At 68.6% G+C, this 54204-nt stretch carries 58 protein-coding genes and 3 pseudogenes (2 of these 61 cut by a window edge); 39 read left to right on the top strand and 22 right to left on the bottom strand.

Annotated elements, in window-relative coordinates; translation table 11 throughout:
* The 3 genes from Q8X39_RS12720 to Q8X39_RS12730 form a co-directional block, all read left to right on the top strand.
* Positions 1-546 carry the 3' portion of a MotA/TolQ/ExbB proton channel family protein gene (locus tag Q8X39_RS12720; protein ID WP_305750056.1) on the top strand. The gene continues 330 nt to the left of window position 1, outside the view, so the window shows 546 of its 876 coding nt (coding positions 331-876); its start codon lies off the left edge, out of view; the stop codon is at positions 544-546.
* A 13-nt stretch (positions 547-559) separates the two neighbouring features.
* Positions 560-985 (top strand): ExbD/TolR family protein, encoded by a 426-nt coding sequence (locus Q8X39_RS12725; RefSeq protein ID WP_305750057.1) that lies wholly within the window; start codon positions 560-562, stop codon positions 983-985.
* 165 nt (positions 986-1150) lie between these two features.
* Complete coding sequence (locus tag Q8X39_RS12730; protein WP_305750058.1) at positions 1151-1810, top strand: response regulator; 660 nt, start codon at positions 1151-1153, stop codon at positions 1808-1810.
* On the opposite strand, the gene Q8X39_RS12735 is transcribed toward Q8X39_RS12730, so the two are convergent.
* The 3 genes from Q8X39_RS12735 to queA all read right to left on the bottom strand — a co-directional run bounded on the left by Q8X39_RS12735 (position 1794) and on the right by queA (position 5974).
* On the bottom strand, positions 1794-4199 hold the full coding sequence (locus Q8X39_RS12735; protein WP_305750059.1) for a hybrid sensor histidine kinase/response regulator: 2406 nt from the start codon (positions 4197-4199) through the stop codon (positions 1794-1796). The two genes, Q8X39_RS12730 and Q8X39_RS12735, sit on opposite strands and share 17 nt — an antisense overlap.
* Positions 4200-4276: 77 nt before the next feature.
* On the bottom strand, positions 4277-4690 hold the full coding sequence (locus Q8X39_RS12740) for a c-type cytochrome (protein WP_305750060.1): 414 nt from the start codon (positions 4688-4690) through the stop codon (positions 4277-4279).
* Positions 4691-4894: 204 nt separating this feature from the next.
* A complete protein-coding gene (gene queA, locus Q8X39_RS12745) occupies positions 4895-5974 on the bottom strand; it encodes a tRNA preQ1(34) S-adenosylmethionine ribosyltransferase-isomerase QueA (protein WP_305750189.1) in 1080 nt (359 codons plus the stop codon).
* Between the two features lie 118 nt (positions 5975-6092).
* Between queA and Q8X39_RS12750 the strand changes: the two genes are divergently transcribed.
* From Q8X39_RS12750 to recG, 3 genes are read left to right on the top strand one after another with little or no spacing between them, the layout of a single operon-like run.
* Positions 6093-6317 carry an AbrB/MazE/SpoVT family DNA-binding domain-containing protein gene (locus Q8X39_RS12750; protein WP_305750061.1) on the top strand — a complete coding sequence of 75 codons (225 nt, stop codon included), beginning with the start codon at positions 6093-6095 and terminating at the stop codon, positions 6315-6317.
* Positions 6318-6324: 7 nt separating this feature from the next.
* The gene (locus Q8X39_RS12755) at positions 6325-6741 is read left to right on the top strand and encodes a type II toxin-antitoxin system death-on-curing family toxin (protein ID WP_305750062.1); all 417 of its coding nucleotides are present in this window, start codon (positions 6325-6327) and stop codon (positions 6739-6741) included.
* Positions 6731-8827 (top strand): ATP-dependent DNA helicase RecG, encoded by a 2097-nt coding sequence (gene recG / locus Q8X39_RS12760; protein ID WP_305750063.1) that lies wholly within the window; start codon positions 6731-6733, stop codon positions 8825-8827. Before Q8X39_RS12755 ends, recG begins: the two co-directional genes overlap by 11 nt.
* Before the next feature lie 46 nt (positions 8828-8873).
* Here the strand turns inward: recG and Q8X39_RS12765 are convergent, their stop codons facing one another.
* Positions 8874-9185, bottom strand: coding sequence for a site-specific integrase (locus tag Q8X39_RS12765; RefSeq protein ID WP_305750064.1), 312 nt, complete (start codon positions 9183-9185; stop codon positions 8874-8876).
* 220 nt (positions 9186-9405) lie between these two features.
* Between Q8X39_RS12765 and Q8X39_RS12770 the strand changes: the two genes are divergently transcribed.
* The 3 genes from Q8X39_RS12770 (at position 9406) to Q8X39_RS12780 (ending at position 12047) form a co-directional block, all read left to right on the top strand.
* Complete coding sequence (locus Q8X39_RS12770; protein ID WP_305750065.1) at positions 9406-9735, top strand: DHCW motif cupin fold protein; 330 nt, start codon at positions 9406-9408, stop codon at positions 9733-9735.
* Between the two features lie 867 nt (positions 9736-10602).
* Entirely contained in the window at positions 10603-11061 is a 459-nt protein-coding gene (locus Q8X39_RS12775; RefSeq protein ID WP_305750066.1) for a GNAT family N-acetyltransferase, read from the top strand.
* A gap of 512 nt (positions 11062-11573) precedes the next feature.
* Entirely contained in the window at positions 11574-12047 is a 474-nt protein-coding gene (locus Q8X39_RS12780; RefSeq protein ID WP_305750067.1) for a RidA family protein, read from the top strand.
* Positions 12048-12395: 348 nt separating this feature from the next.
* On the opposite strand, the pseudogene Q8X39_RS12785 reads toward Q8X39_RS12780, so the two are convergent.
* A pseudogene (locus Q8X39_RS12785) lies at positions 12396-13241 on the bottom strand (transposase).
* A gap of 785 nt (positions 13242-14026) precedes the next feature.
* Between Q8X39_RS12785 and Q8X39_RS12790 the strand changes: the two are divergent.
* Both Q8X39_RS12790 and Q8X39_RS12795 read left to right on the top strand, forming a co-directional pair.
* Positions 14027-14497: a GyrI-like domain-containing protein gene (locus tag Q8X39_RS12790; RefSeq protein ID WP_305750068.1), complete on the top strand. Its 471-nt coding sequence runs from the start codon at positions 14027-14029 to the stop codon at positions 14495-14497.
* Between the two features lie 206 nt (positions 14498-14703).
* Positions 14704-15201 (top strand): GNAT family N-acetyltransferase, encoded by a 498-nt coding sequence (locus tag Q8X39_RS12795; RefSeq protein WP_305750069.1) that lies wholly within the window; start codon positions 14704-14706, stop codon positions 15199-15201.
* A gap of 344 nt (positions 15202-15545) precedes the next feature.
* Here Q8X39_RS12795 and Q8X39_RS12800 read toward each other — a convergent pair whose 3' ends face one another.
* The gene (locus Q8X39_RS12800) at positions 15546-15923 is read right to left on the bottom strand and encodes a VOC family protein (protein ID WP_305750070.1); all 378 of its coding nucleotides are present in this window, start codon (positions 15921-15923) and stop codon (positions 15546-15548) included.
* A gap of 531 nt (positions 15924-16454) precedes the next feature.
* Between Q8X39_RS12800 and Q8X39_RS12805 the strand changes: the two genes are divergently transcribed.
* The 7 genes from Q8X39_RS12805 to Q8X39_RS12835 all read left to right on the top strand — a co-directional run bounded on the left by Q8X39_RS12805 (position 16455) and on the right by Q8X39_RS12835 (position 20223).
* Positions 16455-16847: a hypothetical protein gene (locus tag Q8X39_RS12805; RefSeq protein ID WP_305750071.1), complete on the top strand. Its 393-nt coding sequence runs from the start codon at positions 16455-16457 to the stop codon at positions 16845-16847.
* Between the two features lie 115 nt (positions 16848-16962).
* Positions 16963-17424, top strand: coding sequence for a hypothetical protein (locus Q8X39_RS12810; protein WP_305750072.1), 462 nt, complete (start codon positions 16963-16965; stop codon positions 17422-17424).
* A gap of 16 nt (positions 17425-17440) precedes the next feature.
* Entirely contained in the window at positions 17441-17878 is a 438-nt protein-coding gene (locus Q8X39_RS12815; RefSeq protein ID WP_305750073.1) for an SRPBCC family protein, read from the top strand.
* A 381-nt stretch (positions 17879-18259) separates the two neighbouring features.
* Positions 18260-18946, top strand: a complete 687-nt coding sequence (locus Q8X39_RS12820) for a class I SAM-dependent methyltransferase (protein ID WP_369538104.1) — start codon at positions 18260-18262, stop codon at positions 18944-18946.
* Positions 18947-19011: 65 nt separating this feature from the next.
* Positions 19012-19389: a YciI family protein gene (locus tag Q8X39_RS12825; protein ID WP_305750075.1), complete on the top strand. Its 378-nt coding sequence runs from the start codon at positions 19012-19014 to the stop codon at positions 19387-19389.
* Positions 19373-19687, top strand: a complete 315-nt coding sequence (locus tag Q8X39_RS12830) for a hypothetical protein (RefSeq protein ID WP_305750076.1) — start codon at positions 19373-19375, stop codon at positions 19685-19687. The genes Q8X39_RS12825 and Q8X39_RS12830 overlap by 17 nt, the downstream gene beginning before the upstream one ends.
* Positions 19688-19782: 95 nt before the next feature.
* Positions 19783-20223, top strand: a complete 441-nt coding sequence (locus tag Q8X39_RS12835; protein WP_305750077.1) for a YybH family protein — start codon at positions 19783-19785, stop codon at positions 20221-20223.
* Here the strand turns inward: Q8X39_RS12835 and Q8X39_RS12840 are convergent.
* Complete coding sequence (locus Q8X39_RS12840; RefSeq protein WP_305750078.1) at positions 20202-20972, bottom strand: TetR/AcrR family transcriptional regulator; 771 nt, start codon at positions 20970-20972, stop codon at positions 20202-20204. The genes Q8X39_RS12835 and Q8X39_RS12840 overlap by 22 nt on opposite strands.
* 139 nt (positions 20973-21111) lie before the next feature.
* On the opposite strand from Q8X39_RS12840, the gene Q8X39_RS12845 reads away from it, so the two are divergent.
* From Q8X39_RS12845 to hisF, 11 genes are all read left to right on the top strand, one after another.
* Complete coding sequence (locus Q8X39_RS12845) at positions 21112-22053, top strand: ABC transporter ATP-binding protein (protein ID WP_305750079.1); 942 nt, start codon at positions 21112-21114, stop codon at positions 22051-22053.
* Positions 22050-22814, top strand: a complete 765-nt coding sequence (locus Q8X39_RS12850) for an ABC transporter permease (RefSeq protein ID WP_305750080.1) — start codon at positions 22050-22052, stop codon at positions 22812-22814. Before Q8X39_RS12845 ends, Q8X39_RS12850 begins: the two co-directional genes overlap by 4 nt.
* Before the next feature lie 74 nt (positions 22815-22888).
* Positions 22889-23149: a BolA family protein gene (locus tag Q8X39_RS12855; protein WP_305750081.1), complete on the top strand. Its 261-nt coding sequence runs from the start codon at positions 22889-22891 to the stop codon at positions 23147-23149.
* 154 nt (positions 23150-23303) lie between these two features.
* Complete coding sequence (murA, locus tag Q8X39_RS12860) at positions 23304-24569, top strand: UDP-N-acetylglucosamine 1-carboxyvinyltransferase (RefSeq protein ID WP_305750082.1); 1266 nt, start codon at positions 23304-23306, stop codon at positions 24567-24569.
* Between the two features lie 5 nt (positions 24570-24574).
* Entirely contained in the window at positions 24575-25219 is a 645-nt protein-coding gene (gene hisG / locus Q8X39_RS12865; RefSeq protein WP_407068011.1) for an ATP phosphoribosyltransferase, read from the top strand.
* A gap of 38 nt (positions 25220-25257) precedes the next feature.
* The gene (gene hisD, locus Q8X39_RS12870) at positions 25258-26571 is read left to right on the top strand and encodes a histidinol dehydrogenase (RefSeq protein WP_305750084.1); all 1314 of its coding nucleotides are present in this window, start codon (positions 25258-25260) and stop codon (positions 26569-26571) included.
* 11 nt (positions 26572-26582) lie between these two features.
* Positions 26583-27677 (top strand): histidinol-phosphate transaminase, encoded by a 1095-nt coding sequence (hisC, locus tag Q8X39_RS12875; RefSeq protein ID WP_305750085.1) that lies wholly within the window; start codon positions 26583-26585, stop codon positions 27675-27677.
* A gap of 46 nt (positions 27678-27723) precedes the next feature.
* Complete coding sequence (gene hisB, locus Q8X39_RS12880; protein WP_305750086.1) at positions 27724-28359, top strand: imidazoleglycerol-phosphate dehydratase HisB; 636 nt, start codon at positions 27724-27726, stop codon at positions 28357-28359.
* A complete protein-coding gene (hisH, locus tag Q8X39_RS12885; protein ID WP_305750087.1) occupies positions 28359-29093 on the top strand; it encodes an imidazole glycerol phosphate synthase subunit HisH in 735 nt (244 codons plus the stop codon). Before hisB ends, hisH begins: the two co-directional genes overlap by 1 nt.
* Before the next feature lie 133 nt (positions 29094-29226).
* Complete coding sequence (gene hisA, locus Q8X39_RS12890) at positions 29227-29976, top strand: 1-(5-phosphoribosyl)-5-[(5-phosphoribosylamino)methylideneamino]imidazole-4-carboxamide isomerase (RefSeq protein WP_305750088.1); 750 nt, start codon at positions 29227-29229, stop codon at positions 29974-29976.
* A 1-nt stretch (position 29977) separates the two neighbouring features.
* A complete protein-coding gene (gene hisF / locus Q8X39_RS12895; RefSeq protein ID WP_305750089.1) occupies positions 29978-30757 on the top strand; it encodes an imidazole glycerol phosphate synthase subunit HisF in 780 nt (259 codons plus the stop codon).
* A 107-nt stretch (positions 30758-30864) separates the two neighbouring features.
* On the opposite strand, the gene Q8X39_RS12900 is transcribed toward hisF, so the two are convergent.
* Both Q8X39_RS12900 and Q8X39_RS12905 read right to left on the bottom strand, forming a co-directional pair.
* Positions 30865-31494, bottom strand: coding sequence for a response regulator (locus Q8X39_RS12900; protein WP_305750090.1), 630 nt, complete (start codon positions 31492-31494; stop codon positions 30865-30867).
* Complete coding sequence (locus Q8X39_RS12905) at positions 31491-32690, bottom strand: hybrid sensor histidine kinase/response regulator (protein ID WP_305750091.1); 1200 nt, start codon at positions 32688-32690, stop codon at positions 31491-31493. The genes Q8X39_RS12900 and Q8X39_RS12905 overlap by 4 nt, the downstream gene beginning before the upstream one ends.
* A gap of 212 nt (positions 32691-32902) precedes the next feature.
* Here Q8X39_RS12905 and Q8X39_RS12910 point away from each other — a divergent pair, with 212 nt between their 5' ends.
* The 5 genes from Q8X39_RS12910 (at position 32903) to Q8X39_RS12930 (ending at position 39546) form a co-directional block, all read left to right on the top strand.
* Complete coding sequence (locus Q8X39_RS12910; protein WP_407068012.1) at positions 32903-33358, top strand: hypothetical protein; 456 nt, start codon at positions 32903-32905, stop codon at positions 33356-33358.
* A gap of 76 nt (positions 33359-33434) precedes the next feature.
* Positions 33435-33797, top strand: a complete 363-nt coding sequence (locus Q8X39_RS12915) for a response regulator (RefSeq protein WP_130480559.1) — start codon at positions 33435-33437, stop codon at positions 33795-33797.
* Between the two features lie 88 nt (positions 33798-33885).
* Positions 33886-36111 carry a chemotaxis protein CheA gene (locus tag Q8X39_RS12920; RefSeq protein WP_305750093.1) on the top strand — a complete coding sequence of 742 codons (2226 nt, stop codon included), beginning with the start codon at positions 33886-33888 and terminating at the stop codon, positions 36109-36111.
* Positions 36112-36158: 47 nt separating this feature from the next.
* A complete protein-coding gene (locus Q8X39_RS12925; protein ID WP_305750094.1) occupies positions 36159-37967 on the top strand; it encodes a methyl-accepting chemotaxis protein in 1809 nt (602 codons plus the stop codon).
* A 31-nt stretch (positions 37968-37998) separates the two neighbouring features.
* A complete protein-coding gene (locus Q8X39_RS12930) occupies positions 37999-39546 on the top strand; it encodes a methyl-accepting chemotaxis protein (protein ID WP_305750095.1) in 1548 nt (515 codons plus the stop codon).
* A gap of 366 nt (positions 39547-39912) precedes the next feature.
* On the opposite strand, the gene Q8X39_RS12935 is transcribed toward Q8X39_RS12930, so the two are convergent.
* The 3 genes and pseudogenes from Q8X39_RS12935 to Q8X39_RS12940 form a co-directional block, all read right to left on the bottom strand.
* On the bottom strand, positions 39913-40284 hold the full coding sequence (locus Q8X39_RS12935) for a transposase (protein ID WP_305750096.1): 372 nt from the start codon (positions 40282-40284) through the stop codon (positions 39913-39915).
* Positions 40285-40319: 35 nt separating this feature from the next.
* Positions 40320-40565: pseudogene (locus tag Q8X39_RS20530) on the bottom strand (IS5 family transposase); the annotation flags it as partial.
* A 544-nt stretch (positions 40566-41109) separates the two neighbouring features.
* Positions 41110-41577 carry a hypothetical protein gene (locus Q8X39_RS12940; RefSeq protein ID WP_305750097.1) on the bottom strand — a complete coding sequence of 156 codons (468 nt, stop codon included), beginning with the start codon at positions 41575-41577 and terminating at the stop codon, positions 41110-41112.
* A gap of 147 nt (positions 41578-41724) precedes the next feature.
* Between Q8X39_RS12940 and Q8X39_RS12945 the strand changes: the two are divergent.
* Positions 41725-41931: pseudogene (locus Q8X39_RS12945) on the top strand (IS3 family transposase); the annotation flags it as partial.
* 22 nt (positions 41932-41953) lie between these two features.
* Here the strand turns inward: Q8X39_RS12945 and Q8X39_RS12950 are convergent.
* Positions 41954-44461 (bottom strand): ABC transporter permease, encoded by a 2508-nt coding sequence (locus Q8X39_RS12950; RefSeq protein ID WP_305750190.1) that lies wholly within the window; start codon positions 44459-44461, stop codon positions 41954-41956.
* Between the two features lie 233 nt (positions 44462-44694).
* Here Q8X39_RS12950 and Q8X39_RS12955 point away from each other — a divergent pair, with 233 nt between their 5' ends.
* Together Q8X39_RS12955 and Q8X39_RS12960 are read left to right on the top strand one after the other, a co-directional pair.
* Positions 44695-45558, top strand: coding sequence for a dioxygenase family protein (locus tag Q8X39_RS12955; protein WP_305750098.1), 864 nt, complete (start codon positions 44695-44697; stop codon positions 45556-45558).
* A gap of 52 nt (positions 45559-45610) precedes the next feature.
* A complete protein-coding gene (locus Q8X39_RS12960) occupies positions 45611-46300 on the top strand; it encodes a glutathione S-transferase (protein WP_305750099.1) in 690 nt (229 codons plus the stop codon).
* A gap of 21 nt (positions 46301-46321) precedes the next feature.
* On the opposite strand, the gene Q8X39_RS12965 is transcribed toward Q8X39_RS12960, so the two are convergent.
* Positions 46322-47077, bottom strand: a complete 756-nt coding sequence (locus tag Q8X39_RS12965; protein ID WP_305750100.1) for a Nif3-like dinuclear metal center hexameric protein — start codon at positions 47075-47077, stop codon at positions 46322-46324.
* A 20-nt stretch (positions 47078-47097) separates the two neighbouring features.
* Here Q8X39_RS12965 and Q8X39_RS12970 point away from each other — a divergent pair, with 20 nt between their 5' ends.
* Entirely contained in the window at positions 47098-48342 is a 1245-nt protein-coding gene (locus tag Q8X39_RS12970) for a S1C family serine protease (RefSeq protein ID WP_305750191.1), read from the top strand.
* 1 nt (position 48343) lies between these two features.
* Here Q8X39_RS12970 and tatC read toward each other — a convergent pair whose 3' ends face one another.
* From tatC to hisI, 6 genes are all read right to left on the bottom strand, one after another.
* Positions 48344-49132, bottom strand: a complete 789-nt coding sequence (gene tatC / locus Q8X39_RS12975; RefSeq protein WP_305750101.1) for a twin-arginine translocase subunit TatC — start codon at positions 49130-49132, stop codon at positions 48344-48346.
* Between the two features lie 91 nt (positions 49133-49223).
* The gene (gene tatB, locus Q8X39_RS12980) at positions 49224-49703 is read right to left on the bottom strand and encodes a Sec-independent protein translocase protein TatB (protein ID WP_305750102.1); all 480 of its coding nucleotides are present in this window, start codon (positions 49701-49703) and stop codon (positions 49224-49226) included.
* Between the two features lie 95 nt (positions 49704-49798).
* The gene (tatA, locus tag Q8X39_RS12985) at positions 49799-50047 is read right to left on the bottom strand and encodes a Sec-independent protein translocase subunit TatA (RefSeq protein ID WP_305750103.1); all 249 of its coding nucleotides are present in this window, start codon (positions 50045-50047) and stop codon (positions 49799-49801) included.
* Positions 50048-50156: 109 nt separating this feature from the next.
* On the bottom strand, positions 50157-50504 hold the full coding sequence (locus Q8X39_RS12990; protein ID WP_305750104.1) for a histidine triad nucleotide-binding protein: 348 nt from the start codon (positions 50502-50504) through the stop codon (positions 50157-50159).
* Between the two features lie 51 nt (positions 50505-50555).
* Complete coding sequence (locus Q8X39_RS12995; protein WP_305750105.1) at positions 50556-50927, bottom strand: phosphoribosyl-ATP diphosphatase; 372 nt, start codon at positions 50925-50927, stop codon at positions 50556-50558.
* Positions 50924-51328, bottom strand: coding sequence for a phosphoribosyl-AMP cyclohydrolase (hisI, locus tag Q8X39_RS13000; RefSeq protein WP_305750106.1), 405 nt, complete (start codon positions 51326-51328; stop codon positions 50924-50926). The genes Q8X39_RS12995 and hisI overlap by 4 nt, the downstream gene beginning before the upstream one ends.
* 91 nt (positions 51329-51419) lie before the next feature.
* Between hisI and pdxA the strand changes: the two genes are divergently transcribed.
* On the top strand, positions 51420-52487 hold the full coding sequence (pdxA, locus tag Q8X39_RS13005) for a 4-hydroxythreonine-4-phosphate dehydrogenase PdxA (RefSeq protein ID WP_305750107.1): 1068 nt from the start codon (positions 51420-51422) through the stop codon (positions 52485-52487).
* Positions 52488-52544: 57 nt separating this feature from the next.
* Here the strand turns inward: pdxA and ubiA are convergent, their stop codons facing one another.
* Both ubiA and Q8X39_RS13015 read right to left on the bottom strand, forming a co-directional pair.
* Positions 52545-53414, bottom strand: a complete 870-nt coding sequence (ubiA, locus tag Q8X39_RS13010; RefSeq protein ID WP_305750108.1) for a 4-hydroxybenzoate octaprenyltransferase — start codon at positions 53412-53414, stop codon at positions 52545-52547.
* A gap of 121 nt (positions 53415-53535) precedes the next feature.
* On the bottom strand, positions 53536-54204 hold the end of the coding sequence (locus Q8X39_RS13015; protein ID WP_305750109.1) for a putative bifunctional diguanylate cyclase/phosphodiesterase. It continues 1956 nt past the right edge of the window; the window shows 669 of its 2625 coding nt (coding positions 1957-2625); the start codon falls outside the window, past its right edge — the gene reads right to left on this strand; its stop codon occupies positions 53536-53538.

The raw sequence follows: 54204 nt of genomic DNA on the forward strand, positions 1-54204 counted from the left end.
GGCGTGCGCGAGCCCTTCGGCCACCTCGCCGCCCATGCGCTCCAGGCGCGTGACCACCATGCCCGCCACGGCGCGGCGCGGCTGGAGGAGGCTGGCAGCGCGCAGGACTTCATCACCCGCACGATCCGCAAGGTGCTCGACGAGGAAGGCACGCGGCTGGAGAACGGCCTGACGCTGCTGGCCACCATCGGCGCGACGGCGCCCTTCGTCGGCCTGTTCGGCACGGTCTGGGGCGTCTACCACGCGCTGGTCGCGATCGGCATGAGCGGCGCGGGCTCGCTCGACCAGGTCGCCGGACCGGTCGGCGAGGCGCTGATCATGACCGGCCTCGGCCTGGCCGTGGCCATCCCGGCGGTCATGGCCTACAACGCCTTCAGCCGCGCCAACCGCGTGCTGAACGGCCGTCTGGACGCCTATGCCTTCGAGCTGATGACCTTCCTGTCGACCGGCTCGACGCTGGCGGGTGGGCAGGCCGGTGGCACGCCCGCCGCCCCTTCGAATGGCGAGGTCCGCGCCATGCCCGTGCCGCGCGGCGTGGCCGCCTGAGGGGGAGACGACGATGGCCTTCGCCAGCTTCGACCGCCGCTCCGCTGCCGCGCCGGTGGCCGAGATCAACATGGTGCCGCTGATCGACGTGCTGCTGGTGCTGCTCGTGATCTTCATCGTCGCCGCGCCGCTGCTCACGCACAGCGTCAAGCTGCGCCTGCCGCAGGCCAGCAGCCAGCCGACGCCGGCGCGGGCGGTGCAGGTCGATGTCTCGATCGACGCCAGCGGCCAGCGCCACTGGAACGGCGAGCCGGTCAGCCGCGACGAGGCCATCGCTCGCCTGCGCAGCGCCGGGCTGCTGCAGCCGCAGCCGGAGATCCGCCTGAGCGCCGATCGCGAGGTCGCCTACCGCCACGTCGCCGAGACGCTGGCCGACGCGTCCGCCGCCGGCCTGAGCCGGATCGGCTTCGTCAGCCAGCCCGAACGCCGCGCTCCCTGACGCCGGAGCTTGATCCTGCACACCTGCGTCCGCACGGGTGGCTCGCTATAGTTCCGCCGCGCGTGCGGGCGTTTCGATCCGCCAGGGGAGCGGGTCGATGGACAGGGCAGGGATGCAGGTATCGGGCAAGGTCAGCGGAAACGCCCGTGTCGGCGGGGGCCGGCCATGAAGGCGCTGCTGGTCGACGACCACGCGCTGTTTCGCGACGGCTTCACGCTGCTGATGGGCCAGCGCTTCCCGGAGGTCGAGCTGATCGGCGCGGCCGACATCGGCGAGGCCGGCCTGGCGCTGGCGGCACATCCCGACATCGAGCTGATCCTGCTGGACCTGGGTCTGCCCGACAGCCAGGGCCTGTCCAGCCTGCAGCGACTGCAGGCCCGCGCCAGCGACGTGCCGGTGGTGGTGATGTCGGCCGACGAGCGGCCCGAGACCATCCTCGCCGCGATCGACCAGGGCGCCGCCGGCTTCGTGCCCAAGACCGCCCGGCTCGCGGAGATCGAGGGTGCGCTGCGCATCGTGCTGGACGGCGGCACCTACCTGCCGGCGGGCATCTACCGCAACCTCGCGCCGGTGCAGTCCGCCGGCCTGGACCCGGCCCGCCTGCGTGACGCGCGCTTCGAGGCGCTGGGCCTGTCGCCGCGCCAGATCGACGTGCTGCGCCTGCTGGTGCTGGGGCGGTCGACCAAGCTGATCTCGCGCGAACTGGACCTCGCCGAGTCGACCGTCAAGACCCACCTGTTGGCGCTGTTCCGCAAGCTCGACGTCAACTCGCGCACCCAGGCCATCGTGGCGGCGGCGCGGCTGGGCCTCACCTTCGATCTGTGACGGCGGCGGCGCCGGGCGGGCGCCGGGCCTGGCGTTCCGCCTGGCGTTCGTCGTGCTGGCGGCGGATCTGCATCAGCATGCCCAGCAGCGCCTCGGCCCGGAAGGGCTTGTGCAGCACCGGGATCGCTTGCGCTTGCAGCCGCGCCAGCTCGCTGCCATCGGTGTCGCCGGTGATGACCAGCACCGGCACCGGTCCGGCATGGCTGCGCAGCGCATCGATCACCTCCATCGCGCTGGCGCCGATCAGGCGCTGGTCGGTCACCACGAAGTCGATGCCGGCATGGCCGCGAGGGCGCAGCGCCAGCCATTGGCGGAAGCCGGCCAGGCCGGCATGCGATTCGACCTCCGCGCCCCAGGCGGCCAGCCGGGCGCTGACCGCAGCACGGACCTGCGCGTCGTCGTCGACCAGCACGATGCGCCAGTGCCGCAGCGGCTCGCCTGGCGGCGGTGGCGCAGCGACCACCGGCGGCGGCGGTGCCGCCTCGTCCAGCGTGACCGTGAAGGCGCTGCCGCGGCCAGGCTGCGAGCGCAGGCTCAGCGGATGAGCCAGCAGCGCGAGCGATCGCCGCACGATCGCCAGCCCCAGGCCGAGGCCGACATGGCCGTCGCCCGGGCTTGCCTCGCTGGCATGCCCGCCCTGCACGAACTCCTCGAAGATGCGCTCCTGCTGGTCGGCCGGGATGCCCGGGCCGGTGTCGATCACGCGCAGCTCGACCTGCCCGCCGCGCCGCCGTGCCGCCACCAGCACGCCGCCCTGTTCGGTGTAGCGCAGCGCGTTGCCGACCAGGTTGCGCAGCACCTGTTCGAGCATCACCGCATCGCTGCGCACCGCCAGCCGGGTCGGCCGCAGGCGCAGCCTCAGCTTGCGGCGCGCAGCCGATTCGTCGGCATGTGGCGCGATGGCGTCGAACAGCCGCTGCAGCTCGACCGTGCCGATGCGCGGCTGGACGGTGCCGGCCTCCAGCCGTGACAGGTCCAGCAGGCCCTTGAGCAAGGTCTCCATCGAGGCCACGGCGTCGTGTACCCGGTCGATCATGCGGCGCTGGGTCGGGGCCTGGATGTGCTCGCGCAGCAGGTCGACCAGCAGGCCGATGGTCACCACCGGCTGGCGCAGGTCGTGGCTGGCAGAGGCCAGGAAACGCGACTTGCTCTGGTGCGCCAGTTCCAGCGCGTGGGTCCGTTCGGCGACCCGCTGTTCAAGCTGCGCGTTGACCTGCTCGACCTGTTCGAGCCCGCGCACCAGGCGCTGCACCAGCGTCGAGGCGAAGACCGCGAAGACCAGCGGCAGCGCCAGCGCCATCCAGTAGCTCGCCATCACCGACAGCACGCCGCGCCAGGCCAGGTAGTCGTGCAGCGCCGAGCCGATCAGCAGCAGCAGCGAGGTCAGCATCAGCGTGCGCCGGGTCGAATGCAGCCGCCAGGCCCGCATCGCCACCAGGCCCAGCGGCGGCAGCACGGCCGCCAGCACCAGCGGGTAGGTCCAGGCCCGCAACAGGTCGGTCCAGCCGAGCGCGTTGGCCGGCACGCCCAGCACCATCAGCGGCAGGTCGATCGCCAGCAGCACCCAGCGCCACGGGTGGCGCGGCTGCTCGGCCAGCACCAGCGCCAGCAGGCCCAGCAACAGCGCGCAGAGGATCTGCGAGACATACATCAGTCCGTCGAACCACAGTGCCTGCTGGCTCGAATAGAACAGCGTGTAGGCGCTGCCGCGCAGCGAGATCAGCAGCCACAGCAGCCCGAAGCCGGCGGTGGTCGTGTCCTGGCGGCGCCGTTGCCAGCCGTACATCAGCATGAACAGGCCCAGCGCGCTGCCGCCGCCGTTGAGGAACAGCGGCAGCGTGTGCTCCAGCAGCATCTGGTCGCGGTGGCCGGGTGCCAGATCGCCGACCGGACCGGCCAGCACCTCGGACAGCCCGCCGCGCGTGCTGTGGTGGACACGGATCTCCAGCTCGTTGTCACCGGGTCGCAGCAGGCGCTGCGGCAGCGGCAGCAGCGCCGGGGCGGCGCGGCTCAGCGGCACCTGCACCGTCGCCGTCAGGCTGGGCGGATGGCCTGGCCAGGTGTCGGACAGCAGCTCGCCGTTGACGCGAACCTCGTGCAGGTCGGCCAGGCGGTCGATGCGCAGCGCCCAGGCCTGGCGCGGCAGGGCATCGAGCCGCAGCCTCAGCCGGTAGATCCCGCTGCCGGACGGCGCCAGGCCACGCTGGCCCCAGGTGTCGGGCAGGGCCACGACCTGCGGCTCGGCGTGCCCGCCATCGGTCGAGAAGACCGCCTGCAGCAGCTGAACGGCGCGCGGTTCGCGGTCCGGTTCGAGCCGATCGATGGGCTGCGCCCGCACCAGGCAGGCGCCGTGCAGCAAGAGGATGAGCAGGAGCAGGCGGGCAATCATCGGCGGGCCAGATGATCGCAGACGACCCTCCTCAGGTCCTGCTTAGGAGACCGTTTCCGGCGGGCCCGCCGCCGCCTTCACTTCGCGTCGAGCCTGAGGATCCAGCCGACCAGCTTGCGCGCGTCGTCCTGGCCGATTGCGACCGCGTTGGGCGGCATCGCCAGGCCGGAGGCCTTGCCCTTCCAGTGGCTGTCGTAGGGGTTGGAGCCTTGCAGCACGGCCTGGGTCAGCGCGTCGTCGGCGCCCTTCTGGCCACGGTACTTGGCCGAGACGTCGCGCCAGGCCGGACCGATCGGCGGCAGGCCTTCCGGGCCCTTGGCGCCGCGCTCGACGGCGTGGCAGGTCGGGCAGCCGGCCTGGGCGGCGAGCTGGTGCGCGGCGTCGTCGCTCAGGCCGGCGGCCTGGGTGGCGGTCGGCATGGCGGCCGCAGCCAGCAGCAGGGTGGCGGCGGTGGCGGCCGTGGCGAGTCGGTTCAGGGCTTGCGTGGTCATCGTGACGCTCCGTTCTTCAAGGGAATGGACGTCAGCTTGGCGGCACCGGCCCTGCCGCCTTTGAGCCGCATCAAGCGCCACCGGCGTTTTGTCAGCCTGGAGCAGCCGCCATCGCCGGCGTGGCGTGGCTGCTGCACGGCAACACCAGATTGGAGCGCCGCGCTGTGGCGGCCTGGGACAGCGCCGCCGGCCGGCGCGCAGGGCTCAGGCCTGCCGGTCCAGCAGCATCGCGTCGCCGTAGCTGAAGAAGCGGTAGCGCTGCGCGATCGCGTGCTGGTAGAGCGCATGCATGCGTGCATGGCCGGCGAAGGCGCTGACCAGCATCAGCAAGGTGCTGCGCGGCAGGTGGAAGTTGGTGACCAGCCGGTCGACCACGCGGAACGGGAAGCCCGGCGTGATGAAGATGTCGGTCTCGCGCGCGCCGGCCTGCAGCGGCAGACCTAGGGCCGCGCTGTCGCGGGCGGCCGATTCGAGCGCCCGCAGCGTGGTCGTGCCGACCGAGACGACGCGCCCGCCGCGTGAACGCGTGGCCTCGATCGCGGCCACCGTCGCGGCCGGCACCTCGAACCACTCGCTGTGCATGCGGTGCTCGGCCACCCGCTCGACCCGCACCGGCTGGAAGGTGCCGGCGCCGACGTGCAGCGTCACGCTGGCGCGGCCGATGCCGCGCGCGTCCAGGGCGGCCAGCACGGCCTCATCGAAATGCAGCGCGGCGGTCGGCGCGGCCACCGCACCGGGGGCGCGCGCGAACACGGTCTGGTAGCGGCGCGCGTCCTCGGCATCGTCGGCATGGGTGATGTAGGGCGGCAGCGGGATGTGGCCGCAGCGCTCCAGCAGCGCGAACACGTCGGACGGGAAGCGCAGGTGGAACAGCCCGTTCTCCGGCCCGCAGCGGCCCAGCACCTCGGCCCGGAAGGTCTCGCCCGCGTCGCTGCGGAAGACCACGCCCTGGCCGGGCTTGGGCGACTTGCTGGCGCGCAGGTGGGCCCAGACCTCGTGCGAGCCGGACGGCCCGACCGGCAGCACCCGCTCGACCAGCGCCTCGACCGATCCGCCCGAATCCTTCGCGCCGTGCAGCCGGGCGCGGATCACCTGGGTGTCGTTGAAGACCAGCAGGTCGCCCGGCGACAGCAGGCCGGGCAGCTCGCGGAAGATGCGGTCGACGGGTGACTCGCCGCGCCCGTCCAGCAGCCGCGAGGCGCTGCGCTCGGCGGCCGGGTGCTGCGCGATCAGCTCGGGCGGCAGCTCGAAATCGAAGTCGGAGAGGGTCAGGTTCGGGTCGATCACGTTCAGGGTCCAGGAAACGGTCCGGGTGCGCTTGCGGGAAGCGGCGTCGGGCGTCAGAATATAACAAACGTTATAACCCAAACGTTCCCCCCTCAACCTTGTCCAGGAGACCGCCATGCACGCGCTCAAGCTCACCCAGATCGGCAACTCGGTCGGCGTCATCCTGCCCAAGGAGATGCTGGCGCGGCTCAAGCTGGAGAAGGGGGACACGGTCCATCTGACCGAGACGCCGGACGGCTTCATGCTGACCCCGTACGACCCGGCCTTCGAGGAACAGCTGGCGCTTGGCCGCGAGTTCATGCGCGAGTACCGCGACACCTTCCGCGCGCTGGCCAAGTGAGCCGGCGATGACCGAAGCTGCCAACAGCGCCTGGCGCTGGATCGATGCGCGCCTGCTGGTGCTGCTGCACGACGAGAGCCTGGCCGAGCACGGCGGGGCATCCGGCATCCGCGATGCAGGCCTGCTGGATTCCGCGCTGGCCCGGCCCGTCAACCGGGCCTTCTACGGCGGCGATCCGGCGCCGGACATGGCCGAACTGGCCGCGGCCTATGCGCACGGCCTGGCCAAGAACCATCCGTTCGTCGATGGCAACAAGCGCGCCGCCTTCCTCAGCGTCGGCCTGTTCCTGGGCCTCAACGGCTGGCGGCTGAAGGCCACCCAGGCCGAGGCCACCCTGGCCGTGTTCGCGCTGGCCGGCGGCGACTGGGACGAGGCCGCCTTCGCCGACTGGCTGCGCCAGCACATGGTCCAGCGTGCCGCCTGAGCCGACGACCGCGCCTGCCAAGCCCCTCAGCGCCCCCCAGCGCGCGCTGCAGAAGCTCGGCCTGACGCGCGACATCGACCTCGCGCTGCACCTGCCGCTGCGCTACGAGGACGAGACCCGCCTGACGCCGCTGCTGTCGGCGCACGAGGGCGACACCGTGCACCTCGAAGGCATCGTGCGCGAGTCCCGCATCGAGCTGCGGCCACGCCGCCAGCTGATCGTCAAGCTGGCCCTGCCCGACGACGACGGCGAGCCCGGCCTGCAGGGCCTGATCCTGCGCTTCGTGAACTTCTATCCCTCGCACCAGAAGACCCTGGCGGTCGGCGCGCGGGTGCGGGTGCGCGGCGAGCTGCGGCACGGCTTCTTCGGCCGCGAGATCGTGCACCCGAGCTTCCGCGCCGTCGCGCCCGGCGAGCCGATGGCGCAGGCGCTGACCCCCGTCTACCCGACCTCCGCGCAGCTGCCGCAGGCCTACCTGCGCAAGGCCGTGGCGGCGGGGCTGGCCCGCGCCCGGCTCGACGAGATCCTGCCGCCGCAGGTGCTGCCACGCGGCGTGCCGACGCTGCGCGAGGCGCTGCAGCTGCTGCACCACCCGACGCCCGACACCGGCCTGCAGGCGCTGCAGGAGCGCGAGCACCCGGCCTGGCTGCGCATCAAGTTCGAGGAACTGCTGGCCCAACAGCTCTCGCAGCTGCAGTCGCAGCGCGAGCGCGCCCGGCTGCGTGCGCCGGCGCTGAAGGCCGCGCCGGGCGGGCTGGTCGAACGCCTGCTGGCCGTGCTGCCCTTCCAGCTGACGGGGGCGCAGCGCCGTGTCGCCGAGGAGATCGCCGCCGACCTGGTCCGGCCGCAGCCCATGCACCGGCTGCTGCAGGGCGACGTCGGCTCGGGCAAGACGGTGGTGGCCGCGCTGGCCGCGGCGGTCGCGATGGATGCAGGCTGGCAGTGCGCGCTGATGGCTCCCACCGAGATCCTGGCCGAGCAGCACTTCCGCAAGCTGGTGCAGTGGCTGCAACCGCTGGGCATCGAGACCGCCTGGCTGACCGGCAGCCGCAAGGGCAAGGCCCGCGCCGAGATGATCGACAAGGTCGCCAGCGGCGCGGCCAAGCTGGTGGTTGGCACGCATGCGGTGATCCAGGACGACGTCGTGTTCGCGCGGCTGGGCCTGGCCGTCATCGACGAGCAGCACCGCTTCGGCGTCGCCCAGCGGCTGGAGCTGCGCCGCAAGCTGGCCCTGGAGGCCGGCCGCGGCAGCAGCCAGCCGCTGGAGCCGCACCTGCTGATGATGAGCGCCACGCCCATCCCGCGCACGCTGGCGATGACCTACTTCGCCGACCTCGACGTCTCGACGCTGGACGAGCTGCCGCCCGGCCGCACGCCCATCGTCACGCGGGTCTTCTCGGCCGACCGGCGCGACCCGGTCATCGAGCGCGTGCGCGACGAGGTCGGCAAGGGCAGCCAGGTCTACTGGGTCGTGCCGCTGATCGAGGAGAGCGAGGCGCTGGACCTGCGCAACGCCACCGAGACCCATGAGCAGCTGAGCGCGGCGCTGCCCGGCATCGGCGTGGGCCTGCTGCACGGCCGCATGAAGCCGGCTGACAAGGCGGCGGTGATGGCCGAGTTCACCGCCAACCGGCTGCAGGTGCTGGTGGCGACCACCGTCATCGAGGTCGGCGTGGACGTGCCCAACGCCAGCGTCATGGTGATCGAGCATGCCGAGCGCTTCGGCCTGGCCCAGCTGCACCAGCTGCGCGGCCGGGTCGGCCGCGGCGCGGTGGCCAGCGTGTGCGTGCTGCTCTACACCGGCCCGCTGTCCCAGACCGGCCGCGAGCGCCTGCGCGCCATGGCCGAGACCACCGACGGCTTCGAGATCGCCCGACGCGACCTCGAGATCCGCGGCCCCGGCGAGTTCATGGGCGCCCGCCAGAGCGGCGACGCCCTGCTGCGCTTCGCCGACCTGGCCCAGGACGGCGACCTCCTCGCCCAGGCCCGCGAGGTCGCCCCCTGGCTGCTGGACGAGCAGCCGGCCATCGCACAGGCGCAGATCCGGCGGTGGTTGGGGGGGAGGATGGAGTTTCTGAAGGCGTGAGCGATCGAGGTCATCGGCCGTTGGCTTCTGCGACTGACGCTTGACCTCACGCGCCGGTCGCCCGACCGGCAGGTGCCGCCAGGACTGCGTCGTCGCCACCTTGTCCAGCCAGGGCCGCATGAGCCTGCGGCTGGGCACTGCCGTCACCCTCCGTCGCGAGGCGTGTGAGGAACGGCGTCAACTTCGCGGATCCCAAATCCTGTGGATGACGCAGTTCGTGAAAATGAATACAGCGCCGGACCCAGCCGACATATACCTCCTCGGTCCGCAAGGCATATTGCCGGACGCGGATGGCCTGAGGCAGGCGGGTCAGCAGCTTGGGTTTAACTTGCTTTGTCGAAGTGTCAGGGTCTTCCATGCTGATGGGGCTCTCGGAGAGTGGCATCGGGCGAAATTAAGGTGGCCCAAACGCGCGACAAGTTCCCTCGCAAGAGGGGTCGCTTGGGGGCTGTTCACCTGGGAGCAACGACGCTAGTATCCACGTATGGGCGGCGAGGGGATGGCGTGTTAGGCGGCAGATCCGAATACAGACGACGTCGCCTAAACAACGTTAGACCGCTCAGGGAGAGATCTGCTCTATGCAAATGTCCGCTATCCCGTTCGGCACCACCGATTGGTCGCAGGTTGAGCGAATTGAACACAAAGGTGAGCGCGGCCGCGCGTACTGGCGCACCCAAGTCTTTGGCGGCATTCGCGTTCGCATGGTCGAGTACACGCCGGGCTATCTGGCGGACCATTGGTGCGTGAAGGGGCATATTCTTCTGTGCACCGATGGTGAGCTTCACACCGAGCTCAAAGACGGTCGTATCTTCACGCTCCATCCATGTATGAGTTACCAAGTTGCAGACAACGCTGAACCTCACCGCTCCTACACGGAATTCGGCGCAAAGCTTTTCATCGTCGATTGATTTTGCGGTCTAACCCTTCGCTCCACCTGACGTTCGCCAGTCGGCTTCGCCGTCTGTAGCCCGCAGGTGAGCTCAAACGTTAGGCGTCTAGATTGCGTCTGGTTCCGATTCAGCGGCAAGATCCCCAAGAAAGTCATTTACAAACATGTCTCCAAAACAGCTTCGCCTTCACGGATCAACACTCTTCGCCGTGGCAATCGTCTTCTTGACTGGGTGTGCAACATCATCAACTGGCGCGGTTTCAGCAGGCCCCGATACATTTGTTGTCTCGCGCCAAGCTGGCGCATTTCCTAGCGGTCGGGAGCCGCTGCTTACAGAGGCACTTGCTGAGGCGGCATCAACTTGCGCCTCACTTAAGAAAACGCTCAAGGTCATCTCTACAACAGAGAATCCCGGCCCCTACATCCTCGGCAACTACCCAAAGGCCACAGTAATGTTCTCTTGCACGTAGGTGTTGGACATGTCCGAGACGCCTCACCTCGAACGTTGGGCATCATGAAGCCGGTTCGCATTCACGCTGGCGCACAGGAAACTCGACGGTTTGTTCGTTTGCTCGTGGGGCTTGCGCTCTTGGCAATCGGTAGCGCAATACATGAATGGCTCGCTCCATCGGCTCCTCCATTCAAAGGGCGCTTGGCGTGGTTCGGTGAAGCCATCTTTGCTCTCGCCGGCTCAACTGGCTTGGTTCTTCTTTGGTTGCTGCTGGCGGTCGCAATGTTGGTCACTGCGAGGTTTGTTTGGCGCCACACGCCAAAGGCGCCCTCCGATCGGTGGCTGTGGTGAACGCATGCTGCCCAACTCATCAATCCAGTGGACCGCCTACGGCGTCCGCTGATTTCAAACGTTAGGCATCGAATACAAGACCGCATGAGCCTCATCCATACCCGAGTCGCGACGTTGGCTGACGTCGATGTCATTGCCCCACTGTTCGATGCCTATCGACAGTTCTATGAGCAAGCATCTGACCTTGCTTTGGTCAAAAGCTTCATCCGCGATCGCCTCCAAAGTAACGAATCAGTAGTCCTCCTGGCCTCAAACAAAGCACAACTGGTCGTCGGCTTCTGCCAGCTCTACCCTACCTTCTGCTCGGTCGAAGCAAAGCCGATTTACTCGCTTTACGATCTGTTCGTCAGTCCAGAGGCAAGGCGCGCAGGCGCCGGCAAGGTGCTTTTGCAAGCGGCTGAGAAACTTGCGTCGGACCACGGCAAGGCGAGAATGGACCTCACTACTGCGAGAACCAACAAGCCTGCTCAGGCCGCATACGAGTCACTTGGTTGGGTTCGTGATGAAGTCTTCTACGCCTATAGCAAGTCCGTCGATGCCTAACCTTTCCTTCAAATGGACCTGCCTTCGGCAGGTCGCTTAACTCGAACGTTAGGTGCCACAAATGCGACGTCACGTCACCGCTATCTTCTTGACCGGAACGCTTCTGTCTTTCGCTGCGGGCAGTACCTCAGCGGAGGGATTTTCAACGTTCGAGAGCATCGCATTTGTAGACTTCACACTTGAGCTCTGTAGTCGAGCCGAGCCACATCGCGCCATTGAGTTCGCAAAGTTGCGCAATTCGCCGTATGCATGCGCACCAGTAGATGCAGCCATAGTTGAGCGAGCGCGTAAATCAGCCGAATATCGAGAACTCAGCAGCAAGCTCGCCAAGGAAATGGGCAACCTGTCGAAGGAACAGGTTATCGAAATGTGTCGCACGATGTTCGAGGCAAAGTGTGGCACCTAACCCCTCCATCGAGGGGACAGCTTCCAGCGGGCTTCGCCCGCCTCCAGATGCCCCTCATGTCAAACGTTAGGCAACGCAACACACACCAACCGCGCCCATCATGCCCATGTCTGCCGACACCCGTTTTCAAGAAGCTGCCTCCGCACTCGGCTACTCGTTCGAGGGGGAGTTGAAAGTCGGCGGAAACTATGTTCCGTTGCTGCGCGACGGAACCACGCTCTACATCAGCGGTCAGGTACCCCGGGTCGGCAGCTCGGTCGTGGTCACGGGGCGAGTTGGCGAAGCAGTTTCCCTGGCGCAGGCTCAGGTTGCAGCCAAGGTCTGCGCAATGCGAGCCCTCGCCCTCTTGCAGCGTGAGCTCGGCTCCCTGGACAAGGTGCGCCAGATCTTGCGCGTCACGGTCTACACCCTGTCATCCTCGGGGTTCACCCAGCAAAGCGAGGTGGCCGACGGAGCGTCCGAGTTGCTGCACTCGGTGCTTGGCGAAGCCGGCAAACACACCCGAACATCCGTGGGCGTCTACCAATTGCCCAAGAATGCCAGCGTTGAGCTTGACCTCATCGCGTCCGTCAAGGTGTAGAGCCGCGAGCGTTGCCTAACCCTTCTACAAGGACTTCCCCGCGATCCGCCCCCCCCCCCCCCCCTAGGCAGGGATTCGATCTCCTGGAGCCTGATTCAAGGCTTGCGAATTGAATCCACATCACGAACAAGAATAGACTGCCCATCTACAAACGGCCTTGTGCGCCGTGATGTGGCGCGGGCCCAGATACGAACCGCTCAGCAGGGCTCCATTCGTTCGTCGTGGAATCCTGTCTGAAGGGAATCCACTCAGGGTTAGCCGAGTTCACCTGCGGCCGGTCTGACCTGTGTGGTGCATCTTCGAACGCACGCCTGGTAGAGATACTTGGAGAGATGTCGTGGGCAGTATTCAGGCTGGGCAGGGTGGCGTAAGCGTTTGCACCGGGCCGCTCGGCGGTATGGGCACATGCAGCGGGTCATACCGTGCACCCCGCGTCATGAGCGCCCAGAGAATGCGCGCGTTCTTGTTGGCCAGGGCCACCACGGCCTTCTGTCAACCCACGCGGGCCTTGAGTTGATCCACCCACTGCGATATCCGATCGCTGCGCTGATGCGCGGTGGTGTCCGCCGACTTGGCCCCTTGAATCAGCTGCGTGCGAAGGTATTCGTCGCCGCGCTTGGTGATGTTGCCCAGGTTCGTCTTTCCTCCCGTCGAGTTCTGCTTGGGCACCAGGCCCAGCTCTACGCTGGCCACCATCGCCGAAGCGGTGATCGGGTCGACGCCGCTGACCTCCCTGGCGGTGTGCGCCCATTCATCGCACCGCACAGGCTCTGCCATGCGCTCGTCGCACCAGGTCACATGGCCACAAGGGCCATCGACCTCGACCCCATGCTGGAACGGCCGCTTCAAGGCCAGTCGGGCGATGCCGGGCCATTCGTTGCTGGCATCTTCGATGACGTCGCCAAGCTCGCCGCGCAGCGCCTCGGGGCTTTGGGGGACCAAGTCACCGGCGATCAGCTGTGGTCGCAGGCCCAGCGCGGCCCGCTTGCTCGCCCAATGGTGCGCGCCCGAGCAGGTTTCCACCGTCACCGTGCAGCCAGCGGGCCGCTGCGCGCACCAACTCAACAACTTCTCGCGCGGCAGTTGCCGGCTGGTCACCACCCGGCTAGCAGCATCGACCACCACGGCATGAATCACTCGCTTGACCAGGTTGGCACCCACACGCACGATCGTGACTCGTGTAACCTCGCCCATGCGACTTTCTCTCTCCAACGCAGATTGACCTTCCACTCGTCAATCTTGGTGCCTAAATGCTGTCATCGGATTGGGGCCGTCGTTCCGTGTTCGTTCAACCGGAAAAATGCCGGCAAGTCTCATATCCCTGAATTTGCCGCTTCACTCAAACCAAAGCATCCTGCACGACTCAAGAGGACATATGGCCGCCGGTTCAGTCATCACCGTTCTTTCAAATATTCCCTGGGGCAAAGTCTTGGACTCTGCGCCCAAGTTGGCGGATGGCGCTGGTCGTTTGTGGGAAGCTGCAAAGAATTTCCGAAAGCCAAGATCTCCGTCTGTTCCACTTCCTGAGTCCCCATCCAGTCAAGCCACGGAGACACTGCGACTCAGTGCGCGCGTCTTAGACCTTGAGGAAACAGTCTCTGAACTGAGGGAGCAGATGCAGGCATCCGCTGAAATCATCAAGGACCTCGCAAATCAGAACTCGCTCTTGGTACAGCGCGTCGAGCAAGCCCGTCTTCGTGTGGTTCAAGTTGCGACCATCTTCTTACTAACAGTTCTGTCGCTGTCAGCGGTCACCTTATATCTCTGGCTTGCCCGATGAGGCTGTGCAATTCGCAAGCAAGAACCTTGAGTTTCACTTGTGTGTTAACCCGGCCCGCAATGTCGTGGCTGTCACGAGCTTTCATTTCGTTCTCGCTCAGTCCATCCGCCACTCTACGGGTGAGTTACGCCGCTGGTTGGGCGGAGAGTTCGAGTACTTCACGCCACTGGAAACCAAAAACTCCCAGGAGTCCACCCAAATGCCCATCGAACCCGCCATCATCCAAAAGCCCGCCTTCACCGTCGTCGGCATGGCCATCAGCACCCGAGCGCTGTCGGGCGAGATTCCTGCCTTGTGGGGAAGTTTCGGGCCGCGCATCGATGAAGTTGCCGACATGGCCGAGCCACAGGTCAGCTACGGCATCATGGAGAATTTCGATGCCTCACAAGGCACGCTGGACTACATGGCTGCGGTTTCCGTGACGAGTACCGAAAACGCGCCGCTCGGCATGGTCACGAGAACCATTGCAGCACAGACCTACGCCGTCTTCCAGGCCAGGCTTCATGGCCTCGGTGAGGCTTTTGGCGACATCTTCAACCAGTGGCTGCCGAACGCGCCATATGAACAGTTGGCCGCCCCGTATTTCGAGCGATACGACGAATCGTTTGATCCGGGCAATGCCGAGTCGGTGGTCGAGATCTACATTCCTGTCAAGCCGCGCAACGCGTGACGGAGCGCACGTCCTTCACGTGTGCGCGTCGGTCGGGTACTTCCGGTATGGGGCGTGAAAACTGGGGAATGGCCGCGCCTGGCAGAAGCTACGCGTGGCGTTGCCTCGGGTCCAGGCTGGAAAAGCATGGGCGCTGACTGCGAGCACAACGTTGCCCACGCTTTCGCTCAAACTGAGCGCCCATGTCGGGCGGCAAGGGGTAAGGGATGATCCAGATCGTTCCGTTCGATTCACGGCACGCCGCCGGCGTCGTCTCCCTGATTCTTCCGATCCAGCAATCGGAGTTCGGCATACCCATCACGCTGGACGACCAACCGGATCTGCGAGACGTCCCTGGCTTCTACCGAAGGGCGGCTGGCAACTTCTGGGTGGCTCTCGATGGCGAGGCGGTGGTGGGTTCAATCGCGCTCCTGGACATCGGCAACCATCAAGGCGCGCTGCGCAAGATGTTCGTTGCCGCTTCGCACCGGGGCCGCGAGCACGGCGTGGCGAAACAGCTGCTCGATACCCTGATTCAGGGGGCTCGAACCCATGGCGTCCAGGAGATATTCCTGGGTACCACGGCCAAGTTTCTGGCGGCGCATCGCTTCTACGAGAAAAGCGGCTTTCGCGAAATCGATCGCATGGCGTTGCCTCAGGGCTTTCCGGTGATGGCTGTGGATACCCGGTTCTATTGCTTGGCGACAACGCAGAATGCCGCTTGACCGTCGGTTTCGCTGGCATCAACGGGCCAGGTGTCTCGCCAGAAGCACGCGGTTGCATGGCTTGCGGGCGAGGCCCCACGGTATTCGCGGCGTCTACGGCGCTTGCCGGGTCCGATGCGCTGGGCAGGCCGCTGAGGTTCGCCACCTCCGTCCACTGCCGACATTCCGGATGCGCCTGCCCTGTCGCTCCACATAGACCGAACCATCCGCCGACCCGTCATGCAGACCGGCGGCTCGTTCACGATGCGACGTCTCGGTAATCTCGGGCCGGCGAACCACCCTGTGCAGCGCGTCCGGCTACTGGGCAACACGACGCGGGCCGGCGCCATCCGGCCCGCGACCCACTACAGGTCCTCATGGATGCACAGGAAGTTCCCCTCCGGGTCCTTGAACCATGCGGCCTTTTCCGAGCCGAGCACGCAGACGTGCTCCACGGTCTTGAAACCGGGCAGGTCGTAGTTCTCGAACACCACGCCCGCGCGTTTCAGCTCGGCGACGCTGTTGGCGATGTCGTCGACGCGGAAACTGATCGCCGTGTGTTCCGCCCGGGTGCCCTCCGGCTTCGGAAAGAGGGCCAGTGTGCTGCCACCGACCGCGTATTCAAACTTGCCGTCCGGCTTGAAGTTGCCGGCTTTCAGGCCGAGGCAGCCCTCATAGAAGGCCCGTGCACGCGCCATGTCCTTGACCGGAAGCATGGTGGTGACCGTGGCGTTGGCGAGCATATGCAGTCCTTTCGCTCCGCCAGCTGCGCCCGCGCCAGAGCGATCCCCTGACGCATTGGCAGTCAGACAAACAGCTTAGTCCCATCACGAACCCCGCGCCACTTGCCGAGCGCCTGCGTGCTGCCCTGCACCGGCCCGCTGTCCCAGACCGGCCCCGAGGGCCTGCGCGCAATGGCCGAAACGACCGACGGCTTCGAGATCGACCCCTCGCTGCTGGACGCGCAGCCAGCCATCGCCCTGGCGCAGATCCGGCGGTGGTGGGGGAGGATGGCGTTCTTGAAGGCGTGGGCACCGCTGGGTGCGGGCCACAGGGCCACAGGGCCACAGGGCCTCAGTGCCTCAGTGCCTCAGGGCTTCAGGTTGACACGACCGGCTGGCACCATCGAGGCATCTCGCCCACTGCTTCAGCCTGGATGTTCAGGTTGAGACACTCCGACATGACTCGCCAAGCGTCAACCCCACTCAGGTGGTCGCACTTATTGATCGGTCTATTTGATGCGTCCTTTAAAAATCTTTCAATCGAACGGCCTGATGCAATATGTCTCGCCTGTGGTTCGCCTGCCGATTCTGGTCTTGATGTCGTTTCAGATCACCGCGCTGCATGCCGAGATGCCGGCGCCTCGCACGGGCGAGGCGACAACTGCCGGGCCAAGGCCAACGATTGGTCTTCCAAGCGCGCGCGTGGGGCGACCGTACTCACGTCCATTGATCATCGGTGGGGGTCCTCCGTTTTCTCTGGTCGAGGTGTCCTGGGCGCCCGAATCGATGGGGCTCGTCATGGGCTCTGATGGCGTCTTGTCGGGCATCCCAGAACGTCCTGGCGCCTACACGCTTGACCTCGTGGTTCGTGATGTCAAAACGGGCCAGCAGACGCGTCAGCCATATCGGCTGCGTGTGCTTCCGGCGCGATCGGGCCAGAATTGATGTGCGATTGGACTGGCAAGCACGGCGGCATGAGCGTCTCGGCCACCTTGGAGGTGGCTGCCGGTTCACCTGATTCCGAGCAGCAAGAAAACGGTCGTTTCCCCGATCCTGGATCATGAACCCTGAAGTTTCCCCCGCCCTGATTCTGGCCGGCGTCCTCGCCTGGTTCGCCTTGTCCGTCATCGTCCGCAAATGGCGAGGACGGCATTTCTTCGCCACCCGCGTACCCGAAGCCGTGTTTTCCGAACGCTGGGCATCGGGTCGCCCCGGCAGTGGCCTGTTTGCGCGGCTGTCGACGGCCAAGAATTGCCTGCATGTCCAGGTCACGCCCGAAGCGGTTTGCGTCGAGCCGCATTTCCCGATCTCGCTCGGTTTTGTGGCGGAGGCCTATGACATGGACCACCACATTCCGCTGGCGGACATCCAGAGCGTGACGGTGCTCGGCGGACTTCGGATGAAGACGGTCGAAGTGGCCTACCAGTCGTCGGGCGGCAAGGGTGGCATCCTGTACTTGCTCCTGCGTCATGCAGAGACGTTTCAGGAGGCCGTGAACAGGTCCCGGCTTGAACCGGATTGATCCTCAGGAGACCCTCATGAAGACACTGACCTTCGACATCCTGATTCGCGCGCCCCGCGTCCGGGTGTGGCAGACGATGCTCGGCGCCGAGACCTACAAGGTCTGGGCGGCGGCCTTTTGTGAGGGCACGTACTACGTCGGATCGTGGGATGCGGGCAGCAAGATGCGGTTTCTGGCGCCTTCGGGCGAGGGCATGTTGTCCGAGATCGCCGAGGCGGTGCCGTTCGAGTTCGTGTCCATCCGGCACCTCGGGATGGTCGAGAACGGCGTCGAGGACACGACCAGCGACAAGGTCCGCGCCTGGGCGCCGGCCTACGAGAACTACCGTTTCTCCGACGATCCCGCTGGCTGCCAGGTCGTGGTGACCTTGGACACCGCCGCCGAGTGGGAGGATTACATGCAGGACACCTTCCCCAGGGCACTCGGGCGGCTCAAGTCGCTGTGTGAGGCTTGATGCACGGCGGGACTGGAGGCGGGACCGGCCCCAGGAAACCGACGCCGGGCAGCGGGTACAAGCGCTGGTCCAGAGCGATGCCCACACGGATGACCTCGCTTCGGATAACCTCGTCGCAGGTCGGTCCGGGTCCCTGTCCAGATAGACCTGCCGAACCGCCGTCTGGGCGCATCGGCACCGTGTGAGGGCGACGTTGTCCGTGTGGTCGTCGGTGGGCCCCATGGAACTTGCCTTGGGTTCGGTCGCGTTTTCTCAAGGAGTCCGATGGTGAACCCGGCACATCCAGGACGGACATCGATCGCAAACGGTCGACATTGGGGCACGCGGGCACGCGACTGGGCAGAGATACAGGAAGGTCAGTGCAGGGCGGCTTATGACGCCGTGTTTGACAGCCTGTCATTTCATATTGGCATGACCTGCTGCGACGTGGGTTGCGGCGCCGGTCTGGCCGCGCGCCTGGCATCCGACCGAGGTGCCGTGGTTTCGGGCATTGATGCCGCCGCCAGCCTCCTGGAGATCGCGCGTGAGCGAGTTCCCGGTGCGGACTTCCACCTGGGTGACCTGGAAGAACTGCCATTCCCCGATGGCGTGTTCGACCTCGTGACCGGCTTCAATTCCTTTCAGTTTGCTGCGGATCCGGTCGCTGCGCTTGGCGAGGCCAGGCGAATCTCGAAGCCGGGCGGTCGAATCGTCGTCCTGACCTGGGGAAACCCACAGGGCATGGAAGCCGCAGCCATCGTTGGTGCGCTCAAACCCCTGTTGCCGCCACCACCGCCCGGTGCTCCGGGGCCTTTTGCGCTGTCCGATGCGGATGCGCTGAAGGCTTTTGCGACGAGCGCCGGGCTGACGGCCCTGGACGTGTCGGACGTCGCCTGCCGGTGGTATTACCGGGATCTGGACACGGCCCTTCGCGGGCTGGGCTCATCGGGTGTCGCGGCAAAGGCCGCAGAACACAGCGGTGCGCAGGCCGTGGACCAGGCGCATGCAGAAGCATTGGCACGATTCCGGCAGGCCGATGGCAGCTATCGCCTGGAAGCCTGCTTCAGGTGGCTCATGGCCTCAGCCTGACAAGACCTCGGCTTCCCATCGCCTGCCTTCGATCGGACTTCACCAAGCCAGAAACGGAAATGACGATGGCCAAGTACCTGATCTCGTTTCCCAGCGCAGCCATGGTCGTGTCCGGCGCTGAACTGGCCGCCGCAGGTCAGGATGCTCATGCCGTCATCGAGGCGGCCAAGGCGGCCGGTGTCTACGTGTTCGGCGGTGGCATCGACGAGGGCGTGCCGCCTGTGCGGGTTTCGGCCAGCGGCGCCGCCGTGGAAGGTGGTTACCCGTGGGCGCCGCCGATCACGGGCGGGTTCACGGTGCTGGAGGTGCCGACACGCGAAGAAGCCTTGTCCTGGGCGGTGCGCATGGCGGCGGCTTGCCGTTGTGATCAGGAATTGCGGGTGTTCGGATCTGATGCGCAGTCCGTGACCACGGAAGAGCCGCGAGATGAAAGTCGCCCCTGAAACCCTGGGCCCCGCCGCACAGGCGGCGGTGGCGGCCCTCGTGCTGTTGGGCCTGTTCGGCGGATGCCTGATCGTGGCGTATGCCGGCTTTGCGACCTCGCCCAAGCGAGGCGGATATTCGACGTTCGTGCCGGTTCCAGAGGCCTATCTGCTCGCCGCGACCCTCATCGGCATGTCCGGCACGGGCCTGCTGGTGTTGCTGCGCCATCGGCATGCGTCACACACGGCCTGCGCGCTGGCCGGGCTCGTCTACGTGGCGGTCGCTGCCGTGCTCACGTCAATCTTGCGTCCGGAATAAACGCCGAGGCGGTCGATCCGTGCCAACCTGTGCGCCCCGGCCGTGAACGCCCTTCCAGCCACGATCGAAACCCACGAAACCCACGAAAACCACCCATGTCCGATCCCCAGAAGCAGATCCTCCGCGCCATCGACACCTACAAGTCCGCCGTCCTGGCCAAGAACGCCGAGACCCTGATGCATCTCTACGACCCCGACGTGCGGGTTTTCGACACCTGGGGCGTCTGGTCCCACGAAGGCGCAGCGGCCTGGCGCATCTCGGTGGAAGGGTGGTTTGCCTCGCTCGGCAGCGAGACCGTGCGGGTCACGTTCGAGGACGTCAAGATCGTCGGCGACGAGGACTTCGCCTCGGTCAGCGCCTTCGTGCGCTACGCGGCGGTGTCGGCCGAGGGCGTGGAACTGCGGTCCATGCACAACCGTTTGTCCTGGGCCATGAAGTCGCGCGGCCACGTGCTGCGCATCGTGCAGGAGCACACCTCGACGCCGATCGGCTTCGAGGACACGAAGGCGATCTTTCAGCGCGGCGGGAAGGGCTGATCGGCCAGGGCGACGGTGTCCGCCCCCTTGAGCATCCCCCGATGCTCCGCCCGCAGATACGGCCACAGCAGCGCCATCGCCTGGCGCGTGCCGCGCGAGATGGCGGCGTCGGCGTTGGCGGGTTCGAGGGCCTGGCGTGGCGCCCGCACGTATTCGTAGCTGAGCCAGTAGGTCAGCAGCACGACGATGGAGGTGGCCAGCGCGTCGGCGCCTTCGGCATCCAGCGGCTGGCCGTCGAGGCGGCAGAGCGGCCCGACACGGGCGCGGATCGCGGCGGTCTGGCGGGCGAGGGCGGCCTGGCAGCGGGTCTCGAGCTGGCGGTTGCGGGTCAGCAGGTCGTTGAGGTCGCGGAAGATGAAGCGGTAGTCCCAGCCCAGCCGCAGCAGCGCCGGCACCAGGCGCCAGGCGCAGACCGCGTCGGTGGGGTCGCCGGCTTCGGCCAGGGTGGCGTCCAGCGCGCGTTCGTAGCGGTCGACCAGCGCGTTGACCAGCGCTTCCTTGGCGGGGAAGTGGTAGTAGAGGTTGCCGGGGCTGATGCGCAGCTCGGCGGCGATCACGGTGGTCGAGACGTGCGGCTCGCCGTAGCGGTTGAACAGCGCCAGGCTGTGGTCGAGGATGCGTTCGGCGGTCCGGCGCGGGGCCTTGCGCTCGCCGCGCGGGGCGACCGCGCTGCCGCTGTTCGGGACGGCCTCGTCAGGCGTCTCGGCATCGAGCGGCATCGGGTCGGTGCGGGTCGGACTGGAGGGCATCGCGGCACGATCGGCGGGTGGGGCGGCGGGGAGATCGGCGAACAGCGCTGCCCAATCTAGCACCCGGCCGGTGCGCCTCGCATGGGGGTTTGCGTCGGGCCGGTGCGCTGACATGGGGCCTGCCTACAATCCGCCGCCGATGAACCCGGCGATTTCCTTCCAGCAGGTCGGCAAGACCTTCCAGACCCCGCGCGGCGCGTTGAACGCGCTGTCCGATGTCTCCTTCGACATCCAGCCGGGCGAGTTCTTCGGCCTGCTCGGACCCAACGGCGCGGGCAAGACGACGCTGATCTCGATCCTGGCCGGCCTGGCCCGCGCGACGGCGGGCCGGGTCACCGTGCATGGGCACGACGTGGTCGATGACTACGCGGCGGCGCGCAAGTCGCTGGGCATCGTCCCGCAGGAACTCGTCTTCGACCCCTTCTTCAGCGTGCGCGAGTCGTTGCGCATCCAGTCCGGCTACTTCGGCGTGCGCGGCAACGACGCCTGGATCAGCGAACTCCTCGAAGGCCTGGGCCTGGCCGACAAGGCCGGCGCCAACATGCGCCAGCTCTCCGGCGGCATGAAGCGCCGGGTCCTGGTGGCGCAGGCGCTGGTGCACCGTCCGCCGGTGATCGTGCTGGACGAGCCGACCGCCGGCGTCGACGTCGAGCTGCGCCAGACGCTCTGGGGCTTCATCGCCCGCCTCAACCGCGAAGGCCACACCGTCTTGCTGACCACCCACTACCTCGAAGAGGCCGAGGCCCTGTGCGGCCGCATCGCCATGCTCAAGCAGGGCCGCGTGGTCGCGCTGGACCGCACCAGCAACCTGCTCGCGGGCACCGCCAGCACGATGCTGCGCTTCAAGACCGACGACCCGCTGCCGCCCGACCTGGCCGCGCAGGCCCGCGTGACCGGGCGCATCGCCCAGGTCAAGGCGCCGGATGCCAACGCGGTCGAGTCGGTGCTGGCGCGGCTGCGTGCGGCCGGCGTCAAGGTCGAGGACCTGGAGATCGGCCGGGCCGACCTGGAGGACGTCTTCCTGGAGATCATGCAGGGCGCGGGCTCGGTCCGTCCGGCGGTGGCCGAGGAGGCCGCATGATCGACCTGGCGGGCGCACGCACGCTGTTCTACAAGGAGGTGCTGCGCTTCTGGAAGGTCAGCTTCCAGACCGTGGCCGCACCGGTGCTGACGGCCATGCTCTACCTGCTGATCTTCGGCCACGTGCTGGAGGACCACGTCAAGGTCTACGAGCAGGTCGGCTACAGCAGCTTCCTGATCCCCGGTCTCGTGATGATGAGCGTGCTGCAGAACGCCTTCGCCAACAGCTCGTCCAGCCTCATCCAGAGCAAGATCACCGGCAACCTCGTGTTCCTGCTGGTGACGCCGCTGAGCCACTGGGCCTGGTTCCTGGCCTATGTCGGCGCCTCGGTCGTACGCGGCCTGGCCGTTGGCGCGGGCGTGCTGCTGGTGACGGTGTGGTTCGCGCCGCCGGGCCTGGCGCAGCCGCTGTGGGCGCTGGTCTTCGCGATCCTGGGCGCGGCGCTGATGGGCACGCTGGGCCTGATCGCCGGCCTGTGGGCCGAGAAGTTCGACCAGATGGCCGCCTTCCAGAACTTCATCGTCATGCCGATGACCTTCCTGGCCGGCGTCTTCTACTCGATCCACAGCCTGCCGGCCTTCTGGCAGGCGGCCAGCCACCTGAACCCGTTCTTCTACATGATCGACGGCTTCCGCCACGGCTTCTTCGGCGTCAGCGACGTCTCGCCCTGGCTCAGCCTGGCAGTGGTCGGCGGCAGCCTGGCGATCGTCGCGACGGTCTGCCTGCGGCTGCTGGCGAGCGGCTACAAGCTGCGGCACTGAGGCCGACCGCATCGGCACCGGCCGAGGCCCCGCGCGGCGAGCGCCGGCGGGGCCGCCGGTACAATTTCGCCACCATGGCCGATCCGACACCCCAGCACGTCCAGTCCCTCCTTGCCGCCGGCATGTCCTGCGAGCACCTGCAGGTCGAGGGCGACGGCCGACATTTCTTCGCCACCATCGTCTCGACGCAGTTCGAGGGCCTGAGCCGCATCCGTCGACATCAGGCCGTCTACGCCGTGCTCGGCGAGCGCATGCGCGAGGAGATCCACGCGCTGTCGATGAAGACGCTGACCCCGGCCGAATGGGCCGCGACCGCGTCGACCTCCCAAGGCTGAACCGGCCCGGCCTCGCGGCGTCGTCCGACTGCCGCCGGCCGGTCTTCCACCCCACCGCCGAACCCGCCGATCCTGTCGCCTCGGCCTGCCGCGCCTTCCGCACCGGCCTGCCGACGAACCTCGATCCCGCTTTCGCCTCACGCACCGCAAGCCCATGGACAAGCTCGTGATCCGCGGCGGCCGCACCCTGCAGGGTGAGGTCACCATCTCCGGCGCCAAGAACGCCGCCCTGCCCGAACTCTGCGCCGCGCTGCTCTGCCCCGAGGCGATGACGCTGGCCAACGTGCCGCGCCTGCAGGATGTCTCGACGACCCTGAAGGTGCTGCGCCACCTGGGCGTGAAGGCCGATCGCAGCGAGTCGCAGCCCGACCACGTCGTGCTCGACGCCAGCGAGATCACCACCCGCGAGGCGCCCTACGACCTGGTCAAGACCATGCGGGCTTCCATCCTCGTGCTGGGCCCGCTGCTGGCCCGCTTCGGCGAGGCCCGGGTGTCGCTGCCGGGCGGCTGCGCGATCGGCTCGCGGCCGGTCGACCAGCACATCAAGGGCCTGCAGGCGATGGGCGCGCAGATCGTCGTCGAACACGGCTACATCGTCGCCCGCGCCGAGCGCCTGAAGGGCGCCCGCATCACCACCGACATGGTGACCGTCACCGGCACCGAGAACCTGCTGATGGCCGCCGTGCTGGCCGATGGCGAGACGGTGCTGGAGAACGCCGCGCAGGAGCCCGAGGTCACCGACCTGGCCGACCTGCTGGTCGCGATGGGCGCGCGCATCGAAGGGCAGGGCACGCACCGCATCCGCATCCACGGCGTCGACCGCCTGCATGCGCCGGCGCAGCCGCACCAGATCATTGCCGACCGCATCGAGACCGGCACCTTCCTGTGCGCGGTGGCCGCTGCCGGCGGTGACGTGACCTTGCGCCGCACCCGCGCCGACCACCTCGACGCGGTGCTCGACAAGCTGCGCGAGGCCGGCGTGCAGCTGGACTGCGGCCCCGACTGGATCCGCGTGCGCGCCAGCGGCCGGCCCAGGGGCATCAGCCTGCGCACCAGCGAGTACCCGGCCTTCCCGACCGACATGCAGGCGCAGTTCATGGCGCTGAACTGCATCGCGCAGGGCACCTCGCGGGTCACCGAGACCATCTTCGAGAACCGCTTCATGCACGTCAACGAGCTGGTGCGCCTGGGCGCGCACATCGCCGTGGACGGCCACACGGCGATCGTCGAGGGCATCGAGCGCCTGTCCGGCGCGACCGTCATGGCAACCGACCTGCGGGCCTCGGCCAGCCTGGTCATCGCCGGCCTGGTGGCCGAGGGCGAGACCTGCGTCGACCGGATCTACCACCTCGACCGCGGCTACGACCGCATGGAAGAGAAGCTGCGCGGCATCGGCGCGGACATCGAGAGAACACGATGAGCGACCTGATCACCCTCGCCCTGTCCAAGGGCCGCATCTTCGAGGAGACCCTGCCGCTGCTGGCCGCCGCCGGCATCGAGGTCACCGAGGACCCGGAGAAGAGCCGCAAGCTGATCCTGGCGACCAACCGGCCCGACGTGCGCGTCGTGCTGGTGCGCGCCACCGACGTGCCGACCTATGTCCAGCACGGCGGCGCGGACCTGGGCGTGGCCGGCAAGGACGTGCTGCTCGAACATGGCGGCGAGGGCCTGTTCCAGCCGCTGGACCTGAAGATCGCGCGCTGCCGCATGAGCGTGGCCACCCGCGACGACTTCGACTACGACACCGCGGTGAAGCAGGGCTCGCGCATCCGCGTGGCCACCAAGTACACCGAGATCGCCCGCCGGCACTTCGCCGACAAGGGCGTGCACGTCGACCTGATCAAGCTCTACGGCTCGATGGAACTGGCGCCGCTGACCGGCCTGGCCGATGCCATCGTCGACCTGGTCTCGACCGGCAGCACGCTCAAGGCGAACCGGCTGCGCGAGGTCGAGCCCTTCCTGGAGATCTCCTCGCGCCTGGTCGTCAACCAGGCCGCGCTCAAGCTCAAGCGCGAGCGCCTGCGCCCGATGATCGACGCCTTCGCGGCGGCGGTCGCGGCGCGCGGCTGAACCTTCCTCCGTCTCCTGACCCGACCTCCGAAGCCGCCATGTCCATTGCCGTGCGCCACCTCGACACCTCGTCCGCCACGTTCGACGCCGACTTCCAGCGCGTGCTGCACTGGTCGGCCGAGACCGATGCCGAGATCGAGTCCCGCGTGGCCGACATCCTGGCCGACGTGAAGGCCCGGGGCGACGCGGCGGTGCTGGCATACACCGCCCGCTTCGACCGCCTGGACGCGCCCTGCATGGCCGCGCTGGAGCTGACCCGCGACGAGCTGAAGGCCGCCTTCGACGCCATCACGCCGGCCCAGCGCCATGCGCTGGAAACGGCGGCGGCGCGGGTGCGCAGCTACCACGAGCGCCAGCTGCAGGCCTGCGGCCTGAGCTGGAGCTACCGCGATGCCGACGGCACGCTGCTGGGCCAGAAGGTCACGCCGCTGGACCGCGTGGGCATCTATGTGCCGGGCGGCAAGGCGGCCTATCCGTCGAGCGTGCTGATGAACGCGCTGCCGGCCCATGTCGCCGGGGTCGGCGAGATCATCATGGTCGTGCCCACGCCGGGCGGCGAGCGCAATGCGCTGGTGCTGGCCGCCGCCTACGTGGCCGGCGTGAGCCGTGCCTTCACCATCGGTGGCGCCCAGGCGGTCGGCGCGCTGGCCTTCGGCACGGCGAGCATCCCGCGGGTCGACAAGATCACCGGACCGGGCAATGCCTACGTGGCCAGCGCCAAGCGGCGCGTGTTCGGCCAGGTCGGCATCGACATGATTGCCGGACCGAGCGAGATCCTCGTGCTGGCCGACGGCAGCACGCCGCCGGACTGGGTCGCGATGGACCTGTTCAGCCAGGCCGAGCACGACGAGCTGGCGCAGAGCATCCTGCTGTGCCCGGATGCCGCCTACATCGACGCGGTGCAGGCCGCGATGGACCGCCTGATCGGCGCGATGCCGCGTCGCAACGTCATCCGCGCCTCGCTCGAAGGCCGGGGCGCGCTGATCCGCACCCGCTCGATGGAAGAGGCCTGCGAGATCAGCAACCGCATCGCGCCCGAGCACCTCGAGGTCAGCTCGGCCGACCCGCACCGCTGGGAACCGCTGCTGCGCCACGCTGGCGCGATCTTCCTGGGCGCCTACACCAGCGAGAGCCTGGGCGACTACTGCGCCGGCCCGAACCACGTGCTGCCGACCTCCGGCACCGCGCGCTTCAGCTCGCCGCTGGGCGTCTACGACTTCCAGAAGCGCAGCAGCCTGATCGAGGTCAGCGAGGCCGGCGCGCAGGTGCTCGGCCCGATCGCCGCCGAGCTGGCCTATGGCGAGGGCCTGCAGGCCCATGCGCAGGCGGCCGAGTTCCGGCTCCGGCGCTGAGGCCCGGCCCCATGTCGAACGCCTCCCTGCCGACCCGCCTGGGCCGCACGCTGCGCCAGGACGTGCAGGCCATGCACGCCTACGTGGTGCAGCCGGCCGGCGGGCTGATCAAGCTCGACGCGATGGAGAACCCGCACGGCCTGCCGCCCGAGCTGCAGGCCGAGCTGGGCCGGCGCCTGGGCGCGGTCGCGCTCAACCGCTACCCGGGCGAGCGCATCGACACGCTGAAGGCCGCGCTGGCCGGGCACGTCGGCCTGCCCGAGGGCTGGTCGCTGATGCTGGGCAATGGTTCGGACGAGCTGATCTCGCTGCTCGCGCTGGCCTGCTGCCGGCCCGGTGCCGGCGTGCTCGCGCCGCTGCCGGGCTTCGTGATGTACGCGATGTCGGCGCAGCTGCAGGGCCTGGACTTCGTCGGCGTGCCGCTGACGCCGGACTTCGAGCTGGACGAGCCGGCCATGTTGGCGGCCATCGCCGAGCACCGCCCGGCCATCACCTACATCGCCTACCCGAACAACCCGACGGCCAACCTGTTCGACGACACGGCCATCGCCCGCATCGTCGACGCGGTTGCCGCGCAGGATGGCCTGGTCGTCATCGACGAGGCCTACCAGCCCTTCGCCGCGCGCAGCTGGCTGGCCCGCGCCGCCGCGCATGACCATGTGCTGGTGATGCGCACGCTCAGCAAGTTCGGCCTGGCCGGCATCCGGCTGGGCTACCTGTGCGGCCCGGCCGCGCTGATCGCCGAACTCGACAAGGTCCGCCCGCCCTACAACGTCAGCGTGCTCAACGCCGAGGCGGCACTGTTCGCGCTCGAACACGCCGAGGTCTATGCCGCCCAGGCCGCAAGGATCCGCGACGAGCGCCAGCGCCTGCTGGCCGCGCTGGCGGCCATGCGCGGCGTGCGGCGGGTCTGGCCCAGCGAGGCCAACATGATCCTGATCCGCGTGGCCGACGGTGCCGCGACCTTCTCGGCCCTGAAGCGCGCGGGCGTGCTGATCAAGAACGTGGCCGGCCTGCACCCGCTGCTGGCCGACTGCCTGCGCCTGACCGTCGGCACGGCCGACGAGAATCGTGTGTTGATCGATGCCCTGCGCGCATCGACCTGATCCGGTCCCACCGACCCCCCCCGTTCCCCTCGCCGAGAGACCCGCCGTGAGCACCTCCGCCAGCCCCGCCGTCCAGGCCACCGACGCTGCCACCGCCCGCATCGCCGAGATCCGCCGCCACACCAACGAGACCCGCATCACCGCGCGCATCAACCTCGATGGCAGCGGCGTGTCCCGGCTCGCCACCGGCATCGGCTTCTTCGACCACATGCTCGACCAGATCGCCCGCCACGGGCTGATCGACCTGGACATCCAGGCCGAGGGCGACCTGCACATCGATGGCCACCACACCGTCGAGGACGTCGGCATCACGCTGGGCATGGCCTTCGCGAAGGCGGTCGGCGACAAGAAGGGCATCACCCGCTACGGCCACAGCTACGTGCCGCTGGACGAGGCGCTGTCGCGCGTGGTGGTCGACTTTTCCGGCCGCCCCGGCCTGGCGATGGACGTCCACTTCACCGCCGGCTCGATCGGCCAGCTCGACACCCAGCTGGTCTACGAGTTCTTCCAGGGCTTCGTGAACCATGCGCTGGTGAGCCTGCACATCGACAACCTCAAGGGCAAGAACGCGCACCACCAGTGCGAGACCATCTTCAAGGCGTTCGGCCGCGCGCTGCGCATGGCGCTCACGCCCGACCCGCGCAGCGCCGGCGTGATCCCGTCGACCAAGGGGAGCCTGTGATGGCGAGCCGCGAGCCGAGCGCCGGGCCGTCCCAAGCCGGCGAGCATCCCCTCGGGGGATCGACGAACGTACCCGTTCGGCGAGGGGCTGCGAGAACGGTCGCGGTCGTCGACTATGGGATGGGCAACCTGCGCAGCGTGTCGCAGGCGGTCATGCATGTCGCGCAGGATTCCGGGCTGGAGGTGATCGTCACCCAGCGGCCCGAGGACGTGCGTGCCGCCGAGCGCATCGTGCTGCCCGGCCAGGGCGCCATGCGCGACTGCATGCGCGAGCTGCACGAATCCGGCCTGAAGGAAGCCGTGCTCGAAGCGGCCGCCAGCAAGCCGCTGATGGGCGTGTGCGTGGGCATGCAGATGCTGCTTGACCACTCCGAGGAACAGGACACGCCCGGCCTCGGCCTGATCCCCGGCCGCGTGCGGCGCTTCCAGCTGGAAGGTCGCATCCAGTCCGACGGCAGCCGCTACAAGGTGCCGCAGATGGGCTGGAACCGCGTCAGCCAGGCGCGCGCCCATCCGGTGTGGGCGGGGGTGCCCGATGGCGCCTGGTTCTATTTCGTCCACAGCTTCTACGCCACCCCGGTCGATGAGGCGCACAGCGCGGGTGAAACCGAATACGGTGAGCGCTTTACCAGCGCAGTGGCGCGGGATAATATTTTTGCAACCCAGTTCCACCCCGAGAAAAGCGCCGACCAGGGTCTGGCGCTTTATCGCAACTTCCTCAGCTGGAAGCCGTGAAACCTGCCGATGGGACCGCCCGCCCGGTCCCGCGCTCGATTTCCCCCTCGTCGGTGTCCCGCACCTGCGCCACGCGTGCCATGGTGCAGTTGGGTGCCACCTTTCCTCGACCTTTCCTGACTGACCCACAGCCATGCTGCTGATCCCGGCCATCGACCTCAAAGACGGCAAGTGCGTGCGCCTCAAGCAAGGCGACATGAACGACTCCACCACCTTTGGCGAGGACCCCGCCGCGATGGCGCGGCGCTGGGTCGACGCCGGCGCGCGACGCCTGCACCTGGTCGACCTCAACGGCGCCTTCGCGGGCAAGCCCGTCAACGAGGGCGCGATCAAGGCCATCCTGGCCGAAGTCGGCGACGAGATCCCCGTGCAGCTGGGCGGCGGCATCCGCGACCTCGACACCATCGAGCGCTACCTCGATGACGGTCTGAGCTTCGTCATCATCGGCACGGCTGCGGTCAAGAACCCGGGCTTCCTGCGCGACGCCTGCACGGCCTTCGGCGGCCACATCATCGTGGGCCTCGATGCCAAGGACGGCAAGGTCGCCACCGACGGCTGGTCCAAGCTGACCGGCCACGAGGTGGTCGACCTGGCCCGCAAGTTCGAAGACTACGGCGTCGAGGGCGTGATCTACACCGACATCGGCCGCGACGGCATGCTCACCGGCATCAACATCGACGCCACCGTCAAGCTCGCCCAGGCCCTGACCATCCCGGTGATCGCCTCGGGCGGCCTGTCCAACCTGGCCGACATCCGCGCGCTTTGCGGCGTCGAGGGCGAAGGCATCGAAGGCGTGATCTGCGGCCGCGCGATCTACACCGGCGACCTCGACTTCGCGGCCGGCCAGAAGCTCGCCGACGAGCTCAACGGCGACGGTGCCTGAGGTGCTCGCCAAACGCATCATTCCCTGCCTCGACGTCACCGGCGGCCGGGTCGTCAAGGGCGTCAACTTCGTCGAGCTGCGCGATGCCGGTGACCCGGTGGAAATCGCCGCGCGCTACAACGAACAAGGTGCCGACGAGCTGACCTTCCTCGACATCACGGCCACCAGCGATGGCCGCGACCTGATCCTGCACATCATCGAGGCGGTGGCCTCGCAGGTCTTCATCCCGCTGACCGTGGGTGGCGGCGTGCGCAGCGTCGAGGACGTGCGCCGGCTGCTCAATGCCGGGGCCGACAAGGTCAGTTTCAACTCGGCGGCGGTGGCCAATCCGCAGGTGATCCGCGACGCGTCCGACCGGTACGGCGCCCAGTGCATCGTCGTCGCGATCGACGCCAAGCGCCGGGTCGGCGAGGACCTGGCCAGCAAGGGCCCGGGCTGGGATGTCTACACCCACGGCGGGCGCAAGAACATGCACATCGACGCGGTCGCCTGGGCCGCGAAGATGGCGCAGATGGGCGCCGGCGAGATCCTGCTGACCAGCATGGACCGCGACGGCACCAAGAGCGGTTTCGACCTCGAACTGACCCGCGCCGTCGCCGACGCGGTGCCGGTCCCGGTGATCGCCTCGGGCGGCGTCGGCAACCTCGACCACCTTGCCGACGGCGTCCAGACCGGCGGCGCCGACGCGGTCCTGGCCGCGAGCATCTTCCACTACGGCGAATACACCGTGGCCCAGGCCAAGGCCGTCATGGCGGCACGCGGGATTCCTGTCCGGGTCTGACGCTCACGCTCATCCGTGTTGAGCCAGCATCTGCCCTGACCCGGCTCTGCTGGGTCAGCGGCAAGCGCCCCCTCGGGGGGCAGCGACCGCCAGGGAGCGTGGGGGCCCTATACCAGCCCGTTGCGGATCGCGTAGACGGTCATCTCCGAGTTGTTCGCCAACCCCAGCTTCTCCAGCACCCGCGCGCGGTAGACGCTGACGGTCTTGGGGCTCAGGGTCAGCTCCTCGGCGATGTCGGACAGGCGCTTGCCCGAGGCGATCATGACCAGGGTCTGCAGCTCGCGGTCGGAGAGCTTGTCGTGCGCGGCTTCAGGGGCTGCGGTGGTGAGGTTCTCGACCAGCATCTGCGCCATCTCGGCGGTGATGTACTTGCGGCCCTGGGCCACCATGCGCACGGCGGCGACGATCTGGGCCGGATCGCCGCCCTTGTTGACGTAGCCGTAGGCACCGGCCCGCAGCGCGCGCAGGGCGTACTGGTCCTCGGGGTACATCGAGACGATCAGGACCTTGACCGGCGCGCCTTCCTCCTTGAGCGCATGCAGCACGTCCAGGCCGCTGCGGCCGGGCAGGTTGATGTCCAGCACCAGCACGTCGCAGCTCTGCAGGCGCATCAGGGCGCGCAGTTCGCCGTAGTCGCCGGCCTCGCCGACGACCTGCATGTCGGGTTGCTCGGCCAGCGTGTCGCGGATGCCGCGCCGGATCAGTGCGTGGTCATCGCACAGGATCACCCGTGTCATAGCTCTCCCCAGGTCGAAGGATCGTGCGCGCTGCTGCCAGGCGCGGGTGCGGGACGAACCGGCTGGCCGTCGACATCGCCGCCGTCGCCGTCGTCCTCGTCGCCATGGTGACTGGCACTGGCGCGCGGGTCCAGCGGCACCGACAGGATCAGCGTCGTGCCCTGTGGCGTGCTCGACAGCTCGACCCAGCCGCCGACCGTGTCGGCCCGCTCATGCAGGCCGCGGATGCCGAAGGAACGGGCCTTGCCGAGGTCGCCGCTGGCCAGGCCGCGGCCGTTGTCGCTGATCTCCAGCGACAGCACGCCGGCGGCAACCGTCAGGTCGACCTGCACCCGCGTCGCCTTGGCATGCTTGGAGATGTTGGTCAGCGCTTCCTGGGCCGTGCGATAGGCCACCAGCGGCACGCCGGCGGGCAGGCGCAGGTGGTCGTGGCTGGTGCGGAAGGCGGTCGGGATGCCGCTGCGGCGCTCGAAGCGCTGGGTCATCCACTGAAGGGCGGCGACCAGGCCCTGTTCGAGGATGGCCGGGCGCAGGTTGTGCATGATCCGCTGGCTCGCCTCGATGGCGTGGTTGAGCGTCTCCAGCGCCTGGTGGGTGCGCTCGATCAGCGCGTCGTCCTTGGCATGGCGCAGCAGCCAGGCGAGGTCGAACTTGACCGCCGTCAGCGAGCCGCCGACGTCGTCATGGATCTCGCGGGCGATGGCGGTGCGCTCCATCTCGATGCTGGTCTGCAGGTGCTGGGCCAGTTCGGACAGCCGCTTGCGCGAGTGCGCGAGTTCCTGGTCGGCCTGCTGGCGGGCGCGCTGGCTCTCGCAGGCCTCGACCGCATGCAGCACGGCCGGCACCAGCCGGGTCAGGTTGCTCTTGAGCAGGTAGTCGGAGGCGCCGTTGCGCATCGCCTCGACGGCGGTGTCCTCGCCGATCTCGCCGGACACGAGGATGAAGGGCATCAGCTTGTCGCGCTCGCGCAGCAGCTCCAGCGCGATCAGGCCGGAGAAGCCCGGCAGGTTGTAGTCCGACAGCACGATGTCCCAGTCCTGCCCGAGCGCGGCGAGGAAGTCGGTCTCGTTGTCGACCCGGAAGATCGCCGGCTCGATGCCGCCCCGGCGCAGGTGCGCGAGCAGCAGTTGATGGTCCAGCTCCGAGTCTTCCAGGTGCAGCACGCGCAGGCGGCGCGGCTTGACGGATCGTTGCATGCGTGGGTCCGGGTTGGATCGGCGGCCGGCCGACGGTCGTTGGACGGTCGAGAAAAGGGGCGGGAATCACCGCGTCATCCGGCCTACGACAAATCCCCCATCCGAAAAAATTCTACCCATCGATGCCCCGTCGCGGGCGTCGCCTGAAGCCTCACGGCCGGGCCCAAGTCACGGCCCGACCCCACCCGTCACGTCACGGAGACGACATGTCGATGCCCGATCAGCAGATTCCCGAAGCGGAGCCCGTGTTCCCGCTGCTGCTGGCTGCCGAGCTTCAGGACCATCTGCTCAGTGCGGGCAACGACCTGGAACGGCTCCAGCGCCTGCTCAACGACGCCAGCGAAGCCCTGATGACGCATTTCTACGGTGCCAACGCCAGCCTCAACGGCCTGTTGCACCAGGCGGCGGCCATGCCCCACGTCGACACCCGGGCCCTGCATGACGCGATGCAGAACCTGGCCGGCGCGGTCACCGCGCTGCAGTTCCAGGACATGGCCTCGCAGCTGATCCACCACACCCACCACCGCCTCCGTTCCGTCGCCGACCAGCTGGCGCGGGAGGCCATGGGGGGTGACGACGAGGGCGAGACCATCGTCGAGGCGCCGCCGGTGCGGCCCAACCCGGTCACCCAGGACGAGATGGACGCCGGATCGGTCGAGCTGTTCTAGCCGCCGCACGCCCACCCCGAGACACCGCAGACCTTCCGTCATTCACCAGCCCAAACGCCAATTTCCGGAGCGCGACATGCAATCAATCCTCGCCGTAGACGACTCGGCCTCGATGCGCCAGATGGTTTCCTTCACCCTCAAGAGCGCCGGCTACAACGTGGTCGAGGCCGTGGATGGTCAGGACGCCTGGGAGAAGGCCGGCAGCCGGACCTTCGATCTGGTGCTGACCGACCAGAACATGCCGCGCATGGATGGCATCACGCTGACCAAGAAACTGCGCGAGACGAGCCAGTTCAAGACCACGCCCATCCTGATCCTGACCACCGAATCGGGTGACCAGATGAAGCAGGCTGGCCGCAGCGCCGGAGCCACCGGCTGGCTGGTCAAGCCCTTCGACCCGACCAAGCTGATCGAGGTCATCAAGAAGGTCGTGCGCTGACGCACCCGATCGGCCCCCTGGCGGGCCACCACCGGTTGCGCCAGGTCGCGCCGGACTTCCATCGCATCACGGATCACTGGACTACACCATGGCAGAAATGACCAGCGAGGGCGGCGTCGGCGGCGGCGCCGGCATCGACCTCAGCCAGTTCTTCCAGGTCTTCTTCGAGGAGGCCGGCGAGAACCTGCAGCGCATGGAGCAGCTGCTGCTGGAACTCGACATCGAGGCCGCGGACGACGAGGCGCTGAACGCCATCTTCCGCTGCGCCCACTCGATCAAGGGCGGCGCGGCGACCTTCGGCTTCAGCGACGTCGCGGCGCTCACCCACGAGATGGAGACGCTGCTCGACAAGCTGCGCCGCCACGAGCTGGCCCTGCATGCCCGCATGATCGACGTGCTGCTCGAAGCCGGCGACGCGCTGGGCCACCAGCTCGGCCGCCACCAGGGTTCCGGCGCCGACGCGATGGACACCACCGAGCTGCTGTTCCACATCAAGTCGCTGGCCTCCGGCGAGGTGCCGCCGCCGGCGGCCGCGCCTGCGCCGGTCGTCGCCGCTGTTGCTGTTGACGTCGCTGTTGCTGCGCCGGCCCGGCCAGTCATCCAGGCGCCGGTCGTGGCCGCGACCCGCGAGCTGGACCTGCGCGTCGGCCCGCTGGCCGACCCGAAACAGGCCGACAACCTGATCGAGCTGTTCGCCGAGATCACCGACCTGGGCACCATCGAGCCGCTCGACATGGGCCAGGCCAGCGACGGCATGCGCCGCTACAAGGTCGTGACGCGCAGCACCGATGCGGAGCTGCTGGACCTGTTCACCTTCCACGTCGCCCGCGAGTCGGTGCAGCTGAGTCCCTTCGGCGCCGGCTACGGCTTCCATGCCGGCAATCCGGGCGTGCCCTCGGGTGCCGCGCCGCTGGACACCGATCCGCTGCCCGAGGCCGCAGCGCCCGCTGCGGCGGCCCCGGCGGTCGACCTCGGCTACGGCTTCTTCGACGACGCGCCGGGTGCCCCCGGTGCCGCAGCCGCCACGCCGGCCTCGGCCAGCCCGGCCGTGCCCGCCGCGCCGCAGCACATGCCAGCCGTGCCCCACATCGTGCCCAGCGCCGCCAAGCCGGCCGCCGTGCGCCATGAGAAGCCCGCCAGCGGCGGCCTGGACTCGAGCACGCTGCGCGTGTCGGTCGAGAAGGTCGACCAGCTCATCAACCTGGTCGGCGAACTCGTCATCACCCAGGCCATGCTGGCGCAGAACAGCCGTGACCTCGATCCGGTCGTCTACCAGACCCTGATCGCCGGCCTCAACGACCTGGACCGCAACACCCGCGACCTGCAGGAAGCGGTCATGTCGATCCGGATGATTCCGATGTCGACGGTCTTCAACCGCTTCCCGCGGATGCTGCGCGACCTGGCCGCCAAGCTGGGCAAGAAGGTCGAGCTGATCACGCAGGGCGAGGCCACCGAGCTGGACAAGGGCCTGATCGAGAAGATCACCGACCCGCTGACCCACCTGGTGCGCAACTCCTGCGACCACGGCGTCGAGATGCCGGCTGACCGGCTGGCTTGTGGCAAGTCCGAGACCGGCACCATCACGCTGTCGGCCTCGCACCAGGGCGGCTCGGTCGTCATCGAGGTGCGCGACGACGGCCGCGGCCTGTCGCGCGAGAAGCTGATCCGCAAGGCCCGCGAGCGCGGCATCGACGCGCCCGACTCGATGTCCGATGCCGAGGTCTGGGGCCTGATCTTCGCGCCCGGCTTCTCGACCGCCGAACAGGTCACCGACGTGTCCGGCCGCGGCGTGGGCATGGACGTGGTCAAGAAGAACATCACCAGCCTGGGCGGCACGGTCGAGATCGACTCCGCCGAGGGCTACGGCATGAGCGTCAAGGTGCGCCTGCCGCTGACGCTGGCGATCATGGACGGCATGAGCGTGGGGGTGGCCGACGAGGTCTACATCCTGCCGCTGGCCTCGGTGGTCGAGAGCTTCCAGGTCACCGACAAGACCATCAAGACGATCGGCGGCAACGGCCGCGTCGTGCAGGTGCGCGACGAGTACATGCCGGTGATCGAGCTGGAGAAAGTGTTCGAGGTGCCGCGTTTCGACTTCGAGCGGGTGGCCGCCATCATGGTCGTGGTCGAGGCCGAGGGCGGCCGGGTCGCCCTGCTGGTCGACGAGCTGCTCGGCCAGCAGCAGGTGGTGGTGAAGAACCTCGAGGCGAACTACCGCCGCGTCCCGGATGTCTCGGGCGCCACCATCATGGGCGACGGCCGCGTCGCGCTGATCCTCGACACCGGTTCGCTGGTCCGTCGCACCCGTCACTGAGCCGTCCTGCCAGGCTCCCTCTCACGGCCCGTCCTCCAGGAAACCCGATGAACACGATCAAGTCACTGATGCGCCAGTTCACGATCCGCACCCGCATGACCGGTGCGATCGTGATGGTGCTGGCGCTGTTCGTCGGCTTCGCCGGCGTCGGCGTGGCCATCGGCCACCACCTGCAGGAGCTCAACCTGCATTTCATGCACCACTCGGTGGCCGAGTCCGGCCATGTGGCCGACCTGCGGGCACAACTCGGCGAGGTCCGCGTCGCCGAGAAGAACATGGTCATCGACTACGACCAGCCCGAGCTGCTCAAGGTCCATCTGGCCACCTGGAAGCAGGCCCATGCCGACCTGCGCAAGTCCTTCGAGGGCATGCTGCTCGGCGAGGAGGACGAGGACAACCCCATCGCGCGTGATGCCATCAAGCGCCTGGACGAGTACGTCGCCACCACCTCCAGGGCCGTCGACAACACCATGGCCGGCGCCTACGACGGCCATCGCACGGTCGACCGGGTGCTCGAACGCTCCAAGATCCTGATGGCCGGCATCGTCAAGAACGTCGCCGCCATCGACGAGATCGTCAAGGCGGAGGCGCTGTCCACGCAGGCCGAGCTGGCCGCCGCGACCCGCCAGGCGCTGGTGATCTTTGGCGTCGCGCTGGCCGTGGTCATCCTGATCGTCGCGCCGCTGACGCTGACGAACTCGCACAGCATCGTCCAGCCCATCGATGAGGCCCGCCGCTTCGCCGATGCGATCGCCAGCGGCGACCTGAGTGCGCGCCTGAAGGTCGATGGCCGCGACGAGCCGGCCGAGCTGATGCGCTCGCTGGGCTCGATGCAGCAGTCTCTGCAGGGCATCGTCGGCAACATCCGCCACACGGCCGAGTCGATCTCGGTGGCCAGCGCGCAGATCGCGACCGGCAACCAGGACCTCTCCGGCCGCACCGAACAGACCGCCAGCAACCTGCAGCACGCCGCCAGCTCGATGGAGCAGGTCAGCGGCACGGTGCGCCAGACGGCCGAATCGGCCCGCACCGCCAACCAGCTCGCCAGCTCGGCGACCGAGGCCGCGCACCGCGGCGGCACGGTGGTCTCGCAGGTCATCACGAACATGGAGGAGATCAACACCTCCAGCCGCAAGATCGCCGAGATCATCGGCGTGATCGACGGCATCGCCTTCCAGACCAACATCCTGGCGCTCAACGCCGCGGTGGAAGCCGCCCGTGCCGGCGAGCAGGGCCGCGGCTTCGCGGTGGTGGCTGGCGAGGTCCGCAGCCTGGCCCAGCGCAGTGCCAACGCGGCCCGCGAGATCAAGAGCCTGATCGGCGCCAGCGTCGAGAAGGTCGACAGCGGCGCGCGCCTGGTGCACGACGCCGGCAGCACGATGACCGAGATCGTCTCGAGCGTGCAGCGCGTCACCGACATCATCGGCGAGATCACCGCCGCGACCACCGAGCAGAGCGGCGAGCTGGGCCAGGTCAGCAGCGCCGTCACCCAGCTCGACCAGATGACGCAGCAGAACGCCGCGCTGGTCGAGGAAAGTGCCGCTGCGGCCGAGAGCCTGCGCGAACAGGCGCTGCGCCTGAGCAGCGTGGTGAGCCAGTTCCGCATCGACGGCTCCGAGGCATCCGACGACAGCGCCTTCCGGCCGGCGCAGGCTCGTCCGGCCCTGAAAGCCGCCACGCCAGCCACGCCGGCTGCGGCACCGAAGGCCAAGGCCGCCGCGCCGAAGGCCACCTCCCAGATGGCCACCTCCCCGAAGGCCACCACCCCGAAACCTGCGTCGGCGAGCGTGCATGCGCCCGCGCCGGCCCCGACCGCAGCCATCGCTGCGCCGGATGACGACTGGACCAGCTTCTGAGCGGTCCGATATCCAGCGAGGAGACGATCCCATGAACCTGACCCTTCGACGCCTGCTCTGGCTGCCGCCCATCGTGATCAGCCTGCTGCTGGCCCTGGCCGCAGCCGTGGCCTGGACGATGACCAGCCGCGACGTCACGCAAGCCAACGAGGCCGTCGTCCAGCGCCAGCAACTGCTTGAGGCCAGCCTGCGCTGGGCCGGCCAGACCCAGGTCAATGCGGCCCGCACGATGGCGCTGCTGGTCAGCCGCGATGCCGAGCTGAACGCGACGCTGAAGGCCGAGATGAGCGCGACCAGCGCCGAGATCTCCACGCTGCAGAAGCAGCTCGAAGGCCTCAGCGACGAGGCCGAGGTCAAGGACGCGCTGGCCGACGTGGCCGCGCGCCGCAAGGACTACCTGGCCGCCCGCGACGCCGCCCAGGCCCGCAAGGCGGCCGAGGCCGGCATCGCTGCCCAGGCCCTGCGCGACATGGTCACGCCGGCGCTGAAGGCCTATGGCGAGGCGCAGCAGCGCATCGTCAAGCTCGAGTCCGACCTGACCGCCCGCCGCATGGCCGAATCGGGTGAGCTGCGCATGAAGACGCTGGTGGTGGCCTGCGGCGTGCTGGCGCTGATCGCCGCCTGCCTGCTGGCCGCCAGCGCGATGCTGGTCAGGAAGATCTGCGGCCCGATCGAATCGGTCTGCGCCCAGGCCGAACGCATGGGCGCCGGTGACCTGACGCAGCGCTTCGACACCACCCGCCAGGACGAGATCGGCGACCTGCAGCGCGCGCTGGCCGCCACGCAGGAGGCGCTCGGCCGCACGGTCTCGGAGGTGCGCGTGTCGGTCGACTCGATCCACACCGCCTCGCGCGAGGTGGCGGTCGGCAACCAGGACCTGTCGGGCCGCACCGAACAGACCGCGGGCAGCCTGCAGCAGACCGCCAGCTCGATGGAGCAGCTCAACGGCTCGGTGCGCCAGACGGCGGACGCCGCACGCACCGCCAACCAGCTCGCCAACTCGGCCGCCGAGGCCGCCCAGCGCGGCGGTTCGGTCGTGTCGCAGGTGGTGGCCAACATGGACGAGATCAACGCGTCCAGCCGCAAGATCGCCGAGATCATCGGCGTGATCGACGGCATCGCCTTCCAGACCAACATCCTGGCGCTGAACGCGGCGGTGGAAGCGGCGCGGGCCGGCGAACAGGGCCGCGGCTTCGCGGTCGTCGCCAGCGAGGTCCGCAGCCTGGCCGGCCGTTCGGCCGAGGCCGCCCGCGAGATCAAGAGCCTGATCGGCGCCAGCGTCGAGAAGGTCGACAGCGGCTCCCGCCTGGTCGGCGACGCCGGCTCGACCATGCAGGAGATCGTCGCCAGCGTGGCCCGGGTCAACGACATCATTGCCGAGATCACCGCGGCCACCAGCGAGCAGAGCAGCGAACTCGGCCAGATCAACGGCGCGGTGCTGCAACTCGACCAGATGACCCAGCAGAACGCCGCCCTGGTCGAACAGAGCAGCGCGGCGGCCGAGAGCCTGAACGAGCAGGCGCAGAGGTTGAATCAGGTGGTGCAGGTGTTTCGCACTCGGGAGGGTGCGCACGGCTGAGCGAATCGCTCGCGACGTCAACAACAAGGGCCGCGTCCTGCGAGGGATGCGGCCCTTGGTCATTCGGGGCGGGCCAGGGGGCGCCGACAGGTCTGCGCTCCTGTCAGGCAGCAGGTGTTCGATCTCACTCGGTGCCAGCGTTACCGGCCGTTGTGGTGAAACCGACCTGGCCACGGCCTCGTCTTGCCGGGGCGGGTTTAAGGCGAGCGCTTCCCGATATGGGGCACTTCCTGAAACCCACCGCCGTTTTTGAGCTGCGGTCTCATTCGGGCGCGTCGCGGCCTCCCGCGGCGGGCCCTTTGGCCTTCATGCGGGCCGTGCGGACGCACCTGTGCTCTTGACCAGTCAAGCCAACCTTCGTGCGTTCTAGGCCGCGCAGTGCAGCGTGATGGCCAGCGCGTTGGGCGACAGCGTCATCGCCCTCACGTACTTGCCGCCCTGCTGGGCAAGGCTGGCGAAGAAGTGTTCGACGCGCGAGCGCAGTCGATTGATCGTGCGGTTGCGCTGCTTCAACCGGGCCTTGGCCGTCTGTCCGGGCTTGGCCCGTCGCGCGATGCCGCTGGCGAGCCCATGCTGCATCAACACCTGCCGGTTGGTCGCGCTGTTGTAGCTTCGGTCAGCCAGCAGCCGATCTCGGGTGTTGGCCGCCTGCAGCACCTCGGGCAGTTGCTGGCCGTCGTCTGCGTTGTCCGGCGTGACCTTGAGCGTGCGGATGAGCTTGAAGCGCGGTGCTCGCACTGCTCGTCCGATGGGTTGTAGTGCCCCTGCAAGAACATCATGCGCGCCAGCACCTCTGTCGGGTACCGCGGGCGACCAACCTTCTTGCGTTCAGCCCGAGGGCAAGTCGTTTCCACCGCCGCAGCTATCGCGGTGAAGTCCACCAGAGCATCGATCGCCGCCAGTGTTTGCACGTAGCCCTCGAGCTTGGCCTTGCGCTGGCGTGCCAGGAACAGGTCGTCCAGCGCTTCTTCCGGGAAGTAGCTCGAAGGCTTGATGCGCGGGTTGATCATGCGCCTCATGGCGCCGGCTCATGGGCCCAGTGAACAGGGAGGTTTCGAGAAGCGCACCAATGCCTGACTCAACGTGACGATTGTGCTTTACCTAGTATTTGACCGAACTAGTTCGAGGTGCAACGATAGTTTCCCCACGCATCACGAAGGCATGTTCTTTGGGAGTTTCGCTCTTCCTGGTCCCGAGCACAAACATCAACAATTCCGCGCATGCATCTATCGCGATATTCCTGTATGGCGCGCTCTCGTTGCGCTTGTTGTTGCCAAACAAACGTTTCACGTTGCACGCATTCGGCAAACTTGTCAGTTCCCTCGGAAAAGCCAAATTGTCTACATTTGTTTCGCAGCGAAGCGATTACCGATTCTTGATATGCTTGTTGACGAGCAATCGCCTGCTGGGCTTCCCATTGTTGCTGACGACGCGCGTCCATTATGTCCTCTTCCGTGGCACAGCCTACAAGGTACGAGGCAGAGAGAATGATGAGACTGGTTAAACCGATTTTTCGCATGACAAACTCCGCCAGTGGTGAGCAGGGAAATCCGCATCGAAGCTTCAATAACGACCGTCAAAGTCGGCCTGGATGCCGGCCAAATCAGCCAGTTCTACAATAACCGATATGCATACTACCAGCAATTCGTGTGTTCTTTCAGGCTCCAGCCATCCAGCAGGCGCGTGCTTACCGCCATGAAAAAGATTGTTCCTGACCGCCTTCAGAAGGCAAATCATCTTCCACAAACTCGTTGATTCTAAAGGGAACGTTAGTTCTTCCCATTCGAGTCGATCGTCGGGAGATATAATCTGCCGCTTCGGCGAAGCCTTCAATAGGTGAATCGCTGAATCCGTGGGAGAGTACTGCGCAGAAAACTTCAGGGAAAAATCCCACCAGTTGACTTCGGCAATATTGCGATGGCCCCTGCGGACATACCCGTTCTCTTTTAGAGCAAATTCAAGCCTGGAGAACCGGTAGAAGAATTCGAACGCAATTCGCCTGAGTTCATCAGATACAGATAGTTCATGCACGCCCGAGAACCTTCTTGAAGATTTTCACCCACTCACTTTCGGTTATTTCGCACGGTGAGTCAAGTACTCGCGCAAACGTCCAATCCAAGCGTATTGAACCGCCCCGCCTTTAGAGGAAGCCCCTTCATTTGAGAACATGGAGCGATCATGAGGAAGTCGAAGTTTTCCCCCGAGGTGCGCGAGCGCGCGGTGCGCATGATGTTCGAGCACCGAGGCGAGCATGCGTCGCAGTGGGCCTGTATCGAGTCCATCGCCGGCACGATCGGCTGCACGGCGCAAAAGCTGTTGAACTGGGTCCAGCAGCATGAGCGTGACACGGGTCAGCGCGAGGGCCTGACCACCAGCGAGGCGCAGTATCTTTGGAGGCCTGACCAACTCACTCCTGCGCCCTCCTCAACGTCTCCGTCACCGGCCGCCTCAACACCTCCCGCAAGCTGTACCACCCCGCCGCCCCCGCCAGTGCGGCGCCGGCCAGGCCGCCGGCCGGAACGGTCCACCACGGTGCCTGCCAGCTGAAGTTGAAGGCGTACTTCGCCAGCGCCCAGCCGACCGCCAGGGCGGCGATGCTGGCCAGGGTGCCGGCCAGGGCGCCGGTGCCCAGCAGCTCGGCGCGCTGGACCTGGGCCAGCAGGGCCTGACGGGCGCCCATGGCGCGCATCAGGGCGTACTCGCGCTCGCGGGCCTCGCGGGTGGCGCTGACGGCGGCGAACAGGACCAGCAGGCCGGCGGCCAGCGTGAACAGGAACAGGAACTCGACCGCCGCGATGACCTGGTCGAGCACCTGCTGGACCTGGGCGATCTGGGCCGACACGTCGATCACCGTGAGGTTCGGAAACTGCCGCAGCAGCGCGCTGTCGAAGCTGCGGCCGTCGGGCGCGCGGAAGGCGGCGATGGTCGTGGCCGGCAGGTCGGGCATGGCGCCGAGCGGCGCTAGCACGAAGAAGTTGACGCGCATGGAGGTCCAGTCGACCTTGCGCAGGCTGGTGATGCGCCCGGCCATCGGCAGGCCGGCGACGTCGAAGCGCAGCCGGTCGCCGAGCTTCAGGCCCAGCGTCTCGGCCAGGCCCTGTTCGACGCTGAGCGCATCGGCCTCGTCCGGACGCCACTGGCCGGCGCTGACCTGGTTGTGCGAGGGCAGGGCGGCCGCATGGCTGAGGTTGAACTCGCGGTCGACCAGCCGGCGGGCGCGGTCGTCGCGGTAGTCCTCGACCTTGACCTCGCGATCGTTCACCGCGACCAGCCGGCCGCGGATCATCGGGTACCAGTCGTAGCGCACCACGCCAGCCTCGCGCAGCGCGGCCTGGAAGTCGTCGCCCTGCTCGGGCTGGATGTTGATGACGAAGCGGTTCGGCGCATCGGCCGGCGTGGCCGCACGCCAGCTGGCGATGAGGTCCGTGCGCAGCAGCACCAGCAGCACCAGCGCCATCAGGCCCAGCGCGAGCGAGCTGACCTGCAGCACGACCAGCGCCGGCCGGGCGCCGAGCTGACGGGTCGCCAGCGTCAGCCAGCGCGGCGCGGTGGCTTCGGGCACGAAGCGGCGCAGCGCCACCACGGCCAGCCAGGACAGGCCGGCGAACAGCGCCCAGGCTGCCGCGAAGCCGCCGATCGCGATGCCGCCGAGCTTCCAGTCGGCCGCCACCGCCAGCAGCAACGCCGCATAGCCGACCACGCCGGCGATCAGCACGACCGCGCTGGCGGCCTGGGTCTGGCCCAGCTCGCGGCGGATCACCCGCAGCGGCGGCACGCGGGCCAGCTGCAAGACGGGCGGCAAGCCGAAGGCGGCCAGCAGCACCAGGCCGACCAGCATGCCGAAGCCGGCCGGCCAGGCGCTCGGCGCGGGCAGCGAGGTGTTGACCAGCCCGCCCAGCAGCCAGACGAAGACCTGGTGCACCAGCAGGCCCAGCAGCACGCCGGCGATGCTGGCGGCCAGGCCGATCGTGCCGATCTCGATCGCGTAGATCGCGGCGATGCGACGCTGCGGCTGGCCCAGCACGCGCAGCATCGCGCAGCCATCGAGGTGGCGGGCCGCGAAGCCGCGGGCAGCGATGCCCACCGCGACGGCCGCCAGCAGCGCGGCCAGCACGGCCACCAGGCGCAGGAACTGGCCGGCGCGGTCGAGCGTCTGGCGCATCTCGGGCCGGGCGCTGTCGAGCGACTCGACCCGCGCGCCACGCACCTTGTCGCGCTCGATGCGGTCCTGGGCCCATTGCACATAGCCGCCCACCGCGCTGTCGCGGCCGCGGCCGTCGCGGGCGGCCACGGCCAGTCGCCAGGTGATGCGGCTGGCCGGCTGGACCAGGCCAGTGCCGGCCAGGTCGGCCTCGGCCATCAGCACGCGCGGCGCGAAGTTGATGAAGTCGGCGCCGCGGTCGGGCTCCTGCACGATGACCTGGGCGATGCGCAGCCGGGCGTCGCCCAGCAGCAGCGGGTCGCCGACCTTCAGGTCGAGCGCGTCCAGCACCGCCGCATCGACCCAGACCGTGCCGGCGGCCGGCCCGCCGGGCACGGTGCGGACCGGACCGTCGACCGCATCGGCCACCTGCAGCGCACCGCGCAGCGGATAGCCCGGTGCGACCGCCTTGAGCGACACCAGCCGGGCCGCGCCGCCTTGCGCCTCTTCCGCGCGGGCCATGCTCGGGAAGGCGGCGCTGCGGGCCGTCACCAGGCCCATCTCGGCGGCGCTGCGGGCGAAGCTGTCGGGCAGCGGCTGATCGCTGGCGACCACCGCGTCGCCGCCCAGCAGCGCCAGCGCGTCGCGCGCCATGCCCTGCTGGAGGCGGTCGGCGAAGAAGGCGACCGCGCACATCGAGGCCACCGCCAGCGCGACCGCCACAGCCATCAGCCGCAGCTCGCCGGCGCGCAGGTCCCGCAGCAGCTGGCGCATCGCCAGCAGCCACACCGAGGCGGGACGTCCAGCCTGTCGCGGGCGGACCTGGGGCACGGGCAGGGGCGTGGCGGGCGGCAGCGTGGAGCTCATGGGCGGGTCGGTCTCGGGACGATCGTGGGGGCCGGTTCCGGCAAGGGCTGCACGCTACACCAAGGCCGGTGACGGGCCGAACGCAGCATGCAAATGACCCGAATGACGCGCCCCGGACGGCATGCTGCAATCGCCTCACCATGAAGCACAGCCTCCCTCCGCTCTACGTGTCGCACGGCTCGCCGATGATCGCGCTCGAGACCTCGCCCGCCGCCCTGTTCCTGGACCGGCTCGGTCCCGCCGTCGAGGCCGCGTTCGGCCGGCCGAAGGCGGTGCTGGTGGTCTCGCCGCACTCGTCGACCCGCGAGACGATGCTGCTGGGCGGCCTGCGCCATGAGGCCATCCACGACTTCGGCGGCTTCCCGCAGGCGCTCTACGAGCAGCGCTACGACGCGCCCGGCGCACCCGCGCTGGCTGCCGAGATCGCACGCTCGCTGGCCGGCAGCGGCGTGGCCGCGCAATCGGTCGAGGCCAGCGGCCTGGACCACGGCATCTGGACGCTGATGAAGCGTGCCTGGCCCGGCGCCGACCTGCCGGTGCTGCCACTGACGCTGGTGCCCAACGCGTCGCCGGCGCGCCAGTTCGCGCTCGGCGAGGCGCTGTCGCGCTGGGCCGACGAGGGCGTGCTGATCATCGGCAGCGGCTCGCTGACCCACAACCTGCGGCGCTTCTTCAGCAGCCCGAACGCGCACGAAGGCAACCGGGAACTGCCGGTCTCGCCCGATGTCGCCGAGTTCCAGGAATGGGTCCGTGCGCGAGGCGCGGCGCGCGACTGGGAGGCGCTGATCGACTACCGCCGCCAGGCGCCACATGCGGCCCTGCAGCACCCGACCGACGAGCACTGGCTGCCGTACTACATCGCTGCCGGCGCGGGTGGCCGCGAGTCGCCGGCGGTGCGCATCCATGCCAGCGTCGACGCCGGCATGCTGGCGATGGACGCCTATGCCTTCGGGCCGCAGGCCGCCCGGCTGGCCGAGGCGCTCGGTGAGGCCTTGCCGGCCTGAGCCGGGCAGGTGATCCAGGCAGAGAACGGCGGCATGGCCGATCATCGCGGCCATGCTGACCGTCCATCACCTTGAAAACTCCCGCTCGCAGCGCGTCCTCTGGTTGCTCGAAGAGCTGGGCCTGCCCTACGAGGTGCGCCGCTACGCACGCGACCGCACCACGATGCTGGCACCGCCCGAGCTGCGCGCGGTGCATCCGCTGGGCAAGTCGCCCGTGCTGACCGATGTCGCGCCCGATGGCAGCACCCTCACGGTGGCCGAGACCGGCGCGATCGTCGAGTACCTGATCGAGCGCCACGGCGAGGGCCGCCTCAAGCCCGCGCCCGGCACGCCCGAGCTGCTGGCCTGGCGCTACTGGCTGCACTTCGCCGAGGGCTCGGCGATGACGCCGCTGCTGCTCAAGCTGGTGTTCGACCGCATCGCCACCGCGCCGATGCCCTTCTTCGCGCGGCCGATCGCCAAGGCCATCGCGGCCAAGACCGAAGAGGGCTTCTTCGGCCCCAACCTGCGCAGCCACGCCGCCTACATCGAGGCCGAGCTGACCCGCCAGCCCTGGTTCGCCGGGGCCGAGTTCAGCGCCGCCGACATCATGATGAGCTTCCCGCTCGAAGCCGCCGCGCACCGCGCCGGCCTGGGCGCCGACGGACGCCATCCGCATGCCCGGGCCTGGCTGGATCGCATCCACGCCCGGCCGGCCTACCGCCGCGCGCTGGAGCGGGGCGGGCCCTACGCCTACGCCTGACCCAGCCGGACGGCCCTCCGTTCAGGCCGGGTTGTCGATGTCGATGTGGGTGTGGTGCAGGCCGTGCAGCGCGGCGACGTGGGCGGCCAGCGCCTGCGCGCCGTAGCGCTCGGTCGCGTGGTGGCCGCAGGCGACGAAGGCCACGCCGGTCTCGCGCGCCAGGTGGGCCTGGGGCTCGGAGATCTCGCCGGTCAGGAACAGGTCGGCGCCGGCCGCGATGGCCGGCTCGAACCAGCCTTGCGCGCCGCCGGTGCACCAGGCCACGCGCCGGATCGGCCGGCCGTCGCCGGGGATGCAGGTCGGCGTGCGCTGAAGCCGCGCGCCGATGTCGGTGGCGAGGCCCGTCGCGTCGCGCGGCGCCGCGTCGCCGGGCGTGCCGATCCAGCCGAGGTCCTTGTCGCCAAACCGGCCATCGGCCTGCCAGCCCAGCACCCGGCCGAGCTGCGCGTTGTTGCCCAGTTCGGAGTGGGCGTCCAGCGGCAGGTGGTAGGCGTAGAGGTTGATGTCGCGGGCCAGCAGCGCGGCCAGGCGGCGCTTCATCCAGCCGGTCACGCGACCGTCCTGGCCGCGCCAGAACAGGCCGTGGTGGACCAGGATCGCGTCGGCCCCCGCATCGGCTGCAGCCTCGATCAACGCGAGGCTCGCGGTCACGCCGCTGACCAGGTGGCGGACCTCGGCGCGGCCCTCGACCTGCAGACCGTTCGGCCCATAATCGACGAAGCGGTCTGCTTGCAGCAGCGTGCCGAGGACTCCGGCAAGTTCATCCCGACCGATCACCACATTCGTTCTCCATGTTGATGCGCAGGCTCTGGCTGACATTCTCCCAGGCGGTCACGGTGGCCGTCGCCGTGGTCTTCGTGCTGGCCACGTTCAAGCCGGACTGGCTGCCGTCGGGTACATCGCCTGGCACGTCGTCCGGCGCGGCCGCGCCCAGCCTGCCCGGCGCCTTGCCGCAGGCGCTACCAGCCTCGGCGAACCTGCCCGCGTTGGCGGCCGAAGCCGGCGCCGATGCAGCTGTCCAGGGCTCGCCGAACAGCTTCGCGCGGGCCGCGCGGCGGGCCGCCCCGTCGGTCGTCAGCGTGGTCACGACCGGCGGCAGCCGGCAGGTCGACGAGGAGCCCGCCCCGCAGGGCACGGAGCCCTGGTTCCGGCGCTTCTTCGGCGACAAGGGCAACCCGGCGGTGCCGTCGACCGGCATGGGCTCGGCGGTGATCGTCTCGGCCGACGGCTACCTGCTGACCAACAACCACGTGATCGAGGGCGCCGGGCGCATCGAGGTCGTGCTCAACGATGGCCGGCGCTTGCAGGCCCGCACGGTCGGGGCCGATCCGGAGAGCGACCTGGCGGTGCTCAAGGTCGATGCCGAGGGCCTGCCGATGGTGAGCTTCGGCCAGTCCGACGTGCTGCAGGTGGGTGACGCGGTGCTGGCCATCGGCAACCCGTTCAACGTCGGGCAGACGGTGACCTCGGGCATCGTCAGCGCGCTGGGTCGCAGCGGGCTGGGCCTCAACACCTTCGAGAGCTTCATCCAGACCGATGCGGCCATCAACCCGGGCAACTCGGGCGGTGCGCTGGTCGACGTGGAGGGCCGCCTGCTGGGCATCAACACGGCCATCTACTCGCGCTCCGGCGGCAGCATGGGCATCGGCTTCGCGATCCCGGTGGCGACCGCACGCCAGGTCATGGACGGCCTGATCCGCAACGGCGTCGTCACGCGTGGCTGGATCGGCGTGCAGCCGCGCGACCTCACGCCCGAGCTGGCGCAGTCCATCCAGATCGCCGAGGACACGCGCGGCGTGCTGATCGTCGGCGTGCTCGACGATGGCCCGGCCGCCCAGGCTGGCGTGCGTCCGGGCGACGTGGTGCAGCAGGTCGGCGGGCATGTGGTGGCCAGCACCGCCCAGTTGCTCAACGAGGTGGCAGCCCTGCCGCCGCAGAGCCGCGCCAACCTGAGGCTGTTGCGCGCCGGCCGTGAGATCGACGTGCAGGTGAAGGTGGCACAACGACCGCGTCAGCGGCCTTCGGCGACCGACGGGAAGTGAGTCAGGACGCCGCGCCGTCCGCCCCTTCCGGCGCCTTGGTGTGCTTGATGAAGACCTGTGCCGCGTAGATGCCGATCTCGTAGAGCAGGCCCATCGGCAGCAGCAGCGCCACCATCGAGACCGCGTCCGGCGGCGTCACCAGGCCGGCGACGGCGGCGGCGGCGACCCAGAAATAGCGGCGGAAGTCGCGCAGCTGCTGGATCGTCACGATGCCCAGGCGGGCGAGGATGACGACCGCCACCGGCACCTCGAAGGCCACGCCGAAGGCGAGGAACATCGTGATGACGAAGTCTAGGTAGGCCTCGATGTCCGGACTGACCGCGACCGACTGCGGCGCCATCGACTGGATCGCCGGGAAGGCCTGGCCGAACACGAAGAAGTAGCAGAAGGCGACGCCGGTGTAGAACAGCAGCGTGCTGGTCACCACCAGCGGCAGGATCAGGCGCTGCTCGTGCTTGTAGAGGCCCGGCGCGACGAAGGCCCAGACCTGGAACAGCACCCAGGGCAGCGCCACCCCGAAGGCCGCCAGCGCGGTCACCTTGATCGGGATCAGGAAGGGCGAGACGACGCCCACCGCGATCATCTTGGAGCCCTGCGGCAGGGCGGCCACCAGCGGATGCGCCAGCAGGTCGTAGAGCTGCGACGGGCCGGGAAAGAAGGCCAGCAGCGCGAAGATCGCGCCGACGCCGTAGACGGCCTTGAGCAGGCGGTCGCGCAGCTCGATCAGGTGACTGACGAAGGGCTGCTCGGTGCCGGCGAGTTCGTCTTGGGAGTTGGGGGTCTGGCTCACGGGCGACGGCGCTGCAGCGCGTTCAGGAGGGGTGGAAATCCGCAGGGCGCCGGCCGGATCGGCGCAGCGTCCTGCGGCTGGGGCGCGAGGCTCAGCCGAGCCGGCGCGGCCGATGGCGCATCACGCGCGCCGCGCCCGACTGCACATGGCGGCGCACGCCTTCGCGCTGCTTGTACCACTGGGGCGTGGCACCGACCTTCAGGCGCCATTTCTTGCCCGGATGGCGGTACTCCGGCGGCGGGGGCTCCCAGCCGGTGCCGCTGGCGTAGGGATCGCTCGACGAGGTGTAGGACGTGTCCGCGCCGTCCAGCGCCGAGCCGATCTCGTTGACGCTGTCGTTGACGCTGCGGTCGATGTCGCGCGCGGCATCGTCGAACTGCGCCTTCATCTTGTTGAGTTCTTCGATCTCGATCGAGCGGTTGACCTCGGCCTTGACGTCCGAGACATAACGCTGCGCCCGGCCGAGCAGCGTGCCGGCCATGCGGGCGACCTTGGGCAGGCGTTCCGGGCCGATCACGACCAGCGCGATGCCGCCGACGATCAGCAGCTTGGTGACACCGATGTCGAACATGGATCAGTCCGTGCAGAAGCGACACGGCCGCGCCTGGGCGGTCGTCGTGACCGTCCGGCCGCGGCCGGTGGAAAGGCGTGCGCGAGCCGCGAAGGTCACTTGACCTTGGCTTCGACGTCGACGGTCTGGGCGTCGGCGGCGCGCTTCTCGGTCGTCACCTGGGCCGAAGGTGCGGCGGCGGCTGCGGCAGCGTCGGCCGCGACCTTGTCGCTGTCCTTCATGCCGTCCTTGAAGCCCTTCACCGCGCCGCCGAGGTCGGAGCCGATGTTCTTGAGCTTCTTGGTGCCGAAGATCAGCACGATGATGACGAGGAAGATGATCAGGTGGGTGGTGGACAGGCCCATGGTGTCGCTCCGGAAGGTCGTTTCAGTTCGAAAAAGATTCTAGACGTGGGCCCCAGGGCCCCTCGTGTCAGATGCCATCGCGGCTCAGGGGTTCAACCGCGTTTCGGGTTCAACCGTGTTTCCACGGTCGCGGGCCGCCCATCACGTGCAGGTGCAGGTGATGGACTTCCTGGCCGCCATCGTGACCGGTGTTGATGACGACCCGGAATCCGTTGTTCGCGCCTTGTTCGCGGGCCAGCTTCGGGGCCAGCGCGAGCATGCGGCCCAGCAGCGGGGCGTGGCTGTCGTCGGCATCGGCCAGGCTGGCGACGTGGACCTTCGGGATCACCAGCAGGTGGACCGGCGCGGCCGGGTGGATGTCCTTGAAGACCAGCAGCTCGTCGTCCTCGTGGACCTTGGCCGACGGGATCTGACCGGTGGCGATCTTGCAGAACAGGCAGTTCGGGTCGTGGCTCATGGCGGATGGGAAGCTCGAAGCGCGGGAGTGGGTGGAAGGTTCCGGGCCGGCTCAGCCCTGCGGCGGCTGGCTGCGCTGGGCGAATTCCTGCAGGCCGGACAGGCCCTCGCGGCGGCGAAGTTCGGCCAGCACGTCGTCGGGCCCGAGGTCGAACTGCGACAGCACGATCAGGCTGTGGAACCACAGGTCGGCCATCTCGTAGACGACCTGCTCGCGGTCACCGTCCTTGGCGGCGATGACGACCTCGGTGGCCTCCTCGCCGACCTTCTTGAGCATGCTGTCCAGGCCCTTGTGGACCAGCTTGGCGACGTAGCTCTTGCCCGGATCGGCGGCCCGGCGCTGGGCGATCACGGCGGCCAGGGCGCGCAGCGTGTCGGCGCTGTCGGGGAGGTGGGTGAGGTGGGGTGCGGCGGGGTTCGTCATGCGCGGTAGATGGTGGCCGGATCCTTGATCACCGGCTCGACGCTGACCCACTGGTCGCCGTCGAGGCGCTGGTAGAAGCAGGAGTGGCGGCCGGTGTGGCAGGCGATGCCGGGTTCGTGGCCGAGCTGCTCGACGCGCAGCAGCACGACGTCGTTGTCGCAGTCCAGGCGGATCTCGCGGACCGTCTGCACATGGCCCGACTCCTCGCCCTTGTGCCAGAGCTTGCCGCGCGAGCGGCTCCAGTAGACGGCCACGCCGCGTTCGACGGTCAGGGCCAGGGCCTCGCGGTTCATCCAGGCGAACATCAGCACGTCGTTGCTGTGCCATTCCTGGGCGATCACGGGCACCAGGCCGTCGGCGGTCCAGGTGATGTTGTCGAGCCAAGGTGTGGGGAGAAGCATGGGTTCAGTGTAGCAATCGACCCATCACGCAAGTCCCGTGCGAGGGCATCGACAATGGCCGCACCGACCCCTTCAGGACGCCCTTCACGCCATGCCATCCGCCGCCGCCCTGCGCACCGACCTGCCGCTGCTCGTCTCGATGGGCGACCCCTGCGGCATCGGCCCCGAGACCCTCGTCGCGGCGGCGATGCGCGGCGAGCTGGACGATGCGGTGGTGGTCGGCGATCCGGCCGTGCTGCAGCGCGCCGCCGGCTTCGTGCGGCGCGCGCCGCGTGCGGCGGGACGGGACACGCCAGACGACGGTCCGCGCCTGCCGATCGCCGTGGTCGGGGCAGTGGCCGATGCGCGCGACCTGCCGCCCGGCGTGCTGGCGGTCTGGCCGCTGCGGGACGGTCCGGCCGTGCTGGCGGCGCTGCCAATCGGACAGGTCCATGCCGATGCCGGCCGTGCTGCCGCGCAGGCGGTGCGCCAGGCCGCCCGCGCGGTCCAGGCCGGGCAGGGCGCCGCGCTGGTCACCGCGCCGCTGCACAAGGAGGCGCTGGCCGCTGCCGGCGAGCACCATCCCGGTCACACCGAGCTGCTGGCCGAACTGGCCGGCGCACCGGGCGCACCGGCCGACGTCCGCATGATGCTGGCCAACGACCAGCTCAAGACCGTGCTGGTGACGGTCCACTGCGCGCTGCGCGAGGCGATCGACCGGGTCACCTTCGATGCCGTGCGGGACACGCTGCGCATCGCCCACCGCAGCGCGGCGGCCTGGGGCCAGCCGCGGCCGCGCATCGCGGTGGCCGGCCTGAACCCGCATGCCGGCGAGGGCGGGCTGTTCGGCCGCGAGGAGATCGAGACCATCGCCCCGGCCATCGCTGCCGCGCGTGCCGAAGGCATCGACGCCAGCGGCCCGCATGCGCCCGACACCGTCTTCATGCGGGCCCGCCAGGGCGAGTTCGACCTGGTGCTGGCGATGTACCACGACCAGGGCCTGATCCCGGTCAAGTACCTCGGGCTGGACGAAGGTGTCAACGTCACGCTGGGCCTGCCCTTCGTGCGCACCAGCCCGGACCACGGCACCGCCTTCGACATCGCCGGACGTGGCGTGGCCGATCCGGCCAGCCTGATCGCCGCACTGCGCATGGCGCGCCGGCTGATCGCCGGCCGCTGAACCAGGTCCTCGCTCAGCCCCAAAGGGGGAGCGACGACGTATCTGTCGGCGAGGGCCTCACAGGTATGACAAGGCGATGCCGGCGAACACCGCGAAGCCCAGCCAGTGGTTGGCGCGGAAGGCGCGGAAGCAGCCGTCGCGGCTGCGCTCGCGGATCAGCCGGTGGTGCCAGGCGGCCTGGCCGGCGGCCACCGCCAGCCCCGCCAGGTAGACCGCGCCCAGGCCCTGCGACAGGCCCATCCCGCCCCAGCTCGCCAGGTAGACGGCGTAGAAGGCCATGACGCCGGACACGTCGTGGCGGCCGAGCGTGATGGCCGAGGTCTGGATGCCGATGCGCAGGTCGTCGTCGCGGTCGACCATGGCGTATTCGGTGTCATAGGCCAGCACCCAGAACAGGTTGCCCAGCAGCAGGCCCCAGGCCAGCGGCGGGATCTCGCCGCGCACGGCGGCGTAGGCCATCGGGATGCCGAAGCTGAAGGCCACGCCCAGCACCGCCTGCGGCATCGAGACGTGGCGCTTGGCGTAGGGGTAGACCAGCGCGACGGCCAGCGCCGCGAAGGACCAGGCGATGGTGACGGCGTTGGTCGTCAGCACCAGGCCGAAGGCGAGCAGGGCCAGCACCGCGCCGACCGCCAGCGCCTCGCGCACCGACACCGCGCCGCGCGTGACCGGCCGCTGCGCGGTGCGCTTGACGTGGCGGTCGAACTCGCGGTCCGCGACGTCGTTGATGCAGCAACCGGCGCTGCGCATCAGCACCGTGCCGAGCGTGAACACCGTCAGCAGGTGCCAGCCGGGGAAGCCGCCGGCGGCCAGCCACAGCGCGGCCAGCGTCGGCCACAGCAGCAGCAGCCAGCCGGCCGGCCGGTTCCAGCGGATCAGGTCGAGGTACAGCGACAGGCGCGAGGCGGGCGGTGCGGTCAGGTCCATGGCGGGAAATTATCGGCCGGCCGGCCCGGCCGATCGGTCCGGCCTGCGCCCGTCATGCCGTTTCGCCGGTGCTTCCGCTGCGCCCGTACAGCCGCGGCGCCCGTACTGCCACGTCGCCGATTCAGCCCAGCGACATCGGCGCGGTCACCCGGCCGACGCCGTCCGGGCCGCTGGCGGGGCTGCCGATGACCGCCGCGGCCGGCAGGCCCTGGGCCTGCAGCGGCAGGCTGTCCTTCCAGGCGATGGGCATCGCGTCGGTCACGCCGGGCTGGAAGCTGGGCGGCACCACCGGACGCTGGTCGCGCCAGTTGCGCAGGAAGTTGCGGATCTCCTCGGCCGGCATCGGCCGGGCGGCCAGGAAGCCCTGGATCTGGTCGCAGCCCTCGTCGCCGAGCACCAGCACCTGGGCCGGTTCCTCGACGCCCTCGGCGACGGTCGCCATGCGCAGCGACTTGGCCAGCGCGACGATGTTGCGCACGATCGCGCGGGCGTCCCGGCTGACCAGCAGCTCGCGCACGAAGGCCCGGTCGATCTTGAGCGTGTCGAAGGGGAAGCGGCGCAGGTAGGCCAGCGACGAATAGCCGGTGCCGAAGTCGTCCAGCGCGATGCGCACGCCCAGGTCGTGCAGCCCGCGCAGCTGCTGCACGGTGCTGCGGTTCTCCTGGATGAAGACCGATTCGGTGATCTCCAGTTCGAGCCGGTGGGCCGCCAGGCCGGTGGTCTTGAGCGTGGACTCGACCAGGCTGACGATGTTCTGCGCCATCAGCTGGACCGGCGACAGGTTGACCGC

Origin of the sequence: Leptothrix discophora, from assembly GCF_030705305.1 — a bacterium.
Lineage (GTDB): Bacteria > Pseudomonadota > Gammaproteobacteria > Burkholderiales > Burkholderiaceae_C > Sphaerotilus > Sphaerotilus discophorus.

What these genes read in the sequence shown, in the direction of transcription:
- Q8X39_RS12725 (WP_305750057.1), top strand. Translation starts at nt 560, where the DNA reads ATGGCCTTCGCCAGCTTCGACCGCCGCTCCGCTGCCGCGCCGGTGGCC.
- Q8X39_RS12730 (WP_305750058.1), top strand. Translation starts at nt 1,151, where the DNA reads ATGAAGGCGCTGCTGGTCGACGACCACGCGCTGTTTCGCGACGGCTTC.
- Q8X39_RS12735 (WP_305750059.1), bottom strand. Translation starts at nt 4,199, where the DNA reads ATGATTGCCCGCCTGCTCCTGCTCATCCTCTTGCTGCACGGCGCCTGC.
- Q8X39_RS12740 (WP_305750060.1), bottom strand. Translation starts at nt 4,690, where the DNA reads ATGACCACGCAAGCCCTGAACCGACTCGCCACGGCCGCCACCGCCGCC.
- Q8X39_RS12750 (WP_305750061.1), top strand. Translation starts at nt 6,093, where the DNA reads ATGCACGCGCTCAAGCTCACCCAGATCGGCAACTCGGTCGGCGTCATC.
- Q8X39_RS12755 (WP_305750062.1), top strand. Translation starts at nt 6,325, where the DNA reads ATGACCGAAGCTGCCAACAGCGCCTGGCGCTGGATCGATGCGCGCCTG.
- Q8X39_RS12765 (WP_305750064.1), bottom strand. Translation starts at nt 9,185, where the DNA reads ATGGAAGACCCTGACACTTCGACAAAGCAAGTTAAACCCAAGCTGCTG.
- Q8X39_RS12770 (WP_305750065.1), top strand. Translation starts at nt 9,406, where the DNA reads ATGCAAATGTCCGCTATCCCGTTCGGCACCACCGATTGGTCGCAGGTT.
- Q8X39_RS12775 (WP_305750066.1), top strand. Translation starts at nt 10,603, where the DNA reads ATGAGCCTCATCCATACCCGAGTCGCGACGTTGGCTGACGTCGATGTC.
- Q8X39_RS12780 (WP_305750067.1), top strand. Translation starts at nt 11,574, where the DNA reads ATGTCTGCCGACACCCGTTTTCAAGAAGCTGCCTCCGCACTCGGCTAC.
- Q8X39_RS12790 (WP_305750068.1), top strand. Translation starts at nt 14,027, where the DNA reads ATGCCCATCGAACCCGCCATCATCCAAAAGCCCGCCTTCACCGTCGTC.
- Q8X39_RS12795 (WP_305750069.1), top strand. Translation starts at nt 14,704, where the DNA reads ATGATCCAGATCGTTCCGTTCGATTCACGGCACGCCGCCGGCGTCGTC.
- Q8X39_RS12800 (WP_305750070.1), bottom strand. Translation starts at nt 15,923, where the DNA reads ATGCTCGCCAACGCCACGGTCACCACCATGCTTCCGGTCAAGGACATG.
- Q8X39_RS12805 (WP_305750071.1), top strand. Translation starts at nt 16,455, where the DNA reads ATGCAATATGTCTCGCCTGTGGTTCGCCTGCCGATTCTGGTCTTGATG.
- Q8X39_RS12810 (WP_305750072.1), top strand. Translation starts at nt 16,963, where the DNA reads ATGAACCCTGAAGTTTCCCCCGCCCTGATTCTGGCCGGCGTCCTCGCC.
- Q8X39_RS12815 (WP_305750073.1), top strand. Translation starts at nt 17,441, where the DNA reads ATGAAGACACTGACCTTCGACATCCTGATTCGCGCGCCCCGCGTCCGG.
- Q8X39_RS12825 (WP_305750075.1), top strand. Translation starts at nt 19,012, where the DNA reads ATGGCCAAGTACCTGATCTCGTTTCCCAGCGCAGCCATGGTCGTGTCC.
- Q8X39_RS12830 (WP_305750076.1), top strand. Translation starts at nt 19,373, where the DNA reads ATGAAAGTCGCCCCTGAAACCCTGGGCCCCGCCGCACAGGCGGCGGTG.
- Q8X39_RS12835 (WP_305750077.1), top strand. Translation starts at nt 19,783, where the DNA reads ATGTCCGATCCCCAGAAGCAGATCCTCCGCGCCATCGACACCTACAAG.
- Q8X39_RS12840 (WP_305750078.1), bottom strand. Translation starts at nt 20,972, where the DNA reads ATGCCCTCCAGTCCGACCCGCACCGACCCGATGCCGCTCGATGCCGAG.
- Q8X39_RS12845 (WP_305750079.1), top strand. Translation starts at nt 21,112, where the DNA reads ATGAACCCGGCGATTTCCTTCCAGCAGGTCGGCAAGACCTTCCAGACC.
- Q8X39_RS12850 (WP_305750080.1), top strand. Translation starts at nt 22,050, where the DNA reads ATGATCGACCTGGCGGGCGCACGCACGCTGTTCTACAAGGAGGTGCTG.
- Q8X39_RS12855 (WP_305750081.1), top strand. Translation starts at nt 22,889, where the DNA reads ATGGCCGATCCGACACCCCAGCACGTCCAGTCCCTCCTTGCCGCCGGC.
- murA (WP_305750082.1), top strand. Translation starts at nt 23,304, where the DNA reads ATGGACAAGCTCGTGATCCGCGGCGGCCGCACCCTGCAGGGTGAGGTC.
- hisD (WP_305750084.1), top strand. Translation starts at nt 25,258, where the DNA reads ATGTCCATTGCCGTGCGCCACCTCGACACCTCGTCCGCCACGTTCGAC.
- hisC (WP_305750085.1), top strand. Translation starts at nt 26,583, where the DNA reads ATGTCGAACGCCTCCCTGCCGACCCGCCTGGGCCGCACGCTGCGCCAG.
- hisH (WP_305750087.1), top strand. Translation starts at nt 28,359, where the DNA reads ATGGCGAGCCGCGAGCCGAGCGCCGGGCCGTCCCAAGCCGGCGAGCAT.
- hisA (WP_305750088.1), top strand. Translation starts at nt 29,227, where the DNA reads ATGCTGCTGATCCCGGCCATCGACCTCAAAGACGGCAAGTGCGTGCGC.
- Q8X39_RS12900 (WP_305750090.1), bottom strand. Translation starts at nt 31,494, where the DNA reads ATGACACGGGTGATCCTGTGCGATGACCACGCACTGATCCGGCGCGGC.
- Q8X39_RS12905 (WP_305750091.1), bottom strand. Translation starts at nt 32,690, where the DNA reads ATGCAACGATCCGTCAAGCCGCGCCGCCTGCGCGTGCTGCACCTGGAA.
- Q8X39_RS12910 (WP_407068012.1), top strand. Translation starts at nt 32,903, where the DNA reads ATGCCCGATCAGCAGATTCCCGAAGCGGAGCCCGTGTTCCCGCTGCTG.
- Q8X39_RS12915 (WP_130480559.1), top strand. Translation starts at nt 33,435, where the DNA reads ATGCAATCAATCCTCGCCGTAGACGACTCGGCCTCGATGCGCCAGATG.
- Q8X39_RS12920 (WP_305750093.1), top strand. Translation starts at nt 33,886, where the DNA reads ATGGCAGAAATGACCAGCGAGGGCGGCGTCGGCGGCGGCGCCGGCATC.
- Q8X39_RS12925 (WP_305750094.1), top strand. Translation starts at nt 36,159, where the DNA reads ATGAACACGATCAAGTCACTGATGCGCCAGTTCACGATCCGCACCCGC.
- Q8X39_RS12930 (WP_305750095.1), top strand. Translation starts at nt 37,999, where the DNA reads ATGAACCTGACCCTTCGACGCCTGCTCTGGCTGCCGCCCATCGTGATC.
- Q8X39_RS12950 (WP_305750190.1), bottom strand. Translation starts at nt 44,461, where the DNA reads ATGCGCCAGCTGCTGCGGGACCTGCGCGCCGGCGAGCTGCGGCTGATG.
- Q8X39_RS12955 (WP_305750098.1), top strand. Translation starts at nt 44,695, where the DNA reads ATGAAGCACAGCCTCCCTCCGCTCTACGTGTCGCACGGCTCGCCGATG.
- Q8X39_RS12960 (WP_305750099.1), top strand. Translation starts at nt 45,611, where the DNA reads ATGCTGACCGTCCATCACCTTGAAAACTCCCGCTCGCAGCGCGTCCTC.
- Q8X39_RS12970 (WP_305750191.1), top strand. Translation starts at nt 47,098, where the DNA reads ATGCGCAGGCTCTGGCTGACATTCTCCCAGGCGGTCACGGTGGCCGTC.
- tatB (WP_305750102.1), bottom strand. Translation starts at nt 49,703, where the DNA reads ATGTTCGACATCGGTGTCACCAAGCTGCTGATCGTCGGCGGCATCGCG.
- tatA (WP_305750103.1), bottom strand. Translation starts at nt 50,047, where the DNA reads ATGGGCCTGTCCACCACCCACCTGATCATCTTCCTCGTCATCATCGTG.
- Q8X39_RS12990 (WP_305750104.1), bottom strand. Translation starts at nt 50,504, where the DNA reads ATGAGCCACGACCCGAACTGCCTGTTCTGCAAGATCGCCACCGGTCAG.
- Q8X39_RS12995 (WP_305750105.1), bottom strand. Translation starts at nt 50,927, where the DNA reads ATGACGAACCCCGCCGCACCCCACCTCACCCACCTCCCCGACAGCGCC.
- hisI (WP_305750106.1), bottom strand. Translation starts at nt 51,328, where the DNA reads ATGCTTCTCCCCACACCTTGGCTCGACAACATCACCTGGACCGCCGAC.
- pdxA (WP_305750107.1), top strand. Translation starts at nt 51,420, where the DNA reads ATGCCATCCGCCGCCGCCCTGCGCACCGACCTGCCGCTGCTCGTCTCG.
- ubiA (WP_305750108.1), bottom strand. Translation starts at nt 53,414, where the DNA reads ATGGACCTGACCGCACCGCCCGCCTCGCGCCTGTCGCTGTACCTCGAC.